The 56754-nt window shown below is 72.0% G+C and carries 42 protein-coding genes, 5 tRNA genes and 4 pseudogenes; 15 read left to right on the forward strand and 36 right to left on the reverse strand.

Translation table 11 applies throughout. The features are described 5' to 3' along the window. Positions 1-57: 57 nt before the first annotated feature. From ACVV2G_RS19970 to leuC, 3 genes are all read right to left on the reverse strand, one after another. Positions 58-288 carry an SCO5555 family protein gene (locus ACVV2G_RS19970; RefSeq protein ID WP_453844090.1) on the reverse strand — a complete coding sequence of 77 codons (231 nt, stop codon included), beginning with the start codon at positions 286-288 and terminating at the stop codon, positions 58-60. Between the two features lie 275 nt (positions 289-563). Beyond that, positions 564-1157, reverse strand: coding sequence for a 3-isopropylmalate dehydratase small subunit (gene leuD / locus ACVV2G_RS19975; protein WP_453844091.1), 594 nt, complete (start codon positions 1155-1157; stop codon positions 564-566). A 5-nt stretch (positions 1158-1162) separates the two neighbouring features. Continuing rightward, complete coding sequence (gene leuC, locus ACVV2G_RS19980; protein WP_453844092.1) at positions 1163-2593, reverse strand: 3-isopropylmalate dehydratase large subunit; 1431 nt, start codon at positions 2591-2593, stop codon at positions 1163-1165. Between the two features lie 195 nt (positions 2594-2788). Between leuC and ndgR the strand changes: the two genes are divergently transcribed. Continuing rightward, on the forward strand, positions 2789-3505 hold the full coding sequence (gene ndgR, locus ACVV2G_RS19985) for an IclR family transcriptional regulator NdgR (protein WP_031034192.1): 717 nt from the start codon (positions 2789-2791) through the stop codon (positions 3503-3505). 202 nt (positions 3506-3707) lie between these two features. Here ndgR and ACVV2G_RS19990 read toward each other — a convergent pair. The 9 genes from ACVV2G_RS19990 to ACVV2G_RS20030 all read right to left on the reverse strand — a co-directional run bounded on the left by ACVV2G_RS19990 (position 3708) and on the right by ACVV2G_RS20030 (position 7786). Further along, positions 3708-3780: transfer RNA gene (locus ACVV2G_RS19990), tRNA-Glu, on the reverse strand. 44 nt (positions 3781-3824) lie between these two features. Continuing rightward, positions 3825-3896 (reverse strand) — tRNA-Gln (locus ACVV2G_RS19995). A 20-nt stretch (positions 3897-3916) separates the two neighbouring features. Continuing rightward, positions 3917-3989 (reverse strand) — tRNA-Glu (locus ACVV2G_RS20000). A 62-nt stretch (positions 3990-4051) separates the two neighbouring features. Further along, positions 4052-4124, reverse strand: a tRNA-Glu gene (locus ACVV2G_RS20005). A gap of 39 nt (positions 4125-4163) precedes the next feature. Continuing rightward, positions 4164-4235, reverse strand: a tRNA-Gln gene (locus ACVV2G_RS20010). Between the two features lie 92 nt (positions 4236-4327). Beyond that, positions 4328-5062 carry an HAD family hydrolase gene (locus ACVV2G_RS20015; RefSeq protein WP_453844093.1) on the reverse strand — a complete coding sequence of 245 codons (735 nt, stop codon included), beginning with the start codon at positions 5060-5062 and terminating at the stop codon, positions 4328-4330. 97 nt (positions 5063-5159) lie between these two features. Next, positions 5160-6644, reverse strand: a complete 1485-nt coding sequence (gltX, locus tag ACVV2G_RS20020; protein WP_453844094.1) for a glutamate--tRNA ligase — start codon at positions 6642-6644, stop codon at positions 5160-5162. Continuing rightward, positions 6637-7422, reverse strand: coding sequence for a fumarylacetoacetate hydrolase family protein (locus tag ACVV2G_RS20025; RefSeq protein ID WP_453844095.1), 786 nt, complete (start codon positions 7420-7422; stop codon positions 6637-6639). Before ACVV2G_RS20025 ends, gltX begins: the two co-directional genes overlap by 8 nt. Before the next feature lie 175 nt (positions 7423-7597). Further along, entirely contained in the window at positions 7598-7786 is a 189-nt protein-coding gene (locus tag ACVV2G_RS20030) for a hypothetical protein (protein ID WP_453844096.1), read from the reverse strand. 602 nt (positions 7787-8388) lie between these two features. On the opposite strand from ACVV2G_RS20030, the gene ACVV2G_RS20035 reads away from it, so the two are divergent. From ACVV2G_RS20035 to ACVV2G_RS20070, 8 genes are all read left to right on the forward strand, one after another. Next, positions 8389-12348 carry a sensor histidine kinase gene (locus tag ACVV2G_RS20035; RefSeq protein WP_453844097.1) on the forward strand — a complete coding sequence of 1320 codons (3960 nt, stop codon included), beginning with the start codon at positions 8389-8391 and terminating at the stop codon, positions 12346-12348. Positions 12349-12357: 9 nt separating this feature from the next. Continuing rightward, positions 12358-12771, forward strand: a complete 414-nt coding sequence (locus ACVV2G_RS20040; protein WP_003973453.1) for a roadblock/LC7 domain-containing protein — start codon at positions 12358-12360, stop codon at positions 12769-12771. A gap of 110 nt (positions 12772-12881) precedes the next feature. After that, positions 12882-13280 carry a DUF742 domain-containing protein gene (locus tag ACVV2G_RS20045; protein ID WP_453844098.1) on the forward strand — a complete coding sequence of 133 codons (399 nt, stop codon included), beginning with the start codon at positions 12882-12884 and terminating at the stop codon, positions 13278-13280. After that, a complete protein-coding gene (locus ACVV2G_RS20050) occupies positions 13261-13836 on the forward strand; it encodes a GTP-binding protein (protein WP_453844100.1) in 576 nt (191 codons plus the stop codon). The genes ACVV2G_RS20045 and ACVV2G_RS20050 overlap by 20 nt, the downstream gene beginning before the upstream one ends. A 401-nt stretch (positions 13837-14237) precedes the next feature. Then, complete coding sequence (locus tag ACVV2G_RS20055) at positions 14238-17510, forward strand: sensor histidine kinase (protein WP_453844101.1); 3273 nt, start codon at positions 14238-14240, stop codon at positions 17508-17510. Between the two features lie 10 nt (positions 17511-17520). Then, entirely contained in the window at positions 17521-17934 is a 414-nt protein-coding gene (locus tag ACVV2G_RS20060; RefSeq protein ID WP_004983065.1) for a roadblock/LC7 domain-containing protein, read from the forward strand. 94 nt (positions 17935-18028) lie between these two features. Then, complete coding sequence (locus ACVV2G_RS20065; protein WP_453844102.1) at positions 18029-18601, forward strand: DUF742 domain-containing protein; 573 nt, start codon at positions 18029-18031, stop codon at positions 18599-18601. Then, entirely contained in the window at positions 18582-19163 is a 582-nt protein-coding gene (locus ACVV2G_RS20070; RefSeq protein WP_009314218.1) for a GTP-binding protein, read from the forward strand. The genes ACVV2G_RS20065 and ACVV2G_RS20070 overlap by 20 nt, the downstream gene beginning before the upstream one ends. Positions 19164-19327: 164 nt before the next feature. Here ACVV2G_RS20070 and ACVV2G_RS20075 read toward each other — a convergent pair whose 3' ends face one another. From ACVV2G_RS20075 to ACVV2G_RS20085, 3 genes and pseudogenes are all read right to left on the reverse strand, one after another. Continuing rightward, entirely contained in the window at positions 19328-19525 is a 198-nt protein-coding gene (locus ACVV2G_RS20075) for an acyl-CoA carboxylase subunit epsilon (RefSeq protein ID WP_453844103.1), read from the reverse strand. Positions 19526-19542: 17 nt separating this feature from the next. Further along, positions 19543-21126: an acyl-CoA carboxylase subunit beta gene (locus tag ACVV2G_RS20080; RefSeq protein WP_453844104.1), complete on the reverse strand. Its 1584-nt coding sequence runs from the start codon at positions 21124-21126 to the stop codon at positions 19543-19545. 154 nt (positions 21127-21280) lie between these two features. Next, a pseudogene (locus ACVV2G_RS20085) lies at positions 21281-22139 on the reverse strand (polysaccharide lyase family 8 super-sandwich domain-containing protein); the annotation flags it as partial. Between the two features lie 163 nt (positions 22140-22302). Here ACVV2G_RS20085 and ACVV2G_RS20090 point away from each other — a divergent pair. Next, entirely contained in the window at positions 22303-22860 is a 558-nt protein-coding gene (locus tag ACVV2G_RS20090; RefSeq protein WP_453844105.1) for a YceI family protein, read from the forward strand. 140 nt (positions 22861-23000) lie between these two features. On the opposite strand, the gene ACVV2G_RS20095 is transcribed toward ACVV2G_RS20090, so the two are convergent. Next, on the reverse strand, positions 23001-23621 hold the full coding sequence (locus ACVV2G_RS20095) for a TetR/AcrR family transcriptional regulator (protein WP_453844106.1): 621 nt from the start codon (positions 23619-23621) through the stop codon (positions 23001-23003). Between the two features lie 74 nt (positions 23622-23695). Here ACVV2G_RS20095 and ACVV2G_RS20100 point away from each other — a divergent pair, with 74 nt between their 5' ends. Continuing rightward, entirely contained in the window at positions 23696-24628 is a 933-nt protein-coding gene (locus ACVV2G_RS20100; RefSeq protein ID WP_453844107.1) for a DMT family transporter, read from the forward strand. Positions 24629-24812: 184 nt separating this feature from the next. Next, the gene (locus ACVV2G_RS20105; protein WP_453844108.1) at positions 24813-25982 is read left to right on the forward strand and encodes a Cmx/CmrA family chloramphenicol efflux MFS transporter; all 1170 of its coding nucleotides are present in this window, start codon (positions 24813-24815) and stop codon (positions 25980-25982) included. Positions 25983-26191: 209 nt separating this feature from the next. On the opposite strand, the gene ACVV2G_RS20110 is transcribed toward ACVV2G_RS20105, so the two are convergent. From ACVV2G_RS20110 to ACVV2G_RS20160, 11 genes are all read right to left on the reverse strand, one after another. Continuing rightward, positions 26192-27544 (reverse strand): hypothetical protein, encoded by a 1353-nt coding sequence (locus ACVV2G_RS20110; RefSeq protein WP_453844109.1) that lies wholly within the window; start codon positions 27542-27544, stop codon positions 26192-26194. 95 nt (positions 27545-27639) lie between these two features. Continuing rightward, positions 27640-29244 carry a citramalate synthase gene (gene cimA, locus ACVV2G_RS20115; RefSeq protein WP_453844110.1) on the reverse strand — a complete coding sequence of 535 codons (1605 nt, stop codon included), beginning with the start codon at positions 29242-29244 and terminating at the stop codon, positions 27640-27642. A 483-nt stretch (positions 29245-29727) separates the two neighbouring features. Beyond that, the gene (locus tag ACVV2G_RS20120) at positions 29728-30330 is read right to left on the reverse strand and encodes a TetR/AcrR family transcriptional regulator (protein ID WP_453844111.1); all 603 of its coding nucleotides are present in this window, start codon (positions 30328-30330) and stop codon (positions 29728-29730) included. 10 nt (positions 30331-30340) lie between these two features. Next, complete coding sequence (locus tag ACVV2G_RS20125) at positions 30341-31378, reverse strand: agmatine deiminase family protein (protein WP_453844112.1); 1038 nt, start codon at positions 31376-31378, stop codon at positions 30341-30343. 20 nt (positions 31379-31398) lie between these two features. Continuing rightward, positions 31399-33114, reverse strand: coding sequence for an urease subunit alpha (locus ACVV2G_RS20130; protein WP_453844113.1), 1716 nt, complete (start codon positions 33112-33114; stop codon positions 31399-31401). Beyond that, positions 33111-33815, reverse strand: coding sequence for an urease subunit gamma (gene ureA / locus ACVV2G_RS20135; protein ID WP_453844114.1), 705 nt, complete (start codon positions 33813-33815; stop codon positions 33111-33113). The genes ACVV2G_RS20130 and ureA overlap by 4 nt, the downstream gene beginning before the upstream one ends. Before the next feature lie 661 nt (positions 33816-34476). Then, complete coding sequence (locus ACVV2G_RS20140; protein ID WP_453844115.1) at positions 34477-35565, reverse strand: branched-chain amino acid aminotransferase; 1089 nt, start codon at positions 35563-35565, stop codon at positions 34477-34479. A 261-nt stretch (positions 35566-35826) separates the two neighbouring features. Then, a complete protein-coding gene (locus ACVV2G_RS20145; RefSeq protein ID WP_453844116.1) occupies positions 35827-36879 on the reverse strand; it encodes a 3-isopropylmalate dehydrogenase in 1053 nt (350 codons plus the stop codon). 76 nt (positions 36880-36955) lie between these two features. After that, entirely contained in the window at positions 36956-37087 is a 132-nt protein-coding gene (locus tag ACVV2G_RS20150; protein ID WP_453844117.1) for a hypothetical protein, read from the reverse strand. A 515-nt stretch (positions 37088-37602) separates the two neighbouring features. Next, on the reverse strand, positions 37603-39243 hold the full coding sequence (pruA, locus tag ACVV2G_RS20155; protein ID WP_453844118.1) for an L-glutamate gamma-semialdehyde dehydrogenase: 1641 nt from the start codon (positions 39241-39243) through the stop codon (positions 37603-37605). 49 nt (positions 39244-39292) lie between these two features. Continuing rightward, a complete protein-coding gene (locus tag ACVV2G_RS20160) occupies positions 39293-40273 on the reverse strand; it encodes a proline dehydrogenase family protein (RefSeq protein WP_453844119.1) in 981 nt (326 codons plus the stop codon). A gap of 143 nt (positions 40274-40416) precedes the next feature. Between ACVV2G_RS20160 and ACVV2G_RS20165 the strand changes: the two genes are divergently transcribed. Continuing rightward, positions 40417-41643 carry a PucR family transcriptional regulator gene (locus ACVV2G_RS20165; protein WP_453844120.1) on the forward strand — a complete coding sequence of 409 codons (1227 nt, stop codon included), beginning with the start codon at positions 40417-40419 and terminating at the stop codon, positions 41641-41643. Between the two features lie 457 nt (positions 41644-42100). Here the strand turns inward: ACVV2G_RS20165 and serA are convergent, their stop codons facing one another. The 6 genes and pseudogenes from serA to ACVV2G_RS20195 form a co-directional block, all read right to left on the reverse strand. Then, positions 42101-43690 (reverse strand): phosphoglycerate dehydrogenase, encoded by a 1590-nt coding sequence (gene serA / locus ACVV2G_RS20170; RefSeq protein WP_453844121.1) that lies wholly within the window; start codon positions 43688-43690, stop codon positions 42101-42103. Positions 43691-43957: 267 nt separating this feature from the next. Beyond that, positions 43958-44956 carry a ketol-acid reductoisomerase gene (gene ilvC / locus ACVV2G_RS20175; protein ID WP_453844122.1) on the reverse strand — a complete coding sequence of 333 codons (999 nt, stop codon included), beginning with the start codon at positions 44954-44956 and terminating at the stop codon, positions 43958-43960. A gap of 115 nt (positions 44957-45071) precedes the next feature. Further along, positions 45072-45596, reverse strand: coding sequence for an acetolactate synthase small subunit (gene ilvN / locus ACVV2G_RS20180; RefSeq protein WP_453844123.1), 525 nt, complete (start codon positions 45594-45596; stop codon positions 45072-45074). A 35-nt stretch (positions 45597-45631) separates the two neighbouring features. Then, complete coding sequence (locus tag ACVV2G_RS20185; RefSeq protein WP_453844124.1) at positions 45632-47482, reverse strand: acetolactate synthase large subunit; 1851 nt, start codon at positions 47480-47482, stop codon at positions 45632-45634. Positions 47483-47732: 250 nt separating this feature from the next. Next, a pseudogene (locus ACVV2G_RS20190) lies at positions 47733-50824 on the reverse strand (putative bifunctional diguanylate cyclase/phosphodiesterase). A 349-nt stretch (positions 50825-51173) separates the two neighbouring features. Beyond that, complete coding sequence (locus ACVV2G_RS20195) at positions 51174-52190, reverse strand: 2-hydroxyacid dehydrogenase (RefSeq protein ID WP_453844125.1); 1017 nt, start codon at positions 52188-52190, stop codon at positions 51174-51176. Positions 52191-52265: 75 nt separating this feature from the next. Here ACVV2G_RS20195 and ACVV2G_RS20200 point away from each other — a divergent pair, with 75 nt between their 5' ends. Beyond that, on the forward strand, positions 52266-53264 hold the full coding sequence (locus ACVV2G_RS20200) for an aldo/keto reductase (RefSeq protein ID WP_453844126.1): 999 nt from the start codon (positions 52266-52268) through the stop codon (positions 53262-53264). A 109-nt stretch (positions 53265-53373) separates the two neighbouring features. After that, positions 53374-54546 carry a PQQ-dependent sugar dehydrogenase gene (locus ACVV2G_RS20205; RefSeq protein ID WP_453844127.1) on the forward strand — a complete coding sequence of 391 codons (1173 nt, stop codon included), beginning with the start codon at positions 53374-53376 and terminating at the stop codon, positions 54544-54546. On the opposite strand, the gene ACVV2G_RS20210 is transcribed toward ACVV2G_RS20205, so the two are convergent. The 3 genes and pseudogenes from ACVV2G_RS20210 to ACVV2G_RS20220 all read right to left on the reverse strand — a co-directional run bounded on the left by ACVV2G_RS20210 (position 54539) and on the right by ACVV2G_RS20220 (position 56728). Continuing rightward, positions 54539-54787, reverse strand: a complete 249-nt coding sequence (locus tag ACVV2G_RS20210; protein ID WP_453844128.1) for a DUF6191 domain-containing protein — start codon at positions 54785-54787, stop codon at positions 54539-54541. The two genes, ACVV2G_RS20205 and ACVV2G_RS20210, sit on opposite strands and share 8 nt — an antisense overlap. Before the next feature lie 37 nt (positions 54788-54824). After that, positions 54825-55775, reverse strand: a pseudogene (locus ACVV2G_RS20215) (helix-turn-helix transcriptional regulator); the annotation flags it as partial. A gap of 99 nt (positions 55776-55874) precedes the next feature. Then, positions 55875-56728, reverse strand: a pseudogene (locus ACVV2G_RS20220) (IS5 family transposase). Between the last annotated feature and the right edge of the window lie 26 nt (positions 56729-56754).

A 56754-nucleotide genomic window follows, 5' to 3' on the forward strand; every position in this document is an offset into this window, starting at 1 on the left:
ACACGAAGCGGGCTAATCACCCTTGTGCCGCAACGGACTCGGGCCGCCCCGGCCCGTTCAGCCTTCCTCTTCGGGCAATCGCCCCTCGTCGAGGTCCGCGACGAACCGCTCCAGGCGCCCTGCCGCACCGGCGAGATCGTGTTTGGCCGCGGCCGTAATGACCAGCAGCTTCCGGGTCAGCGCCATCCGTACGCCCTCCGGGACTTGCAGTGCGCGCACTCTTGTGTGCGCTTCCTTGAGCCGGAACGCGACCGCCGCATAGAGCTCGAGTTGGCCGTCGTGTCCCATGCACAGATTGTGCCATCTGGGGCGAGTTGTCGCCTGCGCAGGGGGCAACTGCAGCCTCGAACGGCCCCTCGGGCACACACGGAAGCCGCGCTTCCATATCCCGCTTACCCCTGCAACCACGCCTCTAACGTGGGAAGTTGACCGGCACGCGCCTCGCTCCCGCCCGCGGCCGGGCCCGCAAACGGCCGTACCCCCGATCGGACCGATCGGGGGTACGGCGGGGGTGTTGGGTGGCTGAAACTCGACCTTGCGGGGCCTCCGTGGAGGCCCCCGGCTCACGCCTGCAGGGTCTGCGGCTTGAACGACGGCCGCTTCGCCTCGTACGCGGCGATCTCCGGTTCGTTCCGGAGGGTGATCGAGATGTCGTCCAGCCCGTTCAGCAGCCGCCAGCGGGAGTTCTCGTCCAGCTCGAAGGAGGCGGTGACGCCCTGGGCGCGGACCTCGCGGGCCTCCAGGTCGACGGTGACCTCGGCCTGCGGGTCGCTCTCCGTCAGCTCCCACAGCGCGTCCACGGTCTTCTGGTCGAGGACCACCGTGAGCAGACCGTTCTTCAGCGAGTTGCCGCGGAAGATGTCGGCGAAGCGGGAGGAGATCACGGCTTTGAAGCCGTAGTTCTGCAGCGCCCAGACGGCGTGCTCACGGGAGGACCCGGTGCCGAAGTCGGGACCGGCGACCAGCACGGTCGCGCCCTGCCGCTCGGGCTGATTGAGGACGAAGGACGCGTCCTTGCGCCAGGCCTCGAACAGCCCGTCCTCGAACCCGTCGCGCGTCACCTTCTTGAGCCAGTGGGCGGGGATGATCTGGTCGGTGTCGACGTTGCTGCGGCGCAGCGGGACGGCCCGGCCGGTGTGCGTGGTGAATGCTTCCATGACTCTCAGACTCCAGCGGGCGTGGGGACGTCGGCGGCGGACAGGTCGGCCGGGGAGGCCAGGTGGCCCAGGACCGCCGTCGCGGCCGCGACCTGCGGCGACACCAGGTGTGTGCGGCCGCCCTTGCCCTGCCGTCCCTCGAAGTTGCGGTTGGAGGTGGACGCGGAGCGCTCGCCGGGGGCCAGCTGGTCCGGGTTCATGCCCAGGCACATGGAGCAGCCCGCGTGCCGCCATTCGGCGCCGGCCTCCTTGAAGACCACGTCCAGGCCCTCGGAGACGGCCTGCAGACCCACCCGCGCGGAGCCGGGGACGACCAGCATCCGTACGCCGTCGGCGACTTTGCGGTCCTTGACGATCTCGGCGGCTGCGCGCAGGTCCTCGATGCGGCCGTTCGTGCACGACCCTACGAAGACGGTGTCCACCTTGATGGTCCGCAGCGGCTGTCCGGCCTCCAACCCCATGTACTCCAGCGCCTTTTCGGCGGCGAAGCGCTCCGAGGCGTCCTCGTACGAAGCCGGGTCGGGGACGGCGGCGGAGAGCGGTGCGCCCTGTCCCGGGTTGGTGCCCCAGGTGACGAACGGCGACAGCTCGGCGGCCTCGATGACGACCTCGGCGTCGAACTCGGCGTCGTCGTCCGTGCGCAGGGTCTTCCAGTACTCGACCGCCGCGTCCCAGTCGGCGCCCTCGGGGGCGTGCGGGCGGCCCCGGAGGTAGGCGAAGGTGGTCTCGTCGGGGGCGATCATGCCCGCGCGGGCGCCGGCCTCGATCGACATGTTGCAGACGGTCATGCGGGCTTCCATCGAGAGCTTCTCGACGGCCTCGCCCCGGTACTCCAGGACGTAGCCCTGACCGCCGCCGGTGCCGATCTTCGCGATGATCGCGAGGATCAGGTCCTTGGCCGTGACGCCGTCGGGCAGCTCACCGTTGACAGTGATCGCCATGGTCTTCGGGCGGGCCATGGGCAGCGTCTGGGTGGCCAGCACGTGCTCGACCTGGGAGGTGCCGATGCCGAAGGCCAGCGCGCCGAACGCGCCGTGCGTGGAGGTGTGCGAGTCGCCGCAGACCACGGTGGTGCCGGGCTGGGTCAGACCCAGCTGCGGGCCGACGACGTGGACGACGCCCTGCTCGACGTCGCCCAGCGGGTGCAGCCGGACGCCGAAGTCCGCGCAGTTCTTGCGCAGCGTCTCCAGCTGGACCCGGGAGACCGGGTCCGCGATGGGCTTGTCGATGTCGAGCGTCGGGGTGTTGTGGTCCTCGGTGGCGATGGTCAGGTCGAGCCGCCGCACCGGGCGGCCGCTCTTGCGGAGGCCGTCGAAGGCCTGCGGGCTGGTCACCTCGTGCAGCAGGTGCAGATCGATGAAGAGGAGGTCGGGCTCGCCCTCGGCGCGCCGGACGACGTGGTCGTCCCAGACCTTCTCCGCGAGTGTCCTACCCATCGCTTTCCCTCCGGCCGGCGACGAGGCGCCGACCCAACTAGAGATCTTGAGGAAGCGGCACCCTCACCCCTGTGTCCGGGCAGCCGCCGCCAGGCCCTTTCGTCACGGGCCGGTGTGACTTCGTGCCATCAAGAGTGGCGGGTTCCACGGAAAATTGAACTTGCGTTTCACAGAGTGAGACGGGAGTATCGTTGCATGGACAACAGTAGCGGCGTCGGCGTTCTGGACAAGGCGGCCCTCGTCCTGAGCGCTCTGGAGTCCGGTCCGGCCACCCTCGCGGGGTTGGTCGCGGCGACCGGACTGGCACGACCCACGGCCCACCGCCTGGCCGTGGCGCTGGAGCACCACCGCATGGTGGCGCGCGACATGCAGGGCCGTTTCATCCTCGGCCCGCGCCTGGCCGAACTGGCCGCGGCGGCCGGTGAGGACCGCCTGCTCGCCACGGCGGGCCCGGTGCTCACCCACCTCCGCGACATCACGGGGGAGAGCGCCCAGCTCTACCGCCGCCAGGGCGACATGCGTATCTGCGTGGCCGCGGCCGAGCGCCTGTCGGGCCTACGGGACACGGTCCCGGTCGGCTCCACGCTCACCATGAAGGCCGGCTCCTCGGCGCAGATCCTCATGGCCTGGGAGGAGCCCGAGCGCCTTCACCGCGGACTGCAGGGCGCCCGCTTCACGGCGACGGCCCTGTCCGGGGTGCGGCGGCGTGGCTGGGCCCAGTCCATCGGCGAGCGGGAGCCGGGCGTGGCGTCCGTCTCCGCGCCCGTGCGCGGCCCCTCCAACCGTGTGGTGGCCGCCGTATCCGTCTCCGGCCCGATCGAGCGCCTGACGCGCCACCCGGGCCGCATGCACGCCCAGGCGATCATCGACGCCGCCGGCCGTCTCTCCGAGGCCCTGCGCCGTACGGGCTGAGCGACCCCCACCCACGACCGGGAACGGGCCGCCCAAACGCCGCGGCAGGCCCTTCCCCCTTCCCAGGTCCTCAGGCCCCCTTCCGCAGCCGTTCCGCAACTGTCGGCGGCCTGCGGAGCGTTGGGACGCGGGGCTGCCGGACGGAACACCGAGCGAACGCCGAAGGGGGCTCCCGCCTGTGCGGGAGCCCCCTTGGGACTCGTACCCCCGACCGGATTCGAACCGGCGCTACCGCCTTGAGAGGGCGGCGTGCTAGGCCGCTACACAACGGGGGCGAGGATCTTGCGGGCGTTCCATACTGCATCGCCGCAGATCCGAGCTGGTCTACCAGGACTCGAACCTAGACTAACTGAACCAGAATCAGTCGTGCTGCCAATTACACCATAGACCAATGTGGTTTAGACCAGTTTGTACCCCCGACCGGATTCGAACCGGCGCTACCGCCTTGAGAGGGCGGCGTGCTAGGCCGCTACACAACGGGGGCCCTAGCGATCCTGCATCGAGGTCAGCGGGAGCTACCCTGACTGTCCTCGCGGGAAGGATCTGTACCCCCGACCGGATTCGAACCGGCGCTACCGCCTTGAGAGGGCGGCGTGCTAGGCCGCTACACAACGGGGGCCTTGCGGATGATCTCCGCGGCGCAGATAAGCTCTGCGAGCTGGCCTACCTGGACTCGAACCAAGACTAACTGAACCAGAATCAGTCGTGCTGCCAATTACACCATAGGCCACTGGAACGCAAGCCCTCGAAGGGATCTTGTTCTAGCGTTGCGCTTCCGGTTCCGGCCTTCTCGGCCCGCTCCCCGGCGGCGCAGGAAGAACATTACCCGAAGGTGGACGGGGCTCCAAAACGAGTACCGGCACCGAGGAGCGCGGGGAGTTCGGACAGGGAGGCGATGCGGCGCGGCCCGACGGGCGGGTCGAGGGTCGCGTACGCGCCGCCGCGGTCGATCCAGACCGAGAGCAGCCCGGCGTCCGCGGCCCCGCGGCCGTCGATCTCCGGGTGGTCGCCGACGTAGGCGACCTCGCGCGGGGCGAGACCGAGGGCGTCGCAGGCGGCCAGGAAGGCGTCGGGCTCGGGCTTGGAGACGCCCAGCTCGGCGGCGCACAGAATGGCCTCGAAGCGGTCGTGGACGCCGAGGACGCGCAGTTTGCGGTCCTGGACGGTCAGGCTGGAGTTGGAGAGCACGGCGTGCCGGTGGCTGGCGGCGAGGGCGTCGAGGACGGGCAGGACGTCGGGGAAGAGGGACCAGGCGGCCTCGTAGTGCGTGACGTAGCGCTGGAACCAGTCGTCGGCCTCGGGGTCCGTCAGCTCCGGCCGGCCCAGGAAGACCCGGGTGCGGTCGCGCCGCTGGGTGACGAAGTCGACCTCTCCGGCCGCGAACCGGGCCCACTGCCGCTCGGTGATCTCCCGCCAGCGCACCAGGGCCTCCTCGGCCGTGCCGTACCCCGCGAGCAGCCCTTCGGCCACCAGGTGGGCGCGCATGCCCTCGCGGTCGGCGGTGGTGTAGTCGAAGAGGGTGTCGTCGACGTCCCAGACCACGGCGCGAATGCTCATGAACCGACCGTAACGCGCGGGCCCGGGGCGTGTCCGGCCGAACGCCGCAGGGGCGGCACCCGGGACCCCGGGTGCCGCCCCTGCACGGACGCGGGCGTCAGGCCGCCGGCCTGGCGAGCGCCGCGTCGATCCGCGCGAGCGCCTTCTCCTTGCCCAGGACCTCCAGGGACTCGAAGAGGGGCAGACCGACGGTGCGGCCGGTGACGGCGACGCGGACGGGGGCCTGGGCCTTGCCGAGCTTGAGGCCGTGGGCCTCGCCGGCGGCCAGGACGGCCTCCTTCAGGGACTCGGGGGACGCCCAGTCGGCCGCGTCCAGCTTCTCCCGGGCGGTGCGCAGCAGGGCGTCCGAGCCCTCCTTCATGGCCTTCGTCCAGCTGGCCTCGTCGAAGACCGGCTCCGGCAGGAACAGGAAGTCGACGTTGTCCGTGATCTCGGAGAGGACCTTCAGGCGGGTCTGCGCGTGCGGTGCGATCGCCTGCCACTTGGCCTCGTCGAAGTCCTCCGGCGCCCAGGGGGCGGCGGGGGCCTGCAGCCACGGGCGGCAGCGCTCGGTGAAGTCCTTCGCGTCGAGCATGCGGATGTGGTCGGCGTTGATCGCCTCGCACTTCTTGAGGTCGAAGCGGGCCGGGTTCGGGTTGACGTCCGCGACGTCGAAGGCCGCGACCATCTCCCCGATCGTGAAGACGTCCTGGTCGGCGGAGAGCGACCAGCCGAGCAGGGAGAGGTAGTTGAGCAGGCCCTCGGGGAGGAAGCCGCGCTCCCGGTAGAGGTTCAGGCTCGACTGCGGGTCGCGCTTGGAAAGCTTCTTGTTGCCCTCCCCCATGACGTACGGCAGGTGGCCGAAGGCCGGGGTCCCCTTGGCCACGCCCAGCTCGGTCAGCGCCTTGTACAGGGCGATCTGGCGCGGGGTGGAGGAGAGCAGGTCCTCGCCGCGCAGGACGTGGGTGATCTCCATCAGCGCGTCGTCGACCGGGTTGACGAGCGTGTAGAGGGGGGCGCCGTTGGCGCGGACGATGCCGTAGTCCGGGACGTTCTCCGGGGTGAAGGTCAGCTCACCGCGGACCAGGTCCGTGAAGGTGATCGTCTCGTCGGGCATCCGGAAGCGGACGATGGGCTCGCGGCCCTGGGCCTTGTACTCCTCGACCCGCGCGTCGCTCAGGTCGCGGCAGTGGCCGTCGTAGCCGGAGGGCCTGCCGGCGGCGCGGGCGGCCTCGCGGCGGGTGTCCAGCTCTTCCTGGGAGCAGTAGCAGCGGTAGGCGTGGCCGGCGTCCAGGAGCCTTTGGGCGACGTCCTTGTAGAGGTCCATGCGCTGCGACTGGCGGTACGGCGCGTGGGGCCCGCCGGTCTCGGGGCCCTCGTCCCAGTCGAAGCCCAGCCAGCGCATCGAGTCCAGGAGCTGCTGGTACGACTCCTCGGAGTCGCGGGCGGCGTCGGTGTCCTCGATGCGGAAGACCAGCGTGCCCTGGTGGTGCCGGGCGAACGCCCAGTTGAACAGGGCGGTGCGCACCAGGCCCACATGGGGGTTGCCGGTGGGCGAGGGGCAGAAACGGACGCGGACTGCTGGGGCGGATGCGCTAGCCACGCTTGACAACCTTGTTGGTGAGAGTGCCGATGCCTTCGATGGTGACGGCGACCTCGTCGCCGACGTTGAGGGGCCCGACGCCGGCCGGGGTTCCCGTGAGGACCACGTCGCCGGGGAGCAGCGTCATGGCCTCGGAGATGTTGACGATCAGGTCCTCGATGGAGTGGATCATCTCGCTGGTGCGGCCGAGCTGGCGCTGGCCGCCGTTGACCGTGAGCTGGATGGTCAGGTCGGCCGCGGCGGCGAGGTCGATGCCCGTCTCCACCCAGGGGCCCAGCGGGCAGGAGGAGTCGAAGCCCTTGGCCCTGGCCCACTGCCTCTCGCGGCGCTGCACGTCGCGGGCGGTGACGTCGTTGGCGCAGGTGTAGCCGAAGATCACGTCCTTGACGCGGTCGCGCGGGACCTCGCGGCACATCCGGCCGATGACGACGGCGAGCTCGGCCTCGTGGTGCAGTTCCTCGGAGAAGGAGGGGTACTGGATGGCGTCGCCGGGGCCGACGACCGAGGTCGACGGCTTGAAGAAGGCGAACGGGGCGTCGGGGACCTCGTTGCCGAGTTCGCGGGCGTGCTCGGCGTAGTTGCGGCCGAAGGCGACGACCTTGTTGGGGAGAACGGGCGGCAGGAGCCGCACCTTGCTCAGCGGCACCTTGGTGCCGGAGAGCTCGAAGTCCCCGAACGGGATGCCCTTGATGATGTCGAGGACGAGCTGGTCCGGCTGGTCGCCCTCGACCGCGCCGAAGGCGACGTTCCCGTCGATGGAGAACCTGGCGATGCGCACGGGTTGCTTGGCCCCTTGCTGAGCTGGCTGGAGTCTGACGCTCCAGGCTAACGCGGCACGGGGCGGGCGCCTCGCGCATGACGTGCCGTCGCCCGCGCGAGGGGGCGGCGGTCCGCGGCGCGGGCGCCCGGGTGGTGGCGGGGCCGGCCGGACCTTTTGACGGCCGACCGGCGTACTACCGTCCGGCGGAGGCCGCGACCGGGAGCTCCATGAGGATCGTGCGCCGGGGGTTGGCGGTCTGGGCGGGGAGCTCGACGGCGTGCTCCGGCTGCTCCGGCGTCCGCAGCTCGTCGGCGTCGGCCAGGTGCGCCAGCGTCGTGCGTCGCGGGTTGGCGATCTTGTGGAACATCATCGTCGTCTTCACGGTTGTACGAGACCCTGTCGTGTCCGGGCGCCCGGGGGCCGCAAGAACCTCTGCGAGGGCGCGGGTTGTCGGTTTCGCTTTCTCTGTAAAGCGTCAGGCTAAACACGCGATTCCCCGGCAACCCGAGCGCCGACCGTGATCCAGGTGTGAGTTTGCTCACTTATCAAGGGTCAAACCGGTCAATTCCGGCCCGCACGCCACCGCGACGAAACGGACATTGCCCGCCTGAAACCATCATTCCGCTCCTGATCATGGCGACTGGGACACCCTTCCGACCTCGGCGACTTGCAGGCATACGCCCCTTTTGGGGGTGATCATTTTCTACGTCCGGTCACTCGGCCCTCACGTGGTGTCACCTAGGTCACGGCCTGGCCCACGGGCCTTGTTGGAGATCCTGCACTGTGCTGGAATTCCACGGACCGCTGCGGAATCGAGCCGGCGCACAGGGGGCGCACACCAGCGCCGAGCGGCGGTGAGAAGGGGGAACCAGCGCCGGTCACTCACGACCGCCACGGGGGCGTAATTCAGGGCGCTCCCATGACGCCGACACCGTGCTCAGCCGTTCACGCGGCCGGGCGCCTGGTCCAGAGGTTGCGACGCTAGTGCAGGGACGTTTCAAGAGGGATGGCAGCGCTTCGGCGGAGCCGGAGCCGCATGGCGGGACTGGCCCCAAGGCCGTCAGCTCCACGCCCCAGCACGCCCAGAACCCGGGCCAGGCCCAGTCCGGCGACGGCGGGGACGGCGCCGGGCGTTCCGGCCAGGCGGCCTCGTCCGCCTCCGGCCAGCAGCCGCCCGCGAAGCCGGCCAAGGGCTCGACCGGCCCCGGCCCGCGCATAGCGCTGCGCAACTGGCGGATCTCGACCCGTCTGGTCTCGCTGCTCGCGCTTCCGGTGGTCGCGGCCACCTCGCTGGGCGCGATGCGCATCAACCAGTCGATGGACGACATCCAGCAGCTCGACAACATGAAGCTGCTGACCGAGATGACCAAGCAGGCCACCGAGCTGGCCGCCGCGCTCCAGGAGGAGCGCGACCAGTCCGCCGGTCCCCTGGCGCACGGCTCGACCGCCAGCGCGCTCGCCGTCAAGGGCGACCGGGAGAAGACCGACCGGGCCCTGAAGAACTTCCTCGACAACTCCGAGGAGATCGACGCCGCCAGCAAGGACGGCAACCTCGTCGGCGTCCGCGACAGCCTCGTCGGCCTCGCGAGCGACCTGAACGGCCTGAACAAGATCCGCAGCACCGCCTACCAGGCCCAGGACAACTCGACCCAGACCGTCGAGTCCTACCACCGCCTGATCACCCACCTGCTCGACCTCTCGCAGGACATGGCGGAGGCGACCAGCAACCCGGACATGATCCAGCGCACGCGCGCGCTGTCGGCCTTCTCCTCGGCCAAGGAGTACGCGTCCATCCAGCGCGCGGTCCTGGCGGCGGCACTGCCCGCGAGCAACACCACCAAGGGCGAGCTGTCCGAGAACGACCGGCTCTACGCCCAGTCGGCGCTGCAGAGCCAGACCTCCGAGATGCGCAGCTTCACGAGCATCTACGGCGACGGCGCCGAGGAGCTGCTCAAGCCGATCTCCGAGGGCAACCCGGTCATCGAGTCGTCCGACCAGTACGCCGGCCGGGCCCTCGGCCAGGTCAACGGCCTGGACGACCTGAAGGTCCGGTCCTACCAGGACTGGCTGGACGACAGCTCCACCAAGATCCAGCAGATGAAGAACATCGAGCTGAAGCTGCTGGAGGACATGGAGCAGCAGGCCCGCGAGCTGCGCAGCGAGTCGGAGCGCGAGGCCATCATCTCCGGTGTGGTCATCCTGCTCGTGCTTGGCGTCTCGCTGGTCGGCGCCTTCGTCGTGGCGCGGTCCATGATCCGCTCGCTGCGCCGCCTGGAGGACACCGCGACGAGGGTCGCCCAGGACCGCCTGCCCGAACTCGTCAGGCAGCTCTCCGAGACCGACCCGCAGGACGTCGACACCTCGGTGGAGTCGGTCGGTGTGCACTCCCGGGACGAGATCGGCCGAGTGGCCTCGGCCTTCGACGAGGTGCACCGCGAGGCGGTCCGCCTCGCCGCGGAGCAGGCCCTGCTGCGGGGCAACGTCAACGCGATGTTCACCAACCTCTCGCGCCGCTCCCAGGGCCTGATCCAGCGCCAGCTGTCGCTCATCTCCGAACTGGAGTCCCGCGAGGCCGACCCGGACCAGCTGTCCTCGCTCTTCAAGCTCGACCACCTCGCGACGCGCATGCGCCGCAACGGTGAGAACCTCCTCGTCCTCGCCGGTGAGGAGCCCGGCCGGCGCTGGACCCGGCCGGTCCCGCTGGTCGACGTGCTCCGTGCCGCCGCCTCCGAGGTGGAGCAGTACGAGCGCATCGAACTCTCCTCCGTGCCGACCACCGAGGTCGCCGGCCGCGTGGTCAACGACCTCGTGCACCTGCTCGCCGAGCTGCTGGAGAACGCGACATCGTTCTCCTCACCGCAGACCAAGGTCAAGGTCACCGGTCACGCGCTGCCGGACGGCCGCGTGCTGATCGAGATCCACGACACCGGCATCGGCCTCTCGCCGGAGGACCTGGCCGCGATCAACGAGCGGCTGGCCTCGCCGCCCACCGTGGACGTCTCCGTCTCCCGCCGCATGGGTCTGTTCGTGGTCGGCCGGCTCTCGCAGCGCCACGGCATCCGCATCCAGCTGCGTCCGTCCGATTCCGGTGGTACGACCGCGCTGGTCATGCTGCCCGTCGACGTCGCCCAGGGCGGGCGCAAGCCGCAGCCCAAGCAGGCGGGTCCCGGCCCCTCGGGCCACGGCGGTCCCGCGGCGGCGCAGGCCGCGGCCGGTGTCGCCGCGGCCCGGCGCGGCGGCCAGGGCGGCGGTGCCTTCGGCGGTGGCGGTGCCCTCGGCGCCGGTGCGCCGAGCGGCGGCCGGCTCGCCGCCGGTCAGGGTCCGCGGGCCGCGCTGCCCGGACGCGACGCGGACGGCCGCCCGGGTGCGCCGGGCGGACCCCAGTCCCCGGCGGGACCCCCCCAGCAGAACCGCCCGGCTCCGGCCGGCACCGGTCAGGCGGCCGGAGCTCCGCAGGGCCTGCAGGCCGCGGGCATGAACGCGCCGCAGGGCAACGCGCCGCAGAGTCAGGACGCCTTCGGCGGTGGACGCGGCCCGTCCGCGCCCCCGCAGCGCGGCAAGCGCCGGGGCAACGGAAACGGCGACTCCGAACAGCGCCGTCGTCCGCAGCTGCCGCCGCGTGGCGGCCCGCGGGCCGAGCTGCCCGGCGGTGATCCGCAGCCCCGCACGCCCAGCTGGAGCGACGAGAACGCGCAGCCGTCCGTGCCGCGTGCCTCGCTGGACGTCCCGCGCGGTCACGAGGAGCCGGACAGCTCCCGTACGGACCGCACCCCGCGCTTCGACGACCGGCAGGGCCCGGGCGCGACCACGGAGATACCGGCGGTCCCCGCGCGCGGCGAGGGGCAGGGCCCCGCGGCCACGGCCGAGTTCGCCCGTCCCGACTTCGACGCCCCGGCCCCGCGCCAGGAGGAGCAGCAGAACCGGGACCCGTTCGCCCAGCCCGCCCGGGACCAGTACGGCCAGGACCAGTACGGCCAGGACCAGTACGACCGGGGCCAGTACGGCCAGGACCAGTACGGTCGGGAGCAGTACGGCCAGGACCCGTACAACCGGGATCAGTACGGCCAGGAGCAGTACGCGCAGGACCAGTACGGACAGGGCGGCGTGGACGCCCCCCGCAACGACGAGTTCGCACAGCCCGAGCCGGCCGCTCCGCAGCAGGGCGGCGGGGCGTTCGTCCGCCCGGACGTCTTCGGCGGGCAGCCCGGCCACGGGGGCCCGAACGACCCGGCCTCGGCCGGCCGGTTCACCGGCGCCCGGGACCAGGACGACGGCTCGACCGGGCAGCACCGTCTGCCGGAGCGGCAGAACCCGGCCCCCACCGGCCAGTTCGAGCGCCCGCAGGTCAACGGCGCGTACGGCGGGAACGACTTCGGCGCCCCGCGGCCGCCGGCCCCGCAGCAGCGTCCCGGCCACCAGGAGCCCGCGGGCGGCCACGCCAACGGCACCGCCCAGCGGCCCGGGGACGGATGGGCCCTGCCCCCGGCCTCCGGCCCCGGTGACGGACGTACGCCGCTGTACGACACGCTGGAGACCAACTGGTTCCACGGCGACCGCGAGGCGAGGGCCCAGCAGGGCGCTCCGGCCGCGGCCCCGGAGCCGGAGGCCGCCCAGCCCCAGACCCCGGCGGCCCCCCAGCGGCCCGCCACCTCCGCCTGGCGCAGCTCGCCGAACGACGACCTCGTCCGGCAGGCCGAGCGCGTCCGGCAGCCGGCCGCGGGCGGGGTCACCACCTCCGGCCTGCCACGCCGGGTCCCCCGGGCCAACCTGGTCCCGGGAACGGCTCAGCAGCAGTCGCACCAGAACGGTCCGCAGGTTTCGCGTGCGCCCGACGAGGTGCGCGGCCGGCTGACCAATCTCCGTCGGGGAATCGCACAGGGCCGTCAGGCCGGTACCAACCAGACCGGCAGTCACCCGCGGCCCACTCACCAGCAGGAGCGTTAGTTGAGCCCGATGAGCCAGGCGGCACAGAACCTCAACTGGTTGATCACGAATTTCGTGGACAACACCCCAGGGGTGTCCCACACCGTCGTCGTGTCCGCCGACGGACTCCTTCTGGCGATGTCGGAGGGCTTCCCGCGCGACCGCGCCGACCAGCTCGCGGCCGTCGCCTCGGGGCTGACCTCGCTGACCGCCGGGGCCTCCCGGATCTTCGAGGGCGGCAACGTGGCACAGACGGTCGTGGAGATGGAACGGGGGTTCCTCTTCCTCATGTCCGTCTCGGACGGCTCGTCCCTGGCCGTCCTCGCCCACCCGGAGTGCGACATCGGCCTCGTCGGCTACGAGATGGCGCTCCTCGTCGACCGTGCGGGTGCGGTGCTCACGCCCGACCTGCGCGCTGAGCTACAAGGCAGTCTGCTCCACTGATCGGCCCCGGCACCACCCGTGTTACCACATCACCGTCCGGCCGCCACAATCCCCCCACCGGCCTCTTCAGACGGCACGACTGACCGACCTGCTGTTCGCCCGGAGGACTCATGACCCCGCCCAACGCCTCTCATGATCCGTACGCGGAGCCGTACGAGGACGAGGGCGACCAGCCGCTGGTTCGTCCGTACGCGATGACCGGCGGCCGGACGAGGCCGCGCTACCAGCTCGCCATCGAGGCGCTGATCAGCACCACGGCCGACCCCGCAGCGCTCACGGGGCTGCTCCCCGAGCACCAGCGCATCTGCCACCTGTGCCGCGAGGTGAAATCGGTGGCCGAGGTGTCGGCCCTGCTGGCGATGCCGCTGGGCGTGGCCCGGATCCTGGTCGCGGACCTCGCGGAGGCCGGACTCGTCGCCATTCACCAGCCGGGCGGCGATGAGAACAACGGCGGTGCACCGGACGTGACACTGCTCGAAAGGGTGCTCAGTGGACTTCGCAAGCTCTGACGGAGGCCGGGCGACCACCTCCGCGAAGATCGTGGTGGCCGGCGGCTTCGGTGTCGGCAAGACCACGTTCGTGGGCGCCGTCTCCGAGATCAACCCGCTGCGCACCGAGGCCGTGATGACCTCCGCCAGCGCGGGGATCGACGACCTCACGCACACCGGGGACAAGACGACCACGACGGTCGCCATGGACTTCGGACGCATCACACTCGACCAGGACCTGATCCTGTACCTGTTCGGCACTCCCGGCCAGGACCGTTTCTGGTTCATGTGGGACGACCTGGTGCGCGGCGCCATCGGCGCGGTCGTGCTGTGCGACACCCGCCGGCTGGCCGACTGCTTCCCCGCGGTGGACTACTTCGAGAACAGCGGACTGCCGTTCGTCGTCGCGCTCAACGGCTTCGACGGCCAGCAGCCGTACAACCCGGACGAGGTCCGCGAGGCGCTGCAGATCGGGCCGGACACCCCGATCATCACCACCGACGCCCGGCACCGCGCCGACGCGAAGAGTGCCCTGATCACGCTGGTCGAGCACGCGCTCATGGCACGGCTGCGGTAGGCCGGCGACGGTCGCGATCAAGTCCGTAAGGCCCTACGGCAGTTGCCGTAGGCGGGCCGGAGCCGACTGTGTCCTTTGACACGGTCGGCTCCGGGGTTCATAACGTTTCGGCAGAGGTATCGGGTGGTACGGCCACGCGTCGCGCACGTCCCGTCTCGCTGTGCTCACGAAGGGCCCGCCTTTTGGCGCCCCTCGCTCTGTATGACCGTTTTATCTGGGGTTTACATCACGTGTAACCCCCGCGTTCCCATGTTTGGAAGAGCCGAGGCCCGCGTGCTGGAATGCCAGGACTGCCCCCTGGTCAAAGACGTACTCAGCAGTAGCACGTACTCGATGACGAACGGGGCTCTGATTCACAGCGGCACGACGTAGGTGCCGACCGCCGAGAGGTTGTTGGTCGAGTGAGGCGAAGCAAGAACAGTCCCGAGCCATCGGCCCGGGGCAACTTCACCCCGCCGCGCACAGCGGCGGCCGCCCCCGTGCCCGCTCCGGAACCCCAGGCCGAGCCCGCCGGCGGCGGCCGTTTCTCCCCGCGCAACTGGCGGGTGACCACCCGGCTGAACGCGATCCTGCTCATACCCGTGCTGGTCGGCCTCGTCATGGGCGGCTTCCAGGTGAAGGGCTCGATCGACACCTGGCAGGACGCGGAGGACGCCGAGAGCACCGCGCGCCTGGTGCGGGCCTCGCTGAACTACGCCGACGCCCTCTACGACGAACGCGACCTCACGGCCGCCCCCCTGCTGCAGGGCAAGGGGCAGAAGGACACCGACGTCACCCGGGCCCGCCGGGCGACCGACCAGGCGGCCGACGCCTTCGACGAGGCGGCCCGGGGCATGCCCGGCAAGGCCGGCCTGGAGCGCCGGCTGAAGGTGTTCCGCGAGCAGGAGCCCAAGCTCCAGACGCTGCGCGCGGCCGCCTACACCTCCAAGCTCAAGGGTGTGGAGACCGAGGAGGGCTATACCGGGATCGCCCACCCCCTGATGGAGTTCGCCAACGAGCTGGGCCTGGGCACCGGCAACGTCACCTCCTACGGCCGTACGGTCTACGCGATCTCGCTGACCAAGGCGGCGCTCTCCCTGGAGCGCTCCATCGGCATGCACATGCTGATCAAGCCGGGTCCGGAGCCCAGCCACCTCGCCAGCCAGCGCGTGGCGCTCTCGTCGTACGCCTACCTGGAGCGCATCGCCGTCGAGGAGTACATCGGCGGCGGCACCGAAGCGGACGCGCAGAAGCTCGAGGAGGCCGAGGCGCAGCTCAAGGAGGACGGGGCGGCCCTGGCCAAGGAGGCCAAGGCCGAGGACCCGGACTACGTGCCGCCGCCGGCCAACCCGACCACGATGGTCTCGGAGCTTGCCCGGCTGGACTCCACCGACACCGCCGCGCGGGCCGACCTGGCCGAGCAGGGCATCACGCCGGACAACTGGTGGGCGGTCAACACCCTGAAGTTCGACGCGTACGGCACGATCGAGTCCGACCTCGCCGACAGGGCGGTCTCCGAGGCCTCGGGCATCGCCGACGACGCCGAGCGGGACGCCTACATCACCGGCGCCGCGGTCGTGATCGCGCTGCTCGCCGCGTTCATCCTGGCCGGCATGGTGGCCCGCCAGATGAGCCGTTCCATGCGTCAGCTGCGCAACGCCGCCTTCGGCATCGCCGAGCAGCGGCTGCCGATGCTGGTCGACCAGCTCTCCCGCACCGACCCCGGCCGGGTCGACACCCGGGTCCAGCCGATTCCGATCGCCTCGACCGACGAGATCGGCGAAGTCGCCCGCGCCTTCGATCAGGTGCACCGCGAGGCCGTCCGGCTCGCCTCCGAGCAGGCCCTGCTGCGGGGCAACATCAACGCGATCTTCACCAACCTCTCGCGCCGCAACCAGTCGCTGATCGAGGGCCAGCTGACCCTGATCACCGAACTGGAGAACAACGAGGCCGACCCCGACCAGCTGGAGCACCTGTTCCGGCTGGACCACCTGGCCACCCGCATGCGCCGCAACGGCGAGAACCTCCTGGTCCTCTCCGGTGAGGAGCCCGGCCGCCGCTGGGACCAGCCGGTCCCGCTGGTCGACGTGCTGCGCGCCGCCTCCTCCGAGGTGGAGCAGTACGAGCGCATCGAGCTGTCCGGCGTGCCGGAGGCCGAGATCCACGGCCGCGCCGTGACCGACCTCGTGCACCTGCTCGCCGAGCTGCTGGAGAACGCCACCACGTTCTCCTCCCCGCAGACCAAGGTCCGCGTCACCGCGACCCGGCTGCCCGACGGCCGCGTGATGGTCGAGATCCACGACAAGGGCATCGGCCTGACCGCCGAGGACTTCGCCGACATCAACCACAAGCTGGCCAACCCGCCGACCGTGGACGCCGCGATCTCCCAGCGCATGGGCCTGTTCGTGGTCGGCCGCCTGTCCGACCGGCACGGCATCCGGGTGCAGCTGCGTCCCTCCGGCGAGCAGGCGGGCACCACCTCGCTGGTCATGCTCCCCGACGCCATCACCCACGGTGGCGGCGGCGAGCAGCAGCCGCGCGACGAGTTCACCGTCTCGCAGATCATCCCGGAGCAGCACTACCAGGGCGAGAGCTTCGGCCAGGTCGGCCAGCCGATGCGGACCGCCGCCGAGCTGGGCTTCGACGACAGCCGGTACGCCGAGATCCCCGACGACATCCGCGAGCTCGACCCGGTCGGCCGCTCGCTGATGCGCGAGGAGCGCCGCGCGGCCCTGGAGACCCAGGGGCACCCCGAGCTGCCCGGCCCGGCGGAGCACGGCGGCCGCGAGGAGGACGGTGCTCCCGGCTACCCGGACCAGTTCACCGGGCAGCAGCCGGTCTACGGCCAGGGCCAGGGCGGCTACCAGGAGCAGCCGAGCGACGGGTACGACCAGCCGTCGGCCTACGCCGACCAGCAGCAGACGGCGTACCGGGAGCCGCAGCAGCAGTCGTACGACGAGCAGTACTACGCGTCGAACGGCGGGGTGCCGCAGGGTGAGGGCTACTCGGCCGGCGGCGACTTCGCGGCCCCCTCCTACGGGGAGCCGGTCCAGAACGGGCACCAGCCGGCGGGGGCCGGCGCCCAGGAGACCTACTCGCCCTTCGAACAGCGGCGCTACCAGGACGACTGGCCTCAGCAGGACGGTCAGCAGAACGGCTATCCGGACCAGTACCCCACGGGTGCCCCGGAGGCGGAATCCGCGCAGGCCGCTGACGTGACCGAGGCGGACCGCGTAGGCTTCGACCGTCCGGGGCCGGCGTCCTCCGCCGCCCACGAGATGACCGACGCCGGTCTCCCCCGCCGCGGATCCACCGCGAGCGGCGCGGGCAAGGCGGGTCACGTGGAGCACGAGGCACCGGCCGCCACGCCGGGGGCCGGTGGCGAGGACAGCTGGCGGTCCGCCAACGACGACCGCTGGCAGCAGGCCTCAGCGCTGCGCAAGCCCAAGGCGGGCGGGGTGACCTCCTCGGGTCTGCCGCGGCGGGTGCCCAAGGCCAACCTGGTCGAGGGCGCCGCCGAAACCACTCCCCAGGGAGGCCCCCAGGTCTCCCGCGCCCCGGAGGACGTCCGGGGCAGGCTGAGCAACCTGCGGCGCGGCGTCGAACGGGGCCGCAGCGCAGGCAGTGAAACGAACGGCCAGGACACGAGGAACGAACACCGTGGTCCTGACAGCACCTACAACCAGGAGCGTTAGTGTGAGCCCGATGAGCCAGGCGGCACAGAACCTGAACTGGTTGATCACCAACTTCGTGGACAACACCCCGGGGGTGTCCCACACGGTGGTGGTCTCCGCCGACGGACTCCTTCTGGCGATGTCCGAGGGGTTCCCGCGTGATCGCGCCGACCAGCTCGCGGCCGTCGCCTCCGGTCTGACCTCGCTGACCGCCGGCGCCTCGCGCATCTTCGAGGGCGGCAGCGTGAACCAGACGGTTGTGGAGATGGAGCGGGGGTTCCTCTTCATCATGTCCATCTCCGACGGTTCGTCCCTCGCCGTTCTCGCACACCCGGAGGCGGACATCGGTCTCATCGGGTACGAGATGGCCCTTCTGGTGGACCGTGCAGGCACGGTCCTGACGCCCGATCTGCGGGCGGAGCTCCAGGGGAGCCTTCTCAACTGAAGGACAGACGGTGCGTTTTGGCGTCCCGTGGCCGTAAGGTTTCGGGACGCGGCTCCACAGTGATGGATGCCCGGCACAGTCGGAGGAGGAAAAAGTGGCGACACCCCCAGGCGGTCCGTCTTCGGGCAACTGGTCGTACGGCCCTGGCCAGGGCCGGAACGACGGCTCGGCGAACGGATACGGCTACCCCTCCGTACCGAGCCACCGGCAGCCGTACCCGCCGCAGGGCCCCGGCCCTTCGCCGTACGACCAGCCGCACACTCCGCGCATCCAGCCCGTGCAGCCCCAGCGCCGCACCCCTGAGCCGGCGCCCGAAGGGGCGTCGAACAGCCCCCTGGTGCGCCCGTACGCCATGACGGGCGGCCGCACCAGGCCCCGGTACCAGCTCGCCATCGAGGCGCTGGTGCACACCACCGCGCAGCCGCACCAGATGCAGGGCCAGCTGCCCGAGCATCAGCGGATCTGCAACCTCTGCCGGGAGATCAAGTCGGTGGCCGAAATCTCGGCCCTCCTCGCGATCCCTCTCGGTGTGGCCAGGATCCTCGTCGCCGACTTGGCGGAGGCGGGACTGGTCGCCATCCATCAGCCCGGCGGCGACGAGAGCGCCGGCGGCCAGCCAGACGTGACACTGCTCGAAAGGGTGCTCAGTGGACTTCGCAAGCTCTAGCGGAGGGCCTTCCCGCTCCACCACTTCCGCGAAGATCGTGGTGGCGGGCGGATTCGGCGTGGGCAAGACGACGTTCGTCGGCGCCGTCTCGGAGATCAATCCGCTGCGCACCGAGGCCGTGATGACGTCCGCGTCCGCGGGCATCGACGACCTCACCCACACGGGGGACAAGACGACCACGACGGTCGCCATGGACTTCGGACGCATCACGCTCGACCAGGACCTGATCCTGTACCTCTTCGGTACGCCCGGCCAGGACCGTTTCTGGTTCATGTGGGACGACCTGGTGCGCGGTGCGATCGGCGCGATCGTGCTGGTCGACACGAGGCGGCTGGCCGACTGCTTCCCCGCCGTCGACTACTTCGAGAACTCGGGCCTGCCGTTCGTCATCGCCCTGAACGGCTTCGACGGCCAGCAGCCGTACAACCCGGACGAGGTCCGCGAGGCGCTGCAGATCGGGCCGGACACGCCCATCATCACGACCGACGCGCGGCACCGCGCCGACGCCAAGTCCGCGCTGATCACGCTGGTCGAGCACGCGCTCATGGCGCGGCTGCGCTAGCCGGCGCTCCGCCGGCCCCCGGGCCCGTGGCCGGGTGCGGGGGGACCCGTGCCTGGCCACGGTCCCCCGCGCGCCGGTCGCCCGGCCCGGCGTCGGGCGGTGGCGCTCCGTACCTGCGAAGAGGCCCCCTCCTGCGTGGAGGGGGCCTCTTCGTGGGGGCGGGGTCAGCGCCAGCTGTGGGGCGCGCGGAAGCCCGGCTCGCGTTCCAGGCGGCGCCAGCCGGCGCGGACGCGGCCGCCGCCGTGGGCCGGGGCGATCTCGGCGGGGCGGACGGCGGCGCGGGCCAGGAGGAGGGCCGTGATGGCGGCGACCTCCTCGGGCTCGGCGTGGCCCTTCTCGACGCGGATGTCGGCAGGGGACATGGGGGTGGCTCCTCGGGTCACTGCGGCGGGTTGCCGTGCTTGCGGGAGGGCAGGTCGGCGTGCTTGGTGTGGAGCATCGCCAGGGACCTGACCAGCACCTCGCGGGTCTCGGCGGGGTCGATGACGTCGTCGACCAGGCCGCGCTCGGCCGCGTAGTAGGGGTGCATCAGCTCGGCCTTGTACTCCTTGACCATGCGGGCCCGCATGGCCTCGGGGTCCTCGGCCTCGGCGATCTGACGGCGGAAGATGACATTGGCGGCGCCCTCGGCGCCCATCACGGCGATCTCGTTGGTCGGCCAGGCGTAGGTGAGGTCCGCGCCGATGGACTGGCTGTCCATGACGATGTAAGCACCCCCGTACGCCTTGCGCAGGATGAGCGAGATGCGGGGCACGGTCGCGTTGCAGTACGCGTACAGGAGCTTGGCGCCGTGGCGGATGATGCCGCCGTGTTCCTGGTCGACGCCCGGGAGGAATCCGGGAACGTCCAAAAGGGTGATGATCGGGATGTTGAAGGCGTCGCACATCTGCACGAAGCGGGCGGCCTTCTCGCTGGCCTCGATGTCCAGGACGCCGGCCAGCGCCTGCGGCTGGTTGGCGACGATGCCCACGACCTGGCCGTCCAGCCGGGCCAGGGCGCAGATGATGTTGCGCGCCCAGCGCTCGTGGACCTCCAGGTACTCGCCGTCGTCGACGATCTCCTCGATGACCTTGGCCATGTCGTAGGGGCGGTTGCCGTCCGCCGGGACCAGGTCGAGGAGGGTGTCGCCACGTCGGTCGGCCGGGTCGGACGACTCGGCGCGCGGCGGGTTCTCCCGGTTGTTCTGCGGGAGCAGCGACAGCAGGTAGCGGACCTCCGCCAGGCAGGTCTCCTCGTCGTCGTAGGCGAAGTGCGCCACCCCGGAGGTCTCGGCGTGCACGTCCGCGCCGCCGAGCCCGTTCTGGGTGATCTCCTCGCCGGTGACGGCCTTGACCACGTCGGGGCCGGTGATGAACATCTGCGAGGTGTCGCGGACCATGAACACGAAGTCCGTCAGCGCCGGACTGTAGGCCGCACCGCCCGCGCACGGGCCGAGCATCACACTGATCTGCGGGATGACCCCCGACGCCCTGGTGTTGCGCTGGAAGATACCGCCGTAACCGGCCAGGGCACTCACGCCCTCCTGGATCCGGGCGCCGGCCCCGTCGTTCAGCGACACCAGCGGCGCACCCGCCGCGATCGCCATGTCCATGATCTTGTGGATCTTCGTCGCGTGGGCCTCGCCCAGCGCACCGCCGAAGATCCGGAAGTCGTGCGCGTAGACGAAGACCGTGCGCCCCTCCACCGTGCCCCAGCCGGTGACCACACCGTCGGTGTACGGCTTCTTCGCCTCCAGGCCGAACCCGGTCGCCCGGTGCCGGCGCAGCTGCTCGACCTCGTGGAAGGAACCCGGGTCCAGGAGCAGGTCGATGCGCTCGCGTGCGGTCAGCTTGCCCTTGGCGTGCTGCGCCGCCGTCGCCTTCTCGCTCGGCCCGGCCAGCGCCTGCGCACGGATCTCGTGCAGTTCGGCCACTCGCCCGCGCGCGTCCGTCGGCTCACCCGGCGCCTCATCCAAAACGGTCATGTAGCGACTCTACGAAGTCGACCAAGGAATGCGAGCCGTCGACTCCGTACAGTCTCCGACGCGTTTTCCTGGTAGCACTGAACAGAACCCCCACGACATGCAGCCGTTTCGACTGCTCAGGGGGCCTCATGCTTGTAGGAGTCACACAAAGCCGTCAGCTGAGAGTCACCTCACATTCATGGGGGGCGCATACCACCCCTGGGGTGACGCGGAGGTGCAGCCGGCCGCCCGTCACGAGGATCTCGACCGTCTCGTCGGCCCGCACCGCCGCTCCCACCGGGCGGCCCAGACGATCTCCAGGGGCCCGCCCGTACGCGGCGGTTCGCTCACACGGAGGGTAGCGGTGCGGCCCCGGCGCCGGACCAGCACGCTCGCCCCGGCCGTGGCGGAGAGCGGGCCCGCCGTGCCGGCCTGCCAGAAGTTCGCGGCCGTGACGCCGAGCGGGGGAACGTCGACCGCCTGGCAGCGGGCGTCGTCGGCGAGGACCCGCGTACGGCGGCGGCCGGCATGACGACGTAGACGTAACCGGCGTCGTGCGGGTCCGTGCCGTGGTCCAGCCAGAGGGTCCGCCGGCGGCGGGTGCGGCGTTCGGTGGTGCCGGCGCCGTTGGTGCCGGACCAGCTTGCGGGCTTCGAGGTCGAGCCGAGTCCCTTGAGGTGCTGCCCGACGACCGCGTCCTCCCCGTCGGGCGTGCCGCCGACCCAGCGCGCGTCGGGCTTGGGCGCGCCCCATTCGCCGCCCGCGCGGTCGGGGAGGCGCCGGGTGGAGACGGTGGTCCCGGGCAGGCGGTACCAGTCGACGGTCGGCCAGAACCAGTCCGTGCGCTGGTCCGGCCTCGTCCCGTTCGCCCACCAGGCGAGCTGTCCCGCGCCGGCGTGCCAGCCGCGCGGGTTCTCGCCGTTGCCGCACTCGTAGGGGGCGATGCGGTCGCCGGCCACGGCGAGGCTCGCGGTGAAGGCGGGGCGGTCCGGAAGGGCCGGGCGGAGTGAGCCGGGAGGGCCGGGGCGGGGCGGTCCGGAAGGGCCGGGGCGGGGCGGTCCGGAAGGGCCTGGGCGGGGCGGGCGTCGCTCCGGCGGGCATAACTGTTGAAGGTTGAACGGAATAGGGCTACAGTCATGACCGTTGAACTGGTTGAACATTCAACATCACGGCGCGACCCCCTTCCTGGAGGACACCATGACCACGACCCCGGACCTCGCCACCCTGACCGGCGTCTACACGATCGACCCCGCCCACACGACGATCGGCTTCACGGCGCGCCACGCCATGGTCACCAACGTCAAGGGCAAGTTCCTCGACTTCAGCGGCGAACTGCACCTGGACGGCGGCGAACCGGCCCGCTCGACGGCCTCCCTCGACATCACGATGGACAGCATCGACACCGGGTCCGCCGACCGCGACGGCCACCTCAGGAGCGCGGACTTCTTCAGGACGGACGAGTTCCCGAAGATGACCTTCCGCTCCACCGGGGCGGAGTCCCTCGGCGGCGACGACTACCGCGTCACCGGCGACCTCACGATCCTCGGCACCACCAGGCCGGTCAGCATCGACCTGGAGTTCAACGGCGCCGCCAGGGACCCGTTCGGCAACGAGCGTGTCGGCTTCGAGGGCAAGGCGGAGATCAAGCGCTCCGAGTGGGGCCTCACCTGGAACGCGGCGCTGGAGACGGGCGGCGTGCTGGTCTCCGACAAGATCAAGCTGAACTTCGACATCTCGGCCATCAGGCAGGCCTGACCCGCACGTCGAGGGCGGCCCGGACCCGGTCGCGCCGACCGGGCCGGCCAGTCGCCGGCGGCCCCCCGGACCGGTGCGCCGGGGCAAGCGGGGCGCACTCCCCGCCGACGACCGGGAACGCGGTGCCCGGCGCCACGCGGTCACCGCGGCGGTACGTCCCGCTTGCCCGCCGCCCCCTCTCCGAGCAGGTCCCGCACCTGGCCGAGAGCCTGACCGAACGGGTCAGGGAAGACCCCCAGCCCGTACGCGACCAGCGCCCCCTCGTGCAGCAGCATCAGGGTCCGCGCCAGCCGGTCCGCTCCGCCCGCGTCGACCTCCCGGGCGAGCCGGGTGAACAGGTCGAGCATCCACCGCTTCTGCCCGGTGATGACCGGGTGCGCCGGGTGGGCCGGGTCGCTGATCTCCGCATGGGCGTTGATCATGCCGCACCCCTTGGCCCCGTACTCGGCCACCCACGCGCGCGACGCCTCGAAGACGGCCAGGACCCGGGCGGCCGGCCCCTGTTCCGCGACCGCGTCCAGATGGGCGCCGAGGAGTCCCCGCCAGCGCTCGTCGCGCCCGGCCAGGTACTCCACGACGATCTGCTCCTTCGAGCCGAACCGGTCGTAGAGCGTCTTCTTGGTCACCCCCGCCTCGGCGGCGATGAGGTCGACCCCCACGGCGTGGATGCCGCGCTCGTAGAACAGCCGCTCGGCGGCCTCCAGGACGCGTCGGGCACCGGGCGTCATACGGACCCGGGACGGCTTCTCTTCGTCACCCATGCCTCCAGTATACCGATCTGTATAGTGGGCACCCGAGGCAAGTAAACCGATCTGTCTAGTGGGAGGGGGTCGACGTGAACGCCCTGCTCTCGGTCGCCTTCGTACTGTGCTGGAGTTCCGGCTTCATCGGCGCCAAGCTCGGCGCGGGAACCGCGGACGCCGGCACGCTCCTGATGTGGCGCTTCCTGCCGCTCGCGGTGGTCCTCGCCGGCGCCGCGGCCGTCGGACGGGCGGCGTGGCGGCACCTGACGCTCCGGGACGCCGGCCGGCAGGTCGCCATCGGCGCGCTGTCGCAGAGCGGCTACCTGCTCAGCGTCTATTACGCCATCCAGCTCGGCGTCTCCAGCGGCACCACCGCCCTGATCGACGGCGTCCAGCCGCTCGTCGCCGGGGCGCTCGCCGGGCCCCTGCTGCGGCAGTACGTCTCGCGCCGGCAGTGGCTGGGACTGTGGCTGGGGCTGGCCGGAGTCGCCACGGTCACCGTGGCCGACGCCGCGGCGACGGGCGCGGACGTGGCCTGGTGGGCGTACCTCGTGCCCTTCCTCGGCATGCTGTCGCTGGTGGCGGCCACCTTCCTGGAGGGCCGCTCACGCGTGCCGGTCGCGCCCCGGGTGGCGCTGACGATCCACTGCGTGACCAGCGCGGTCCTCTTCACCGCCCTCGCGGCCGGCACCGGCGCCGCGGCTCCGCCCGCCGACTCCTCGTTCTGGGTGGCGACCGCCTGGCTCGTGGTGCTGCCCACGTTCGGCGGCTACGGGCTGTACTGGTTGATCCTGCGCCGGTCCGGCATCACCGAGGTCAACACGCTCATGTTCCTGATGGCCCCGGTCACGGCCGTGTGGGGCGCCCTGATGTTCGGTGAGCCCTTCGGCGTGCAGACCGCCCTCGGACTGGCCGTCGGCCTCGCGGCCGTGGTCGTCGTCCGGCGCGGGGGCGGCGCGTCCCGGACCCGGTCGGTCCGGTCCGCGGCCGATTATCCGGTCGTGTCCCCCACCCGGAAGCGCTAACCTGCCCGACGTGAACAGTCCCGAAGCCTCCAGACTCCGGCCACCGGTTCTCCGGTGGCTGTTCGCGATGCCGGGCTGAGGGACGCGCCGCGCGCGTACCCGTGGGTCCCCGCTGCCGCACCGCCACCGGACGGCCGTCCGCCGTGTCGTGTCAGATGTCGACTTCCGGGTGCGGAGTTTCCTCATGCCGTTCGCTCTTCTTCTGCTGGGCCTTGCCGTGTTCGCGCAGGGAACGTCCGAGTTCATGCTGTCCGGGCTGGTCCCGGACATCGCGAGGGATCTGCAGGTCACCGTGCCTGCGGCCGGGGCACTGACCTCGGCCTTCGCGGTGGGGATGGTCGTCGGGGCGCCGCTGATGGCGGCGCTCGGGCGTCGCTGGTCGCAGCGGGGCGCCCTGCTGGGCTTCCTCTGCGTCTTCCTCGCCGTCCATGTCGTCGGTGCCGTTACCGGCAGCTTCGAGGTGCTGCTCGCCACCCGGGTGGTGGGCGCGCTGGCGAACGCCGGGTTCCTGGCCGTCGCCCTGGTGACCGCCGTGGACATGGCCGAGCCGGGGGCCAAGGGCCGGGCCGCGTCCACACTGCTGGGCGGTATCACCCTGGCCTGCGTGGTCGGCGTGCCCGCGGGGGCGCTGCTCGGCCAGGTGTGGGGCTGGCGCTCCGCGTTCTGGGCGGTGGCGCTGCTGTCGGTGCCCGCGGTGGTGGCGGTGGCCCGGTCGGTGCCGGGCGGGGCCGCCGAGGAGACGCCTCCCCCGCTGCGGGGGGAGCTGCGGGCGCTGCGCGCGCCACGGCTCCGGGTCACGCTGCTGCTGGCCGCGCTGGTGAACGGGGCGACCTTCTGTACGTTCACCTACCTCGCGCCGCTGGCCACCGAGGCCGGCGGGCTGGACGGCGCGTGGGTGCCCGGGGTGCTCGCGCTGTTCGGAGCGGGGTCGTTCGTCGGGGTGAACGTCGGCGGGCGGCTCGCCGACCGGTGTCCGGCGCGGGTGCTGACGGCGGGCGGGGCCGCCCTGTGCGCCGGGTGGTGCGCGCTCGCGCTCGGCGCCGGGAACCCGGTGCCGGCACTCGGGCTCGTGTTCCTGCTGGGTGCCCTGTCCTTCGGGGTGGGTTCCACGTTGGTCTCCCAGGTGCTGTACGCGGCGCCGGGCGCTCCCACGCTGGCCGGGGGCTTCGCGACGGCCGCGTTCAACGTGGGCGCCGCGCTGGGCCCCTGGGCCGGGGGCGCGGCGATCGGCGCCGGGTTCGGGTACCGGGCGCCGGTGTGGGTCAGCGCGGGGCTCGTCGCCTGTGCGCTCACGCTCGCCCTCGCGACGTCGGTCACCCCGGCCGCCCGGGCCCGCCGTACGGCGGGGGTCTGACGCCGGCGGGACGGGCGGCCGAGGGGACCGGAAACCTGTGAGTGGAGGGGCGGGGCCTCTGCGGGTGGGCCGGAAGGCCCGGGGGGCCGGAAAGCGGGTGGCCCGGAAGACGGGCGGCCGGGGCGGGTGGGCCGAAAGGCCCCGGGTGGCGGAAAGCGGGTGGGCCGGAGGACGGGCGACCCGGGGCGGGGGGCCCGGCCGCCGCCCGCTCAGAAGCCTCCGCCGAAGTCCCCTCCGCCGCCGAAGCCGCCACCCCCGCCGAAGTCGCCGCCGCCGAAGCCGCCGCCGAAGTCGCCCGGGTCGAAGTCGGCGCCGGACACGTCACCGCCCTCGTGGCCGCCGACGTCGCCGTAGCCGGCCCCGTATCCGGCTCCGTAGGCGGGGCCCGCCATCATGCCGCCCAGCATGGTGCCGACCAGCAGGCCGGGCAGGATGCCGCCGCCGAAGTAGCCGCCCGCCCAGGGGCCGTAGGCCGGGCCCGCGTCCCAGTAGGGCCGGCGGCCGTGTGCGGTGTCCACCTCGCGGATCATCGGGTCCCGTCCGTCGGACAGCCGGCTGCGGTCGGCCGCGCAGACCGGGACCTCGCGGGTGGCGCCGGCCGGCGGGGTCCAGGTGACGTCGGCGACCGAGGGGCCGTGGCGCGGGTCGAAGAAGCAGGGCGGGCGGCGCTGGGGCAGCGGCCGGCCCTCCCGGCGGGCGGCGAGCAGGGCGAGCGAGAAGCGTCCGTCCTCCAGGGTCTGGGTGACGGCGCGGACGTCCTCCGGCCTGCGGGCGTCCGCCATGTAGGTCTTGGCCTTCTCGTAGGCGTCCAGGGAATGTTCGTAGTCCGTGCGCATCGCGTCGTCGGCGCGCGGTTCTCCGGGATGGAAGTCCAGGCGGTCCAGTTCCTCGCCGAACGCCGTGATGTCCTCGTCGACCACGACCCGCAGCCGCTCCAGGGCCTCGCGCTCCTCCTCCTCGCGGCGCCGCCGGTTGCGCCGGGCGATCGCGTAGGCGCCCGCGCCGCCGGCCGCGACCACCGCGCCCGCGGTGATCAGGGCGCCCGTCGGCACGGCACCGCCGCCGGAGTCCCAGGAGGCCGGGGCCGAGCCGCGCACGCTGCGCAGCGCGTCGTCGACGAAGTCGTTGAGCTGGGCCTTGGCGTCGCCCGAGCCCTGCGCGGCCGTGACGAGGTTGCTCACGCCCTGGCGGCTCAGCACACTGCTGTCGGCGCGCGCGTCGAACTCGTCGCCGAGCCGGACGCCGTACAGCCCGGTGATGCCGGTCTCGGTGCGGAGGTTCCGGAACAGGTCATCCGTCGGATAACCGGCCGGCAGGACCGCGACGAAGACGGGTTCGTTCGCGTCCTCGATCTTGTCGGCGAGCGCCTCCGCGTCCGACCGGGACAGCAGGTCGGACGCGGCCGGGTCCACGTAGACGGGACTCTCGCGCAGGGCCGCGCCGATCTCGGAGACGTCGGTGGCCGCCTGCGCGCCGGGCGCGCCGGCCATCAGCACCGCCAGCGCGGCGATGACCGGCGCGATCAGGAGGCGTATGAGGACTCGAACGGGTGCGTCCTTCATACGTTCGAAAGTACCCGAATCGGACTCAATAAGACATCAGTATGAGCCTTCGACGGGAGATCGGTGCGGACGGGCCGGCCGGCCGGACCTCCGGCTCACCCGGCGGGTGCGACCCCGGCCCGCAGCAGCCCGTACGTGTACGCGTCCTCCAGTGCCTGCCACGAAGCGGCGATGACGTTCTCCCCGACGCCCACCGTGGACCACTCGCCCGTCCCGTCGCTCGTGGAGATGAGGACCCTGGTCGTGGACTGGGTGCCGTGCACGCCCTCCAGGATGCGGACCTTGTAGTCGACCAGGTCGAGCTTGGCCAGCTCCGGGTAGGTCCGCTCCAGGGCGACGCGCAGGGCGCGGTCCAGGGCGTTGACCGGTCCGTTGCCCTCCGCCGTGGCGACGATCCGCTCGCCCTTGGACCAGAGCTTCACCGTGGCCTCGTTGGCGTGGGTGCCGTCGGGGCGGTCCTCGGTGATCGCGCGCCAGGACTCGACGTCGAAGTAGGTCAGGCGGCTGCCCTCGGCCTCCGCGCGCAGCAGCAGTTCGAAGCTCGCGTCCGCCGCCTCGTACGTGTAGCCGGCCAGCTCGCGTTCCTTGACCCGCTCCACGACCCGGCCGACCAGCTCGCGGTCGCCGCCGAGGTCGATGCCGAGTTCCTTGCCCTTGAGCTCGACGGAGGCGCGGCCGGCCATGTCGGAGACCAGCATCCGCATGGTGTTGCCGACCAGCTCGGGGTCGATGTGCTGGTACAGGTCCGGATCGACCTTGATCGCGGAGGCGTGCAGGCCGGCCTTGTGCGCGAAGGCGGAGACGCCGACGTAGGGCTGGTGGGTGGAGGGGGTGAGGTTGACGACCTCGGCGATGGCGTGGGAGATGCGCGTCATCTCGCGCAGCCGCCCCTCGGGCAGCACCTTCTTGCCGTACTTCAACTCCAGGGCGGCCACCACCGGGAACAGGTTGGCGTTGCCCACGCGCTCGCCGTAGCCGTTCGCCGTGCACTGGACGTGGGTGGCGCCCGCGTCGACCGCGGCGAGGGTGTTGGCGACGGCGCAGCCGGTGTCGTCCTGGGCGTGGATGCCGAGCCGGGCGCCGGTGTCGGCCAGCACCGTGGCGACCACGGCCTGGATCTGCGCCGGGAGCATGCCGCCGTTGGTGTCGCACAGGATGACCACGTCGGCGCCCGCGTCCGAGGCGGCGCGGACGACGGCCTTCGCGTACTCGGGGTTGGCGCGGTAGCCGTCGAAGAAGTGCTCGCAGTCGACGAAGACGCGGCGGCCCTGCTCCTTCAGGAAGGAGACGGTGTCGGCGACCATCGCCAGGTTCTCGTCGAGCGTGGTGCGCAGGGCCAGCTCGACGTGCCGGTCGTGGGACTTGGCGACCAGGGTGACGACCTGGGCGCCGGACTCCAGCAGCGCCTTGACCTGGTGGTCCTGGGCGGCGGTGGTACCGGCGCGGCGGGTGGAGCCGAAGGCCACCAGCCGGGCGTGCGTGAAGTCGATCTCCCGCTGGGCGCGGGCGAAGAACTCGGTGTCCCGCGGGTTGGCGCCGGGCCAGCCGCCCTCGATGTAGCCCACGCCGAAGTCGTCCAGGTGCCGTGCGATGGCCAGCTTGTCCGCGACCGTGAGGTTGATGCCCTCGCGCTGTGCGCCGTCGCGCAGGGTGGTGTCGAAGACGTGGAACGAATCGTCGAGTTCGCTGGGTGCGGTCATGATCTGAAGGCTCCTGTAGGGGATCTCGGTCAACCGGAATGACCGGCTCCACCGTCCATCTATGATCCCTCGCGCTCTCTTCCCGGCTGGAGGTGGGCCAGGAAAACGAAAAACCCCTCGCGGGTGCGAGAGGTCTGCGCGCGGGTCGAGGACGACGGTGTCCACCCGTACCTGGTCGTACGTGGTGGTCACTGCGGACCGGCGCGCCTGCTGCCAATAATCATGGCGAACGAGAGCACGGGGGGAGTCTGGCACAGTCCGCCCCCGGGCTCACCTGCCGTCTCAGGATGCGGGCGACATCCGTCCGGGAGCGGGCATCACCGCAGGTGGCGGGGGACGAGGGTGCCGGACCCGACGTTGCCGTCGCCGCCCGGGGCGGGGGGTCGGCGGCGAACGCGAGGCCGGTCGCGCGGGCACCGAACAGCGGGCCGTCGAACGCAGCCGGCTGACGCTGCACCGCAGACGCTCGGGGGCCCGGCGGCCTCAGGCGGGTACGAAGAGGCCGTCCGCCAGGAACTCGCGTACGTGGCCGAGCACCTGCGCCCGGTCCGTGCCCCGCAGCCCGATCGCCACGTGGATGGCCAAGCCGTCCAGCAGGGCGCGCAGCCGGAACGCGAAGCGGTCGGCGTCGACGGAGCGGAACTCCCCGTGCGAGATGCCCTCGGCGAGCAGCGCGACCAGGTCGCGGTGCCAGGCACCCTCGATCGCGGCCTGCCGGTCGCGGGCGTCGTCGTCCGCGTTCTGCGAGCGGTTCCAGACCTCCAGCCACAGCGTCCAGTGCGGGTCGCGGTGGCCCTCGGGGACGTACAGGTCGACGTAGGCGTCGAGGCGTTCGCGGGCCGTTCCCGGCCGGGTGAGCAGCCGGCCGCGTGCGACGCCGAGGCGGCCCTCGCTCCACTCCAGGGTGCGCAGCAGCAGCTCGTCCTTGGAGTGGAAGTAGTAGAGGAGGTGGCCGCTGCTCATGCCGACCTCGCGGCCGAGCGCCGCCATGGTGAGCTTCTCCAGACCGCGCTCGGCGATCATCTCCATGGCGGTGGCGAGGACGTCCTCGCGCGGCGGGGCCTGCCTGCGCCCTCCACCGGCCATGTCGCTGCTCCTAGACCCTCGGCTGCTGCTGCGTGATGCAGTGGATGCCTCCACCACCCGCGAAGATCGTACGCGCGTCGACCAGGGTCACCGTCCGCCGCGGGTGGAGCCGGCGGAAGATGCCGGCGGCGACCTCGTCCCGCGGGTCGTCGAACCCGCAGAGCACCACGCCCCCGTTGCAGAGGTAGTGGTTGATGTAGGAGTAGTCGGCCCAGTGGCCGTCGGCCTCCAGCACGGTCGGGGCGGGCACCTCGACGACCTCCAGGCGGCGGCCCCGGGCGTCGGTGGCGGACCGCAGGATGCCGATGGCCTCCCGGGTCACCTCGTGGTCGGGGTGGGCCGGGTCGGGCTGGTGGTGGGCGACGACGACACCGGGTGCGGCGAAGGCGGCGACGATGTCGACGTGGCCGAGGGTCCCGAAGCCGTACGGGGGGTAGTCGGAGGTCAGGCCGCGCGGCAGCCAGATCGCCTTGCCGGTGCCGAGGTGGGCGTGGACCTCCGCCTCGGCCCGCTCCTTCGTCCAGCCGGGGTTGCGCTCCGGGCCGAGCTGCACGGTCTCGGTGAGCAGGACGGTGCCCTCGCCGTCCACGTGGATGCCGCCGCCCTCGTTGACCAGCGCCGACGGGTACGTCCGGGCGCCCGCGAGGCCGGCGACGAACGCGCCGATCCCCGCGTCGTGCTCCCAGCGGGCCCAGTCCTGGGCGCCCCAGCCGTTGAAGGTCCAGTCGACGGCCGCCAGCTCGTTGCCGTCGGTGACGAAGGTGGGGCCGATGTCGCGCATCCAGGCGTCGTCCAGCTCGCGTTCGACCGTCTCGATCCCCTCGCCCAGCAGGGCCCGCGCGCCGGCCGACTGCCCCGGTCCGCACACCACCGTCACCGGCTCGAAGCGACGCACCGCGCGGGCGACGGACGCCCAGGCGGTGCGGGCGGCCGCCAGCTCCTGCGGGCTCCCGAAGGTGGGGTTGGGGCCCGGCCACGCCATCCAGGTGCGCTCGTGCGGGGCCCATTCGGGGGGCATGCGGAAGCCTTCGGCGGCGGGCGTGTTCATCAAGGGGTCCTTCGGGTCCGTCACAGGAAGTACAGGCGGTTGAGGGAGACCGACTCGGCCGGTTCCGAGCGCAGCGGTTCGCCGTCGAGGGTGACCAGGCCGGTGCGCCGGTCGACGTCGACCTGCCCGGTACGGGAGTTCAGGCGCAGGTCGGCCGGTCCGATGCCGCGGGTGCCGCGCACCGCGACCCGGCGGCGGCGGGTCGGCATCGTGTCACCGCCCTGGTCGAGGGCGGCCTGTGCGACGAAGGCCACGGAGAGGTCGGCCGGCGTGGCGCCGTGCGCGCCGAACTGGGGGCCGAGGACCAGGGGTTCGCAGGTGTCGGTGGCCGCGTTCGGGTCGCCGACCACGCCGTACGCCGGGAAGCCCGACTTGAGGACGAGCTGCGGCTTGGCGCCGAAGTACTCCGGGCGCCACAGGACGATGTCGGCGAGCTTGCCGGCCTCGATCGAGCCGACCTCGTGCGAGAGACCGTGAGCGACGGCGGGGTTGATGGTCAGCTTCGCCATGTAGCGCAGGACGCGTTCGTTGTCGTGGTCGTCGTCCGGGGCGCCGAACTCGGCCTTCATCTTCCCGGCCATGGCGAAGGTGCGGCGGACCGTCTCGCCGGCCCGGCCCATGCCCTGCGCGTCGGAGGAGGTGATGCCGATCGCGCCCAGGTCGTGCAGCACGTCCTCGGCGCCCATGGTCCCGGCGCGGATGCGGTCGCGGGCCAGGGCGGCGTCGCCCGGCAGGTCGGTCTTGAGGCCGTGGACCGAGACGATCATGCCGTAGTGCTCGGCGACCGCGTCCCGGCCGAAGGGCAGGGTGGGATTGGTGGAGGAGCCGATGACGTGGGGGACGCCGGCCATCTTCAGCACGTTGGGGACGTGTCCGCCGCCGCAGCCCTCGATGTGGAAGGCGTGGATGGTGCGGCCCTCCAGGACGCTGAGGGTGTCCTCCACGGAGAGGCACTCGTTCAGGCCGTCGCTGTGCAGGGCGACCTGGACGTCGTACTCCTCGGCGACGCGCAGCGCGGTGTCGAGGGCGCGGGTGTGGGCGCCCATGTCCTCGTGCACCTTGAAGCCGCTCGCGCCGCCCTCGGCCAGCGCCTCGACCAGCGGTGCCGGCTGGGAGGACGAGCCCCGGGCCAGGAAGCCGATGTTGACGGGCCAGGCGTCGAAGGCGCCGAAGGCGTGCTTCAGCGCCCAGGGCGAGTTGACGCCGACGCCCCACACCGGGCCGAACTCCTGCCCGACGACCGTCGTCACGCCGGACGCGAGCGACGCCTCCATGACGCGCGGGGAGAGCAGGTGGACATGGGTGTCGACGGCTCCGGCGGTGGCGATGAGGCCTTCGCCGGACACGATGGACGTGCCCGTGCCGACCACGACGTCGACCCCGTCGAGAGTGTCCGGGTTCCCGGCCCGCCCGATGGCGTGGATGCGCCCCTCGCGGATGCCGATCGACACCTTGCGGATGCCCTGGGCCGCGTCGATCACGACGACGTTGCTGATGACGACATCGCAGGTCTCACGGACGGCGGCGGCCTTGAGGTGGAGTCCGTCGCGGGCGGTCTTGCCGAATCCGGCGAGGAACTCGTCGCCGGGCAGCTGGCTGTCGGACTCGACGCGGACGACGAGACCCGAGTCGCCGAGCCGCATGCGGTCCCCGGCGCGGGGGCCGTGTGCGGCGGCGTAGGCGTGGGGGTCGACGTGGACCGACTCGCTGATCTCGCGTCCCTTCGAGCGGCTCATCGCCCGCCTCCTTCCGGCGCTCCCCGTACGACGCCCAGGTATCCGCAGGCCGCGGCTCGCCGCAGGGCCTCCTCCTCGGCTCCCGGCGCGTCCAGCGGTCCGTCGACGAGTCCGGCGAAGCCGACCGCGATCCGCCGCCCGCCGATGGGGACGAGGCCCACCTCGGCGCTCTCCCCGGGGCCGAAACGCACCGAGGAGCCGGCCGGGACGGCCAGGCGCATGCCGTAGGCCCGCCCGCGGTCGAAGTCCAGACGGGGGTTGGCCTCGAAGAAGTGGAAGTGGGAGGTCACGGAGACGGGCACGGTCGCGGTGTTGGTGACCGGGAGGCGCACCGCCGCCTCTGGCTCGGCGTGGTCGGGTCCGGGCAGCAGGGCGCCGGGCGCCTCCTCCCCCAGTCCGCCCCCGACCGGGTCGGGGACCACCGCGAGCCGGGACCCGTCGTCGAAGACGGCCTCCACGTGCACCTCGGTGACCACGTCCGCGACACCGGGCAGCACGTCGTCGGGGCCCAGTACGGACCGGGCACGCTCGATCGCCTCCGCGAGCCGGGCGCCGTCGCGGGCGGCCTCGCACACCGTGTCGGCGATCAGCGCGGTCGCCTCCGGCACGTTCAGCCTGAGCCCCCGGGCACGGCGGGCCCGGGCCAGCTCCGCCGCCCCGAAGAGCAGCAGCCGGTCACGTTCGGTGGGAGTCAGTCTCACGACGCGGCACCTCCTTGCCTTCCGCGTATTAGAGCAGCACTCTAATCGGAGATCTCACGAGAGGGGAAGATAGACGGACAGACTTGACTGACGTCACATGGAACGTTGCTCTAAAAGCTGGGCAACCGTCGAGGGGGGCGGCCCTGCCGGGGGAACAGCGCGCGATCGACACCGGCCCCGAGGAGGAGCGCATCATGGGCCCAAGGGCCTCGTCACAATCCTGCTGGGCTCGAACCTCTGCCTCGGCGTGACCGGCGTCGTCCACTGCGGCGGCGTGCACGACGCCGACGCGCTCCAGATCTTCAACCGCCGGGCCCGGGACGGCGCCCACTGGTGCCGGGCCGGCGGGAACGTCCCGGCCAGGGCGGCCTGGGCGGCGGGCGCGGTCGTCGGTGTGCCGGCCGTGTCACTGCCCTCGTACCGAGGTCCGCTGCCGGCGTTCACCGGCGGGGCGGACTGCGGCTCCCTGCCGTCGAGGCCGGTCGGCGGGGTGGTGTACCTGCTGTGCACTCCGGGTGCCGTCGCGGTGACGGCACCCGGTGCGGGTCCGGCCGGGCCCGCTCCCCGGGCCGGCGGGTCTGCGGGCCGAGCGGCGGGCGGGCGTGGGCCGGGGATCGCGGGGACGGAGCGTCCGGCGAGGCCGGCGCCGCCCCCAGGTGTCTCAGACCAGCCGGTGCATCCACCCGTGCCGGTCCTCGGCGGTGCCCCGCTGGATGTCCAGCAGGGCCTGGCGCAGCCGCAGCGTGACCTCGCCGGTCTCGCCCCCGCCCTGCCGCCACTGCGCACCGGCGCGCTTGACCGTGCCGACCGGCGTGATCACGGCGGCCGTACCGCAGGCGAAGACCTCGGTGAGGGAGCCGTTCTCCGAGTCGCGCTGCCACTGCTCCACCGAGATCCGGCCCTCCTCGGCCTCGTAGCCGAGGTCGCGGGCGACGGTGAGCAGGGAGTCACGGGTGACGCCCTCCAGGATGGAGCCGGTGAGGGACGGGGTGACAATCCTGTTCCCGTACACGAAGTACAGGTTCATGCCGCCGAGTTCCTCGACCCACTGGTGCTCGACCGCGTCCAGGTAGCAGACCTGGTCGCAGCCCTTGGCGGCGGCCTCGGCCTGCGCGAGCAGGGACGCGGCGTAGTTGCCGCCGGTCTTGGCGTCGCCCATGCCGCCGGGGACGGCGCGGACACGGTCCTCGGAGACCCAGATGGAGACGGGCTTGACGCCGCCCGGGAAGTAGGCGCCGGCCGGGGAGGCGATGACCAGGAAGAGGTACTCGTTCGCCGGCTTCACCCCCAGGCCGACCTCGGTCGCGATCATGAAGGGGCGCAGGTAGAGGGACTCCTCGCCGCCGTGTGCCGGGACCCACCTCTCGTCCTGCCGCACCAGCGCGTCGCACGCCTCGACGAACGTCTCCTCGGGCAGCTCCGGCATGCCGAGCCGGCGCGCGGAGGCCTGGAAGCGCTGGGCGTTCTTCTCCGGGCGGAAGGTGGCGACGGAACCGTCGGGCCGCCGGTAGGCCTTCAGCCCCTCGAAGATCTCCTGCGCGTAGTGGAGGACCATGGTGGCCGGGTCGAGGGAGAGCGGACCGTACGGGACGAGCTGTCCGTCGTGCCAGCCGCGGCCCTCGGTCCACTTGACCGTCATCATGTGGTCGGTGAAGTGGCGGCCGAACCCGGGGGCGGCCAGAATCGCCTCGCGCTCGGCGTCGGCGAGCGGCGTGGCGGAGGGCTTGAGCTCGATCGTGGGCGTCGTCATGGGTTGATGTCCTTCACCGGTTTGATTATGACGGGCCGCTGTCACGCCCGTACGGCCGGTGGCCGGTGCCAGGACGTCCGAGCATTCCCTCATGTCGCGGCTTCGCGTTCGATTATCGCGCGCGGGTGGCGACGGGTGAAACGGGGTGAATGCGGTCCAGGGTTCGATGGTCGCACCTGGCGGACGCAGGAGAAAGCCGCCGGGCGCCTTGTTTCCGGACCCGGCGGCTTCGAAAGGGATTCGATCGAGTGGCGCGGCGGGTCAGCCGGCTACTCGTACGGCGAGCGCGTCGCCGATCTCCGAGGTGGAGCGGGCGGGCTTGCCGGCGCGCTCGCCGAGGTCGGCGGAGACCGCGTCCTCGATCCGGTTCGCCTCGGCGTCGTGGCCGACGTGGCGCAGCAGCAGGGCGACGGACAGGACCGTGGCGGTGGGGTCGGCCTTGCCCTGGCCGGCGATGTCGGGCGCGGAACCGTGCACCGGCTCGAACATCGAGGGGAAGTCGCCGGCGGGGTTGATGTTCCCGCTCGCGGCGACGCCGATGCCACCGGAGACGGCTGCGGCGAGGTCGGTGATGATGTCGCCGAAGAGGTTGTCGGTGACGATCACGTCGAAGCGCTCGGGCTGGGTGACGAGGTAGATCGTCGCCGCGTCGACGTGCATGTACTCGGTGGTGACCTCGGGGTACTCCGCGGCCACCTTGTGGAAGACGTTGGTCCACAGGTGACCGGCGAAGGTCAGCACGTTGTTCTTGTGGATCAGCGCCAGCTTCTTGCGCGGGCGGGCCTGCGCGCGGGCGAAGGCGTCGCGGACGACGCGCTCGACACCGAAGGCCGTGTTGACCGAGACCTCGGTGGCGACCTCGTGCTCGGTGCCCTTGCGGATGGTGCCGCCGTTGCCCGTGTACGGACCTTCGGTGCCCTCGCGGACGACGACGAAGTCGATCTCCGGCTGGCCGGCGAGCGGGGTGGCGACACCCGGCAGGAGTTTCGACGGCCGCAGGTTCACGTGGTGGTCGAAGGCGAAGCGGAGCTTGAGCAGGAAGCCGCGCTCCAGCACGCCGGACGGCACCGAGGGGTCACCGATCGCGCCGAGGAGGATGGCGTCGTGGGCCTTGAGGGCGTCGAGGTCGGCGTCGGTGAGGGTCTCACCGGTGGCGTGGTAGCGCCGGGCGCCGAAGTCGAACTCCTTGGTCTCCAGCTTCACATCCTGCGGAAGGACGGCGGAGAGGACCTTGAGACCCTCGGCCACGACCTCCTGGCCGATGCCGTCACCGGGAATCACTGCGAGATTGAGGATGCGAGAGCTTGCCGACATGCGCAGCACCCTACTCCTCGTCCCACGGGATGACATGAGGCGTCCGGCATGCGGACGCCTCCGGTGCGCGCCCCGGTCAGTGACCGGTGGAGCCGCCGTTGTCCCGGCGGTCGAGGGCGCGCTGGAGTGCGGCCGCGGCGTTCTTGCGGTCGGAGTCACCGGCAGGGGAGAGGTGGCGGACTCGGCGGCGGACGGTGGTCTCGGCCATGGGAATCGGCTCCTTCGGCACAGCACACGGAAGTGCGGAGAAAGGGGATCGCGACAGGCCGGAAGGGGCGGGAGGCGCGGTGTCGCAGGGGTTGCCTGCACGGGCCCGGCTCACGACCGCCCTCCACTCGATCGAGCGGGACGTTCGGCTTCTACAAAAGTAAGGGAGTGCGGAGCGTCTGTCTCCACCATTACTCGGACTTCCTACTATCTGAGACGGTGCACTGGGTCACACGGCTGCGACCTGCGGTGATGCCTCCGGCACGGCCCCGTCCCGAGCGCGTGCACGCCGCCGAGGGCGCGCTTCCGGTCCCCTCCGGCCCACTCCGGGCCCACGCTGGGTCCGCGCCGGATCCCCGCGAGATCCCCGCCGGGCCCACGCCTGGTCCGCGTCGGCGAAGTCGCCGTCGAGGGCGGGGCGGGGGCGGGGTCCCCGAGGGCCCGGGCGGCGCGCGGCCGGACACGCGGACGGGCCAGGTCCGGGAGGGACCTGGCCCGTGCGGCGCGGAGCGGATGTCAGCCCATGTGCGGGTAGGTGTAGTCGGTCGGCGCGACCAGCGTCTCCTTGATGGCGCGGGTCAGGGTCCAGCGCATCAGGTTCTGCGGGGCGCCGGCCTTGTCGTTGGTGCCGGAGGCACGGCCGCCGCCGAAGGGCTGCTGGCCGACCACGGCACCGGTCGACTTGTCGTTGATGTAGAAGTTGCCGGCCGCGTAGCGCAGCTTCTCCATCGTGTACGCCGCCGCGGCGCGGTCGCCCGAGATGACCGAGCCGGTGAGGGCGTAGTCGGAGACGGACTCCATCTGGGTCAGCATCTCGTCGTACGCGTCGGCCTTGCTGTCGTCGTAGACGTGCACGGCGAGGAACGGGCCGAAGTACTCGGTGCGGAACACCTCGTTCTCCGGGTCGGAGCACTCGACGACCGTCGGGCGCACGAAGTAGCCGACCGAGTCGTCGTAGGAGCCGCCCGCGACGATCGTGCAGGTGTCGTCCGCCTTGGCGCGGTCGATCGCGGCCTTGTTCTTGGCGAAGGACCGCTCGTCGATGACGGCGCCCATGAAGTTCGACAGGTCGGTGACGTCACCCATGGTGAGGTAGTCGACCTCGGCGGCGAACTCCTCCTTGAAGCCGTCGTTCCAGATGGACGCCGGGATGTACGCGCGGGAGGTGGCGCTGCACTTCTGGCCCTGGTACTCGAAGGCACCGCGGGTCAGGGCGGTCTTCAGCACGGCGCGGTCGGCGCTCGGGTGGGCGACCAGGAAGTCCTTGCCGCCCGTCTCGCCGACCAGGCGCGGGTAGGTGCGGTACTTGGCGATGTTGTTGCCGACCGTCTTCCACAGGTGCTGGAAGGTCGGGGTCGAGCCGGTGAAGTGGATGCCCGCGAGGTCGCGGTGCTCCAGGGCGACCTCGGAGACCGCGATGCCGTCGCCGGTGACGAGGTTGATGACGCCCTTGGGCAGCCCGGCCTCCTCCAGCAGCCGCATCAGCAGCACGGCGGCGTGGGTCTGCGTCGGGGACGGCTTCCAGACCACCACGTTGCCCATCAGGGCCGGGGCGGTGGGCAGGTTGGCCGCGATCGCGCTGAAGTTGAAGGGCGTGATCGCGTAGACGAAGCCCTCCAGCGGGCGGTGGTCCAGGCGGTTCCACACGCCCGGCGAGTTGGCCGGGGGCTGCTCGGCGAGGATGTTCCGCGCGTAGTGGACGTTGAAGCGCCAGAAGTCGACCAGCTCGCAGGGGCTGTCGATCTCGGCCTGCTGGGCCGTCTTGGACTGGCCGAGCATGGTGGAGGCGGCGATGGTCTCGCGCCACGGGCCGGACAGCAGCTCGGCGGCGCGCAGGATGATCGCCGCACGGTCGTCGAAGGACATCGCGCGCCACGCGGGGGCGGCGGCCAGGGCGGCGTCGATCGCGTCCTGGGCGTCCTGCTGGGTGGCGTTCGCGGAGGTGCCCAGGCGCGCCTTGTGGTTGTGCGGCTGCACGACGTCGAAGCGCTCGCCACCACCCATCCGCCGCACGCCGCCGATGGTGCAGGGCAGGTCGATCGGGTTGTCGGCCAGTTCCCTGAGCTTGGCCTCCAGACGGGCACGCTCGGGCGAGCCGGGCGCGTAGCCGTGCACCGGCTCGTTGACGGGGGTGGGGACCTGGGTCACAGCGTCCATGGGTTCCGTAACTCCTTTAACTGAGCGGGTTGTGCGAGCGGGTGCGGGCTCAGCCCTTGGTGACCATCGAGCGGGCGAAGAACCGGAGGTTGGCCGGCTTCTCCGCCAGACGGCGCATGAAGTAGCCGTACCAGTCGGTGCCGTAGGCGGTGTAGACGCGCATGCGGTGGCCCTCGGCGGCCAGCCGCAGGTGCTCGTCGCCGCGGATGCCGTACAGCATCTGGAACTCGTACTCGTCGAGCTTGCGCCCGGCGGTGCGGGCCAGCTCCTGCGCGATGGAGATCAGACGCGGGTCGTGGGACCCGATCATCGGGTAGCCCTCGCCCTCCATCAGCGTCCGCAGGATGCGCACGTACGCCTTGTCGGTCTCGTGGCGCTGCTGGTACGCGACCTCGGCGGGCTCCTTGTAGGCGCCCTTCACCAACCGTACGCGAGAGCCGTTGCCGGCGAGCCGGCGCGCGTCGGCCTCGGTGCGGAAGAGGTAGGCCTGGATGACGCAGCCGGTCTGCGGGAAGTCCTTCCGCAGCTCCTCGTGAATGGCGAACATCGAGTCGAGGGTGGTGTGGTCCTCGGCGTCGAGCGTGACCGTGGTGCCGATCGCGGCGGCGGCCTCGACGACCGGGCGGACGTTCCTCAGGGCCAGCTCGTGGCCGTCGTGGAACGCTGCCGCGGGTCCACGGGACCCTCCGTCGCGGGCGGTGGTGGGCGACGGGAGGGCCTGGCCGAACATGGAGAGCTTCACCGACATCTCGGCGCGGGTGCCGAGCCCCAGCGGTCCCAGCCGGTCGATCAGCTCCAGGTAGGCGTCGCGGGCGGCCTCGGCCTGCGCGGGGGTGGTGATGTCCTCACCGACGACGTCCATCGTCAGCTCCAGGCCCTGACCGGTGAGGTCCCGGACGATCGGCACGATCTGGTCGACCGTCTCGCCGGGGATGAACCGGTCGACGACCGGCCTGGTCACGGGCGCGGCCGAGACCAGGCGACGCATCCGGTCACTGCGCGACGCGGCGAGAATCACGGGACCCAGCACGGGGCACCTCCACTTACGACCAACACGAGGCCGCCAGCCCGACGCACGGGGGACGGCACGGAGAACCACCGTGAAATCTAAGGATGCCCCCGATCGTCGGCCATCGACAGCTGTCACGCATCCGCGCCGGAGTTCTCAGACAGATGTATGACGGTCCCGTCCACGTCCGGCAGAATGTCCGGGTGACGACGGATTCCCAGGGTGACTACCAGGAGCTGGTCGACGAGATCTCCGAGCTGCTGGGCGCGCCCGCGACCCTGGAGAACCGCGACTTCGAGCTGATCGCCTTCGGCGCCTACGACAGCGAGGGCGACCTCGACCCTTCCGCCCTGGACCCGGTGCGCACCCGCTCGATCCTGACCCGGCGCTCGACCGCGGCCGTCCGGGCCTGGTTCGAGGGGTTCGGCATCACCCGCGCGAGCGGGCCGGTCCGGATTCCGCCGACACCGGAGGCGGGGGTGTACCGGGGGCGCACCTGTCTGCCGGTACGGCACCGGGGTGTCGTCCTCGGCTACGTGTGGCTCCTGGACACCGACCCCGGCCCGAGCGAGCGGCAGCTGACGGCCGCCATGGCCGTCACCGCCCGGATCGGCGCGCTGCTCGCGGACGAGGCGCAGCACGGCGCCGACCTGAGCAGGGAGCTGAGGGCCGTGCTGACCGCCGAGCGCGACTGGCAGCGGGAGATGGCCGTGGCCGAACTGCGCACCGCCCTCGGCCCCCGCGCGGACACGCCCCACGCGGTGGTGTGCGTGGCCCCGTGGCCGTCGGCCGACCCCGACGACGCGCCCTCGGTCCGCACCGTGCCGGGGGCGACGGCGCTGTGCGCGGTGCCGTGGGGGGCGTCGGGCCAGTCACTGGCGCTGCTGGTCCGGCTGCGGTCGGCGGACGTACTGACCCCGGCGACGTCGGCGGCGGGGCGGCTGCTGGAGCGGGCGCGGGACGCGGGCGGGGGCGCCGGCGACACGGCGGCGGGGGTCTCCGCGCCGCGCACCGGGCTGGCCGAGCTGGGCGCCGCCTGGCGGGAGGCGTCGGCCGCGGCCCGGGCGGCGCGCGCCGAGAGCCGGTTCGCACCGGTCGCCGAGTGGACGTCCATCGGGGCGTTCCGCCTGCTGACGGCGCTGCCCGCGCAGGTCGCGCAGGATCCCGCCGTCCGGGTGCTGCTCGCTCCCGCCCACCGCGCACTGGCCCGCACCGCCGAGGTCTACCTCGACTGCGCGGGCCAGGCCGGCCGCACCGCCGCCGAGCTGGGCATCCACCGACAGACCCTGTACTACCGCCTCTCCCGCGTCGAGCGGCTCACCGGCCTCGACCTGGACGACGGGGAGGACCGGCTGCTGCTGCACATGGCGCTCAAGGCCTGCGCTCTGTAGCGACCTCGATCACCCGGTGCAGGCGCTCGGCGCGCTGCTCGCCCTCGGGGGCGGTTTCGGATCGAAGGTTCACTGCGCGATCAGCCCCGTCGTCAGGGTCACGTGGAACGTCCCCGTCCCCGGGGGTGTCCGCCCTCTCGTCCGACACGTTCTCCGCCCGCCCGCCCATGAGCAGGGGGCCGAGGCCGCGCCCGCCGCCACGGCGTCCCGAGACCCCCGCCCCCGGCCTCCGCCTCCGCCTCCGGCACCCTGCTGGAGATCGTGGTCGGTGAGGACGAGACCGCCGAGGTCGCCCGTCCGACGCCCCTGCGCCGGTCCGAAGACCCTGGGCGGCGCCCCGGCCTCGCCGCCGACCACGGAAAACGCCGGACGGGCTGGACATGCCGGCCCGTCCGGCGGGTGAGGACGATCCCGCTCGCGGGCGAACGGGGCCCGGGGGCGCGAGCCCCGGCTCACGTCATACCAGGTTTACCGACCGGGCCGACGTGGCCCCGATCTCCGCCGCGACCTCCGCCAGCACCCCGGAGGGCACCGTGTCGTCGACGGTCAGCACGGCCAGCGCCTCGCCGCCCACCGTCGCACGGGCGACCTGCATCCCGGCGATGTTGATGCCGGCCTCGCCGATGACGCGGCCGACGGTGCCGACGACACCGGGACGGTCCTCGTAGCGCAGGACCAGCATGTGGTCGGCGAGGGCGAGGTCGACGTCGTACTCACCGACGGCGACGAGCTTCTGGAGGTGCTTGGGGCCGGCCAGGGTGCCGGAGACCGACACCTCCTCGCCGTCCGAGAGGGTGCCGCGCACCGTGACGACGTTGCGGTGCTCCGGGGACTCCGAGCTGGTGGTCAGCCGGACCTCGACGCCGCGCTCCTGGGCGAACAGCGGGGCGTTGACGTAGGACACGGTCTCGTCGACGACGTCCTCGAAGACACCCTTGAGGGCGGACAGCTCCAGCACCTTCACGTCGTGCTGGGTGATCTCGCCGTAGACCTCGACGTCGAGGCGGACGGCGACCTCGCCGGCGAGCGCGGTGAAGATGCGGCCGAGGCGCTCGGCGAGCGGCAGGCCCGGCTTGACGTCCTCGGCGATGACGCCACCCTGGACGTTCACCGCGTCCGGGACCAGCTCACCGGCGAGGGCGAGGCGGACCGACTTGGCGACGGCGATGCCGGCCTTCTCCTGGGCCTCGTCGGTGGAGGCGCCGAGGTGCGGGGTGCAGACCACCTGGTCGAACTCGAACAGCGGCGAGTCGGTGCAGGGCTCCTTGGCGTACACGTCGAGGCCGGCGCCGGCGACGCGGCCCTCCTTGAGCGCCGAGTACAGCGCCTCCTCGTCGACGATGCCGCCGCGCGCGGCGTTGACGATGCGGACGCTCGGCTTGACCTTGCGCAGCGCCTCGTCGCCGATCAGGCCGAGGGTCTCGGGGGTCTTCGGCAGGTGGACGGTGATGAAGTCGGAGACCTCGAGCAGTTCGTCCAGCGACAGCACCTTGACGCCCATCTGCGCGGCCCGCGCGGGCTGCACGTAGGGGTCGTAGGCGACGACCTTCATGCCGAAGGCCGACATGCGCTGCGCGACGAGGGCGCCGATGCGGCCGAGGCCCACGACGCCGAGGGTCTTCTCGGCCAGCTCGACGCCGGTGTACTTGCTGCGCTTCCACTCGCCGTTCTTCAGCGCGGCGTTGGCCTGCGGGATGTTGCGGGCGGTGGCCACCAGGAGACCGCAGGCCAGTTCGGCGGCGGTCACGATGTTGGAGGTCGGGGCGTTGACCACCATCACACCGGCCTTGGTGGCGGCGGAGACGTCCACGTTGTCCAGACCGACACCGGCACGGGCGACGACCTTGAGCTTCTTCGCGGCGGCGATGGCCTCGGCGTCGACCTTGGTCGCGGAGCGGACGAGGATCGCGTCCACGTCGGCGATGGCGGGGAGCAGTTCGGCCCGGTCCGCGCCGTTGCACTGGCGGATCTCGAAGTCGGGGCCAAGCGCGTCCACGGTCGCGGGCGACAGCTCTTCAGCGATGAGTACGACAGGTTTCGAGCTCACGTGAGTCCTCACAAGTCCAATGCGGACGGCCGTCCCGACGGCCGCAGGCGGTGGAGGTTGGCTACCGCGTGGAAGACGCACGACGCTGTGGGCCTGACGCGTATGTTGGGCAGCAGTCTAGTGGCGTGACGGGGGTCGTCCTGCGCCTCTGCGGAAGGATCACCCGTCCGTGGCTGGACGGGATGGACAACGCCGCCGTGCACGGCGTTACCCGTGGTTCGCCGAAGGGGCCGGAGCGGCATGCTCCGGCCCCTTCGGGCGGGCGGCTTACGCCTCCTCGTCGACCCAGCTCATGAGCTTGCGCAGCTCCTTGCCGGTGGTCTCCAGGAGGTGCTCGGAGTCCTGCTGCTTGTACTCGTTGTACTTCTTCAGACCGCCGTGGTACTCGTCCATCCAGTTCTTGGCGAACGTGCCGTCCTGGATCTCGGCGAGGACCTTCTTCATCTCGGCCTTGGTGGCGTCGGTGATGATCCGCGGGCCGGTGACGTAGTCGCCCCACTCGGCGGTCTCGGAGATCGACCAGCGCATCTTCTCCAGGCCGCCCTCGTACATGAGGTCCACGATGAGCTTCAGCTCGTGCAGGCACTCGAAGTAGGCGATCTCCGGCTGGTAACCGGCCTCGGTGAGCGTCTCGAAGCCCGCCTTGACCAGCGCGGCCGTGCCTCCGCACAGAACGGCCTGCTCGCCGAAGAGGTCCGTCTCGGTCTCCTCGGTGAAGGTCGTCTTGATGACGCCGGCGCGGGTGCCGCCGATGCCCTTCGCGTACGACAGGGCCAGCGCGAAGCCGTTGCCCGTGGCGTCCTGCTCGACGGCGGCGATGCAGGGAACGCCGCGGCCCTCCTCGTACTGACGGCGCACCAGGTGGCCCGGGCCCTTCGGGGCGACCATGCAGACGTCCACGCCGGCCGGGGGCTTGATGAAGCCGTAGCGGATGTTCAGGCCGTGGCCGAAGAACAGCGCGTCGCCGTCCTTCAGGTTGTCCTTGATGTGCTCCTCGTAGACCTGGGCCTGGATCGGGTCCGGGACGAGGACCATGATCACGTCGGCCTCGGCGGCGGCCTCGGACGGGCTCACCACGCGCAGGCCCTGCTCCTCGGCCTTGGCCTTGGACTTGGAGCCCTCGTGCAGACCGACGCGCACGTCGACGCCGGAGTCGCGCAGCGACAGGGCGTGGGCGTGGCCCTGGCTGCCGTACCCGATGACCGCGACCTTGCGGCCCTGGATGATGGACAGGTCGGCGTCGGCGTCGTAGAACAGCTCGGCCACTGGGTTCTCTCCTTGTGTGCAGGTGTCGCGTCCCACCGTATGCCGGTGGGGGAGGGGAAGTCTCGGGGTCTCGGAATGCGGGCGGCCGGACCGGGCCGGCCGCCCGTTTCCGTCGTTATGCGGACCGGTCGAGGGCGCGCAGCGAGCGGTCCGTGATCGAACGGGCGCCGCGGCCGATGGCGATCGTGCCGGACTGGACGAGTTCCTTGATGCCGTACGGCTCCAGCATCCTGAGCATGGCGGACAGCTTGTCGCCGCTGCCGGTGGCCTCGATGGTGACGGCCTCCGGGGAGACGTCGACGGTCTTGGCGCGGAAGAGCTGGACGATCTCGACGATCTGGGAGCGCGTCTCGTTGTCGGAGCGCACCTTCACCAGGACGAGTTCGCGCTGGACCGCCTGGGTGGGCTCCAGCTCGACGATCTTGAGCACGTTGACCAGCTTGTTGAGCTGCTTGGTGACCTGCTCCAGCGGGAACTCCTCGACGCTCACCACGATGGTGATGCGGGAGATGTCGGGGTGCTCGGTGACGCCGACGGCGAGCGAGTCGATGTTGAAGCCGCGGCGGGAGAACAGGGCGGCGATCCGGGCGAGGATGCCGGGGGTGTTCTCCACCAGGACGGAGAGCGTGTGCTTGGACATGGTCTGCTTCCTCTGCTTGAAAGTCCTGACGGCTCTCAGTCGTCCGCGTTGTCGCCGAAGTCGGGGCGGACGTCCCGGGCGGCCATGATCTCGTCGTTGGAGGTGCCGGCGGCGACCATCGGCCAGACCATCGCGTCCTCGTGGACGATGAAGTCGACGACGACGGGGCGGTCGTTGATGGAGTTGGCCTCCTCGATGACCTTGTCGAGGTCGGCGGGGTCCTCGCAGCGGATGGCGTAGCAGCCCATGGCCTCCGACAGCTTCACGAAGTCGGGGACGCGGGTGCCGCGGGCCTGCGGGTTGACGTCGTCGGGCCCGGAGTGCAGCACCGTGTTGGAGTACCGCTGGTTGTAGAACAGGGTCTGCCACTGGCGGACCATCCCGAGGGCGCCGTTGTTGATGATGGCGACCTTGACCGGGATGTTGTTCAGGGCGCAGGTGGCGAGTTCCTGGTTGGTCATCTGGAAGCAGCCGTCGCCGTCGATCGCCCAGACGGTCTGTCCGGGAGCGCCGGCCTTGGCGCCCATGGCGGCCGGGACGGCGTAGCCCATGGTCCCCGCGCCGCCCGAGTTCAGCCAGGTCGCGGGCCGTTCGTACTGGACGAAGTGCGCGGCCCACATCTGGTGCTGGCCGACGCCGGCCGCGAAGATCGTGCCCTCGGGCGCCAGCTGCCCGATGCGCTCGATGACCTGCTGCGGGGAGAGCGAACCGTCCTCGGGCTGGTCGTAGCCGAGGGGGTAGGTGTCGCGCCAGCGGCTGAGGTCCTTCCACCAGGCGCTGTAGTCGCCCCGGTTGCCCTCGCCGTGCTCCTTCTGGACGGCCTGCACCAGGTCGGCGATGACCTCGCGGGCGTCGCCCACGATCGGGACGTCGGCGGCGCGGTTCTTGCCGATCTCGGCCGGGTCGATGTCGGCGTGGACGATCTTGGCGTGCGGGGCGAAGCTGTCCAGCCTGCCGGTGACGCGGTCGTCGAAGCGGGCGCCGAGGGCGACGATCAGGTCGGCCTTCTGCAGCGCGGTGACGGCGGTGACCGCACCGTGCATGCCCGGCATTCCCACGTGCAGCGGGTGGCTGTCGGGGAATGCGCCGAGCGCCATCAGGGTGGTGGTGACGGGCGCTCCGGTGAGTTCGGCCAGGACCTTCAGCTCGGCGGTGGCCTGTGCCTTGAGGACGCCGCCGCCGACGTAGAGGACCGGCCGCCTGGCGGCGGTGATGAGCTTGGCGGCCTCGCGGATCTGCTTGGCGTGCGGCTTGGTGACCGGGCGGTAGCCGGGCAGGTCCATGACCGGGGGCCAGGAGAAGGTCGTCTTCGCCTGGAGGGCGTCCTTGGCGATGTCGACGAGGACCGGGCCGGGGCGGCCGGTGGAGGCGATGTGGAACGCCTGCGCGATCACCCGGGGGATGTCGTCGGCCTTGGTGACCAGGAAGTTGTGCTTGGTGATCGGCATGCTGATGCCGACGATGTCCGCCTCCTGGAAGGCGTCCGTGCCGATCGCCTTGGAGGCGACCTGGCCGGTGATGGCGACCATCGGCACGGAGTCCATGTGCGCGTCGGCGAGCGGGGTGACCAGGTTGGTCGCGCCGGGCCCGGAGGTCGCCATGCAGACCCCGACCTTGCCGGTGGCCAGCGCGTAGCCCTCGGCCGCGTGGCCGGCGCCCTGCTCGTGGCGGACCAGGACGTGGCGGACGCGGGTGGAGTCCATCAGCGGGTCGTACGCCGGGAGGATGCAGCCACCGGGAAGGCCGAATACCGTGTCGGCGCCGACCTCCTCGAGAGAGCGGATGAGGGACTGCGCGCCCGTGACGTGCTCGGGGGCGGACTGTCCTCCGGATCGGGGCCGCGGCTGCGGGTGAGGGGCCCCGGTGGCCTGCTCGGTCATCGGCATTCTCTTCTCGATGCTGAGGGTGGTGATGCTGAGGTTTTTGCGAGGTTTCAGGCGGTGCGTGGCGGTTGTCCACGGGTGCTGATGCAACAAAAAACCCCTCGTGCCGTAGGGCAAGCGAGGGGAGCGCGCCGGGTGTGGGTCGCTGGGAGTCCGGGTCGGTCCGGACGTCACCAGCTCAGCCGACGCGCTTTCCAAGTACGAGAATTCGGGTGCGCATGGCACTGACCCTCCCCCCGGCACGCATCCACTGTCAAGTGGGTGGGACAGGAGTCTCATTATGTGAGCGGAGGGTCGTGCCACCCCTCAGGACGGCCGGCCGGCCGGACGTGATCCCGCCCGCGAAGGCCGGTTCGGCCGGTCCGTGCGGCACCGGGTAGCGGCCGGTGCCGAGCGCCCTGCGCAGCCGGTACTCGTCCAGCGGCCCGGAGAACGCCATGCCCTGTCCGTACATACAGCCCATCGCGCGCAGGGCGACGATCTGTTCGGGCAGATCCACCCCGTCGGCCACGGACGTCAGCCCGAGGTCGGTGGCGATGCGCAGCAGTCCACTGGTGATCTTGTGCAGCCGTGCCGACTCGACGACGCCCTCGACCAGGCCACGGTCGAGCTTGAGGACGTCCACGGGCAGGCGCCGGAGCGCGGTGATCGCCGCGTAGCCGCTGCCGAAGCCGTCCAGGGCGATGCGTACGCCCACCCTTCGCAGGGCGTTGAGCCTGCGCTCCAGCTCGTCCAGGCCGACCCGTGGGTCGATGTCCGACAGCTCGATCACAAGAGAGCCGGGGGCAGTCCGTGCCGGGTCAGCAGGGCCTCCACGGAGCCGAGCGGCAGGGAGCGGTCCAGCAGCCGGCGGGCGCCGACGCGTACGGCCGCCGCCACCGGGAGTCCGGCAGCCGCGCGGGCGGCGGCCTGCTCGACGGCCTCCTGGAGCACCCAGCGGTCCAGCTCCGCCGTTTTGTCGCCCTCCTCGGCCACCCGCAGGAACTCGGCGGGGGTGAACAGCACTCCCTGCGAGGAGCGCCAGCGCGCCTGGGCGCAGACCGACGTGATCCGTCCGTCCGTCAGCGCGACCACCGGCTGGTGGAGCAGCGCGAACTGGCCGTCGTTCAGCGCGGCCCGCAGGCGTGTGGCCAACTCGGCCTTGCGGACCACGTCCTGCTGCATCTGCGGCCGGTACAGCTCGACGCGCCCCTTGCCGCCCGCCTTGGCGCGGTACATCGCGAGGTCGGCGTTGCGCAGCAGCTCGCCCGCGCCGAGGCCCGGTTCGGCGAAGGCGACGCCGATCGAGGCGTTGACGCGGACATCGTTGCCGTCGATGAGGTAGGGCTGCGAGAGGGTCGTCCTGAGGCGGTCGGCGAGTTCCACGATGTGGCCTTCGCGGGCGGTGCGGTCCCGGGCGCCGTCGCCGACGATCAGGGCCGCGAACTCGTCGCCGCCCAGCCGGGAGGCGGTGTCGCCCTTGCGGACGGACTCGTGGAGTCTGCGGGCGGCCTGGATCAGCAGCTCGTCCCCGGCCTGGTGCCCGATGGTGTCGTTGACGGCCTTGAAGCCGTCGAGGTCGATGAAGAGCACCGCCGTACCGCGCAGGGCGGCGCCCCGGTCGGAGGCGCGGCGGCCGGACAGGGCCTGCTGGACGCGGCGGGTGAACAGGGCGCGGTTGGGCAGGTCGGTGAGCGGGTCGTGTTCGGCGTTGTGCTGGAGCTGCGCCTGCAGGCGCACTCTCTCGGTCACGTCCCGGCTGTTGAAGATGAGGCCCCCGTGGTGGCGGTTGACGGTGGACTCGACGTTGAGCCAGCCGCCGTGCCCGGAGCGGAAGCGGCACTCGATGCGCGTCGTGGGTTCCTCGACCGGGCTGGCCGCGAGGAAGCGGCGCACCTCGTGCACCACGCAGCCGAGGTCCTCCGGATGGATGAGCCCGGCCAGTTCGCTGCCCACGAGTTCCTCGGCGGGACGTCCGTAGACCCCGGCGGCGGCCGGGGAGACGTAGCGGAGGATGCCGTTGGGTGCGGCGATCATGATGACGTCGCTGGAGCCCTGCACCAGGGAGCGGAAGTGGTTCTCCTTCTGAGCCAGTTCCTGGGTGAGGGTGATGTTGTCGAGCAGCATGATGCCCTGGCGCACGACGAGGGCGAGCACCACGGTGCCGCCGGTCAGCAGGACCACGCGGTCGACGCTGCGGCCGTTGAGCACGTTGTAGAGAATGCCCAGGGTGCAGACCGCGGCGGCGAGGTACGGCGTGAGCGCGGCCAGGGAGCCCGCGATGGGCCGGGCGGCCGGATAACGGCCGCGCTCGCCCCCGGACGGCGCGGGTTCGGCCGTGCGGCCGGATACGGACGCGGGTCCGGGTCCGCGTCCGCGTCCGGAAGCGGACCCTTGCTCGGCCGGGTGCCCGTGTCCGGACGCGGGCCCGTGCTCGGCCGGGTGCGGCGGCTGGTGGCCGGTGCCGCGCTGGCCGGGCACGTGCTCGTGCACCACGCGCGTGTGCCCGCCGGAACCCTCCTCCGGCGAGGACCGCTCGCGCCGGGACGCGGCCCAGGGGGCGTACGCGAGCAGCAGGGAGCCGGCGAACCAGCCCGCGTCGAGCAACTGGCCCGACCGGTAGCTGCCCCGCATCAGCGGTGAGGTGAACAGGGCGTCGCACATCACCGTCAGGGCGAGCGCGCCGATGGCGGTGTTCACGGCCGACCTGCCGACGGGCGAGCGCCTGAAGTGCAGCGCGAGCACCATGCTGACGAGGGCGATGTCGAGCAGCGGGTACGCCACCGAGAGCGCGCTGTGCGCCACGCTGGAGGCACCCTCAGCCCTGGCCGCCTGGGCGAGCGCCAGACTCCACGCCAGCGTCAGCAGCGAGCCGCCGATCAGCCAGGCGTCCAGGCCGAGGCAGATCCAGCCGGCCTTCGTCACCGGCCGCTTGGCCAGCACCAGCAGCCCCACGATGGCGGGCGGCGCGAAGCACAGGAAGAACAGGTCGGCGTAGCTGGGACTGGGCACGGGCTGACGCAGGACGACCTCGTACCACCCCCAGACCAGATTGCCCATGGCCGCCATCGCCGAGGAGCAGGCGAACAGGAGCCACGCGGGCCGGAAGCGGACACGGCGCCCGCGCGCGTAGAGGAAGCAGGAGACGGCGGCGGCGCCCGCGGCGGCGCTCAGTCCGAAGTCACCCATGATCTTGGCGACGTGGTCCGAGCCCCAGCCGAGCGCGGACCCGACGGCGTAGGCCGCGCAGACCAGGGCCAGCACGAGCTGGCGGACCAGGGCGGGCCGGCCGACGGCGGCCGGCGGCCGGGGCGGCAGCGGTCCGGGCGGGCACTGCGTCCGCGGCCTGCCGTCCAGCGTGGGCATGGGGGGTGACGGGCTCACCGGCACCTCCCGGTCGGCGCCGCTGTCGTGCCCCGCGGGGCACGGTGGACCGGCAGGCCCGGCCTCCTGCGGCCGCCGTGCCGATGCCGATGAGGGCCGTGCCGGCCGTCATGGCCGCGGTGGCGACCGGGTCGGCCCCGTTTGTGCGCGGTCGTGGTCGTGCACCAGGGTCGCCGGCGGCGGCTCCGCCGCGTCGGGTCGTTCGTCCATAGGCCGTACATCGCCCGTCGCCCCCCTCACAGTTGAGCTGTCCATCCCCGGCGCCGAACGGTGCGCGGCGCATCCCCTGTCGGACGATACACCAGGATCGTCACTCAGGGACATAGGGTCTCTACGCTCCGTGACGACCAGGGGATATACGGGTACCCGACGCGCCCGGAAGGTTGCGCAGGGTACCGGAACCGGATGACGCGCCTGTCGTCAGGATCACGTTGCGCAGCGGCTCCCGGTTCACGAAACGGTGCAACTGGTCCACCAGGAGCCGCTTCGCGCGCGGCAGGAAGGCCGAGGTCGGTCCTCCGGCGTGCGGGCTGACGAGCACGCCGGGAGCCTGCCACAGGGGGTGGCCCGGCGGCAGCGGTTCCGGGTCGGTCACGTCCAGGGCCGCGGTGAGGCGCCCGCTCTCCAGTTCGGTGAGCAACGCCTTCGTGTCGACGACGGGGCCGCGTGCGACGTTGACGAGCAGGGCGCCGTCCTTCATCCGGGCCAGGAAGTCCGCGTCGGCCAGGCCGCGGGTGGCGTCGGTGAGCGGCGTGGAGAGGACGACGACGTCCGCCTCCGGCAGGAGGGCGGGGAGGTCCGTGAGCGGATGCACCGGGCCGTGCGCCGCGGTGCGCGCGGAGCGGGCGACGCGCACCACCGGCGCGACCTCGAACGGCACGAGCCGGTCCTCGATGGCGGCGCCGATCGAGCCGTACCCGACGATGAGCACCTTCCGGTCGGCGAGGGCGGGCCGCACCCCGCCGAGCCACTCGCCCCGGTCCTGGGCCCGGACGAAGTCGGGGACGCCCCGCAGCGACGCCAGTATCAGGGTCAGGGCGAGTTCCGCGGTGCTGGCCTCGTGGACACCGCGCGCGTTGCACAGCCGTACGCCCGCGGGCAGGTGCGCCAGCCCGGGCTCCACGTGGTCGATGCCGGCGGAGAGGGTCTGGACGACCCGGACGGAGCGCATCTCGGGCAGCGGGCGCACGCCGATCCCGCCGGGCTTCATGTAGGGGACGACGTAGTACACGCAGTCGGCCGGGTCGGCGGGGAAGGCCTCCTCGCCGTTCCAGTGGCGGTAGGCCGGGCCCTCGGGGAGGCCCTCGATCTCGTCCGGCGGGATGGGCAGCCACACGTCAGCAGTCATGGTCAGGAGGCTATGTCAGGGGCTCGAAAGGCAGAGGTTAGGTTGGGTGGCCTGACGAGGGAGGGTCACGACCAGGTGGAGCGCAGGACGATCGGCGCGACGGCGCTCGCGGTGGGGGCCGTCGGACTGGGGTGCATGCCGATGAGCTGGGCCTACAGCGCGTCGCGGCAACGGGGGGACGAGTCGGTCAGGGCGGTGCACCGGGCCCTCGACCTGGGCGTCTCCCTGCTGGACACGGCGGACATGTACGGCCCGTTCACCAACGAACTGCTGCTCGGGCGGGTGCTGAAGGAGCGACGGTCCGACGCCTTCGTGTCGACCAAGGTCGGTCTGCTGGTGGGCGACCAGCACATCGTGGCCAACGGGCGCCCCGGCTATGTGCGGCGTGCCTGCGACGCCTCACTGCGCCGGCTGCAGACGGACGTCATCGACCTCTACCAACTGCACCGCGCCGACCCCGAGATACCCGTCGAGGAGACCTGGGGCGCGATGGCGGAGCTGGTGCGGGCCGGGAAGGTCAGGGCGCTCGGACTCTGCGCGCTCGGCGCGCGGTCGGCCCGGCGCCCCGGGGCGCGGCTGCACGACACGACGGTCCGCCAGCTGGAACGGGTGCAGCAGGTCTTCCCGGTGAGCGCGGTCGAGGCCGAGCTGTCGGTGTGGTCGCCGGAGGCGCTGCGGACGCTGCTGCCGTGGTGCGTCTCGCGCGGCGTCGGCTTCCTCGCCGCGATGCCGCTGGGCAACGGCTTCCTGACCGGCACGCTCACCCCCGGGCAGGGCTTCGAACGGGAGGACCTGCGCGCCCGGCACCCGCGCTTCACCGCCGAGATGATGGCCGCCAACCAGCCGATCGTGGCCGGGCTGCGCCGGATCGCGGCCCGGCACGGCGACGGGGTCACGCCGGCGCAGGTGGCGCTGGCCTGGGTCCTGGCGCAGGGACGGCACGTGGTGCCGGTGCCGGGGACCAAGCGGGAGCACTGCGTGGGCGAGAACGCGGGGGCGGTGGAGCTGCGGCTGACCGAGCGGGATCTGGCGGAGGTGCGCCGGCTGCCGGCCGCGCAGGGGTCGTGGGAGTGACGCGCCCGGCCGGGCGCCGCCGGGTCCGCGGGTTCGGAGTTCACCGATCGGGAACTCGTGGGGACGCGTGCGGCGTATGACAGGCAGAACCCGTCGCGTCGAAGGGACCATGACCGTGCAACGTCGAGCCTTGCCGACCGTGCTGGCCGCCGCAGCCCTGCTGCTGACGGCCGGCTGCTCCTCCTCCGGCGACGGGGAGGCGTCGGGCGCGGAGGGCGGCTCCTCCCCCGGTCGTACGGCGGCGCAGTCGTCGCCCCCGGGATCGGCCGCCGAGGAGACACCGCCCGCCAAGGGCTCCGTGAAGGTGTCCCGCACGGTCGCCACGGGGCTGAGAAGTCCCTGGGGTCTGGCCCCGCTGCCGGGCGGCGACCTGCTGGTCTCCTCCCGCGACGAGGCCACGCTCACGCGGGTGGACGAAACGTCGGGCGAGAAGACCGAACTGGGCGAGGTGCCCGGGGTGTCCCCGTCCGGCGAGGGCGGCCTCCTCGGCATCGCGCTCTCCCCCGACTACGCCTCGGACCGGATGGTCTACGCGTACTTCACCTCCGCGTCGGACAACCGCATCGTCCGCATGCTGTACGACGAGAAGAAGCCGCCCGGCGAGCAGTTGGGCGCGCCGGACACGGTCTTCAGGGGCATCCCCAAGGGCGTCATCCACAACGGCGGCCGGATCGCCTTCGGCCCCGACAGAATGCTCTACGCGGGCACGGGCGAGAGCGGTGACACGGGCCTTTCCCAGGACAAGGAGTCCCTCGGCGGCAAGATCCTGCGGATGACGCCGGACGGGGAACCGGCGCCCGGCAACCCCTTCCCCGACTCCACGGTGTACTCGTACGGCCACCGGAACGTGCAGGGGCTGGCCTGGGACGACAAGCAGCGGCTGTTCGCCGCCGAGTTCGGCCAGGACACCTGGGACGAGCTGAACGCGATCAAGCCGGGCGACAACTACGGCTGGCCCGAGGCCGAGGGCAGGGGCGGCGGCTCCGGCTTCCACGACCCCCTCGCCCAGTGGGCCACCGACCAGGCCTCCCCCAGCGGCGCCGCGTACGCCGAGGGCTCCGTGTGGATGGCGGGGCTGGGCGGTGAGCGGTTGTGGCGCGTCCCGCTGAAGGGCACGGAGGCCGCGGCCGACCCGCAGGCGTTCCTGGAGGGCGAGTACGGCCGGCTGCGCACGGTGGCGTCGGCGGGCGGCGGCAAGCTGTGGCTCGTGACCAGCAACACGGACGGCCGGGGCGACGCGAAGGACGGCGACGACCGGATCCTGGAGCTGGAGGTCACCTAGGCCGCGCCGCCCGGTCCTCGCCGATTGCCTCGTCGCGCCCGGGCCGCGGTCTTTCGGACGCAACGGTTTTGGTGTCCTCGGGACGAGGCAGGTGGACGACGACCTTGCCCGAGGTGAGGTCGATCGGGCCGTGGCCGGGGTCGCCGTCGCCGACGTCCTCGCGGGTCAGTTCGAGACGGTTCTGCTCGTCGCGGGTGTGCTCGCGGCCGGGGGAGAACAGTTCCTCGAACGCGTGGAACACGGAGCCTCCGTCCGTCGGCGTCCCTCGAGCATAGACGTCACCGCGCGGAACGGGACGTGAGCCGCTGCGCCGGGAACAGCGCCAGCCGGTGGGCCACCGCCGCCGCCTCGCCGCGGCCGGAGACGCCGAGCTTGGCGAGGATGTTGGACACGTGGACGCCGGCCGTCTTCGGGGAGATGAAGAGTGCCTCCGCCCTCTGGCGGTTGGTGCGGCCGTCGGAGACCAGGCGCAGGACGTCGCGCTCCCGGCTGGTGAGCCCGAGGGCCTCGGCCGGATCGGCGGGGGCGGCGGACCCGGCCGTGCGCGGCGGGGGCGTGAGGCGGGCCCGCTGAGCGAGCAGCTCGACCGCGTCGGCCAGCGGGCGGGCACCGAGGTGGTCGGCGACGGCGCGGGCCAGGCGGAGCAGTTCGGCCGCGCGGGCGCGCTCGTCCTCGCCGCCGGCTTCCAGGAGAGCGCCGGCCAGCCGGTGCCGGACCCGGGCGAGTTCCCAGGGCCGCTCCAGTCGCTCGAAGGCGGTGACCGCGTCCGCCCACGGCTCGGGGGCGTCCCGGCCCTCGGCACGGCGGAGTTCGGCCCGGACCCATTTCTCGTGGGCGAGCCAGGTGGGGGCGCCGGTGGTGAGCGACTTGGCGGCCCGGGCGATGCGGTCGAGGATCCCGGCACGCCCCTGCTCGGCGGCCGGCAGTCCCCGGGCGTCGGCCTCGGCCTCGGTGGCGGACAGCAGCAGGGACCAGCCGTAGCGCTGGGTGCCGGGCGGGAAGCCGGAGTCCAGGACCCGGACGAGTTCGGCGCGGGCGTCGAGGACGCGGCCTTCGGCGGCGGCGAGGCAGAGCGTGAGGGTGGCCAGCGGCAGCTGGTACTGCGGCATGGTGTCGTGGGTGCCGCAGGCGGCGCGGGCCTGCGCGAGCTGACGGGCGGCCTCGGTCGTCTCACCGCGGGCGAGCGCGACGGTGGCCCGTCTGAGGGCGGCGCCGGCGCGTGGCGCGGCGCAACCTTCGTCTCCCAGGGGGGTCCGCCACATCGGGCAAGTTCCGCATCCTGGAGCGGCGGGCGGGACCTCAGACGTGCGTGAGGGGTCTTAGAGGTCCTAACAAAGCCGCTGGACGTGGCGGTGGGTGATCAGGCAGACGGCGAGGCCCAGGAATGCTTCGTGGATGTCGTCGCGTCGTTCCCAGCGGATGCGCAGGCGGCGGAAGCCGTGGAGCCAGGCGATCGTGCGCTCAACGACGTAGCGGAAGGTGCCCAGGCCGGTGCCGTGCGGCTCGCCTCGCTTCGCGATCACGGGGCGTATGCCTCTCTGCCAGAGCAGGCGGCGGTACTTGTCGTGGTCGTAGCCGCGGTCGGCCAGCAGTGCATCCGGGCGCCGGCGCGGCCTGCCGACCCGGCCCGCGACGGCGGGAATCTTGTCGAGCAGCGGCTCGAGTTGGGTGACGTCATTGCGGTTGCCGCCGGTCAGCGACACCGCGAGCGGGATGCCCTGGCCGTCGACGATGAGGTGGTGTTTGCTGCCCGGCCGTGCGCGGTCGACCGGGCTGGGCCCGCTTTTGGGCCCCGTCGGGCGGCCCGCACATGCGAGGAGTCGATCACCGCCCGTTCCCAGTCCAGCTGGTTCTTCGACCGCAGCTCGTTCAGCAGCAGCTGGTGCAGCTGGTCCCAGACGCCGGCCTCGTTCCAGGCCGCAAGGCGCCGCCAGCAGGTCATGCCCGAGCCGAAGCCGAGTTCCTGGGGCAGGTACTCCCACTGGATTCCGGTGTGCAGGACGAAGAGGATGCCGCACAGGGCCTGCCGGTCTGGCACCCGCGGTCTGCCCTCGGCCTTCTTCGGACCCGGCTGCGGCAGCAACGGCTCGACCAGCGACCACAGTTCGTCCGACACGATCCACGGCCGCGACTGACGGTTTCCCATGCCCAGACATACGGGCAGAGCGGCCGACAGCCTCATGATCAGCAGCTTTTGTTAGAGCCAGT

The sequence above is a fragment of the Streptomyces sp. JK94 genome (assembly GCF_053613315.1).

Coding starts and splice junctions, on each gene's coding strand:
- ACVV2G_RS20185 (WP_453844124.1), bottom strand. CDS start 47,482: ATGCCGATGACCGAGCAGGCCACCGGGGCCCCTCACCCGCAGCCGCGG.
- ACVV2G_RS20105 (WP_453844108.1), top strand. CDS start 24,813: ATGCCGTTCGCTCTTCTTCTGCTGGGCCTTGCCGTGTTCGCGCAGGGA.
- leuD (WP_453844091.1), bottom strand. CDS start 1,157: ATGGAAGCATTCACCACGCACACCGGCCGGGCCGTCCCGCTGCGCCGC.
- ndgR (WP_031034192.1), top strand. CDS start 2,789: ATGGACAACAGTAGCGGCGTCGGCGTTCTGGACAAGGCGGCCCTCGTC.
- ACVV2G_RS20080 (WP_453844104.1), bottom strand. CDS start 21,126: ATGACCGTTTTGGATGAGGCGCCGGGTGAGCCGACGGACGCGCGCGGG.
- ACVV2G_RS20110 (WP_453844109.1), bottom strand. CDS start 27,544: ATGAAGGACGCACCCGTTCGAGTCCTCATACGCCTCCTGATCGCGCCG.
- ACVV2G_RS20195 (WP_453844125.1), bottom strand. CDS start 52,190: ATGACTGCTGACGTGTGGCTGCCCATCCCGCCGGACGAGATCGAGGGC.
- ACVV2G_RS20145 (WP_453844116.1), bottom strand. CDS start 36,879: ATGTCGGCAAGCTCTCGCATCCTCAATCTCGCAGTGATTCCCGGTGAC.
- ACVV2G_RS20075 (WP_453844103.1), bottom strand. CDS start 19,525: ATGTCCCCTGCCGACATCCGCGTCGAGAAGGGCCACGCCGAGCCCGAG.
- ACVV2G_RS20165 (WP_453844120.1), top strand. CDS start 40,417: ATGTATGACGGTCCCGTCCACGTCCGGCAGAATGTCCGGGTGACGACG.
- ACVV2G_RS20015 (WP_453844093.1), bottom strand. CDS start 5,062: ATGAGCATTCGCGCCGTGGTCTGGGACGTCGACGACACCCTCTTCGAC.
- ACVV2G_RS20095 (WP_453844106.1), bottom strand. CDS start 23,621: ATGGGTGACGAAGAGAAGCCGTCCCGGGTCCGTATGACGCCCGGTGCC.
- ACVV2G_RS20120 (WP_453844111.1), bottom strand. CDS start 30,330: ATGGCCGGTGGAGGGCGCAGGCAGGCCCCGCCGCGCGAGGACGTCCTC.
- ACVV2G_RS20150 (WP_453844117.1), bottom strand. CDS start 37,087: ATGGCCGAGACCACCGTCCGCCGCCGAGTCCGCCACCTCTCCCCTGCC.
- ACVV2G_RS20045 (WP_453844098.1), top strand. CDS start 12,882: ATGACCCCGCCCAACGCCTCTCATGATCCGTACGCGGAGCCGTACGAG.
- ACVV2G_RS20140 (WP_453844115.1), bottom strand. CDS start 35,565: ATGACGACGCCCACGATCGAGCTCAAGCCCTCCGCCACGCCGCTCGCC.
- ACVV2G_RS20130 (WP_453844113.1), bottom strand. CDS start 33,114: ATGAGCCGCTCGAAGGGACGCGAGATCAGCGAGTCGGTCCACGTCGAC.
- ACVV2G_RS19970 (WP_453844090.1), bottom strand. CDS start 288: ATGGGACACGACGGCCAACTCGAGCTCTATGCGGCGGTCGCGTTCCGG.
- ACVV2G_RS20125 (WP_453844112.1), bottom strand. CDS start 31,378: ATGAACACGCCCGCCGCCGAAGGCTTCCGCATGCCCCCCGAATGGGCC.
- ilvN (WP_453844123.1), bottom strand. CDS start 45,596: ATGTCCAAGCACACGCTCTCCGTCCTGGTGGAGAACACCCCCGGCATC.
- leuC (WP_453844092.1), bottom strand. CDS start 2,593: ATGGGTAGGACACTCGCGGAGAAGGTCTGGGACGACCACGTCGTCCGG.
- cimA (WP_453844110.1), bottom strand. CDS start 29,244: ATGACCGCACCCAGCGAACTCGACGATTCGTTCCACGTCTTCGACACC.
- pruA (WP_453844118.1), bottom strand. CDS start 39,243: ATGGACGCTGTGACCCAGGTCCCCACCCCCGTCAACGAGCCGGTGCAC.
- ACVV2G_RS20205 (WP_453844127.1), top strand. CDS start 53,374: ATGACCGTGCAACGTCGAGCCTTGCCGACCGTGCTGGCCGCCGCAGCC.
- ACVV2G_RS20060 (WP_004983065.1), top strand. CDS start 17,521: ATGAGCCAGGCGGCACAGAACCTGAACTGGTTGATCACCAACTTCGTG.
- ACVV2G_RS20090 (WP_453844105.1), top strand. CDS start 22,303: ATGACCACGACCCCGGACCTCGCCACCCTGACCGGCGTCTACACGATC.
- ACVV2G_RS20040 (WP_003973453.1), top strand. CDS start 12,358: ATGAGCCAGGCGGCACAGAACCTCAACTGGTTGATCACGAATTTCGTG.